This is a genomic window from Winslowiella iniecta, assembly GCF_001267535.1.
GTDB lineage: Bacteria > Pseudomonadota > Gammaproteobacteria > Enterobacterales > Enterobacteriaceae > Erwinia > Erwinia iniecta.
The window spans coordinates 156,597-213,836 of the sequence record NZ_JRXE01000001.1; the positions used below are offsets into that span (position 1 = coordinate 156,597).

The 57,240-nt window shown below is 55.6% G+C and carries 53 protein-coding genes, 1 pseudogene and 1 riboswitch (1 of these 55 cut by a window edge); of the genes and pseudogenes, 21 read left to right on the top strand and 33 right to left on the bottom strand.

Annotated features, from left to right (window positions below; all coding sequences use genetic code 11):
- Positions 1-262: pseudogene (locus tag NG42_RS23180) on the bottom strand (ABC transporter permease); the annotation flags it as partial.
- A 57-nt stretch (positions 263-319) separates the two neighbouring features.
- On the bottom strand, positions 320-1,240 hold the full coding sequence (osmF, locus tag NG42_RS00690; protein WP_052896703.1) for a glycine betaine ABC transporter substrate-binding protein OsmF: 921 nt from the start codon (positions 1,238-1,240) through the stop codon (positions 320-322).
- A 248-nt stretch (positions 1,241-1,488) separates the two neighbouring features.
- Here osmF and NG42_RS00695 point away from each other — a divergent pair, with 248 nt between their 5' ends.
- The gene (locus NG42_RS00695) at positions 1,489-2,958 is read left to right on the top strand and encodes an MFS transporter (RefSeq protein ID WP_052896705.1); all 1,470 of its coding nucleotides are present in this window, start codon (positions 1,489-1,491) and stop codon (positions 2,956-2,958) included.
- Positions 2,959-3,007: 49 nt separating this feature from the next.
- On the opposite strand, the gene idi is transcribed toward NG42_RS00695, so the two are convergent.
- The 4 genes from idi to bglX form a co-directional block, all read right to left on the bottom strand.
- On the bottom strand, positions 3,008-3,541 hold the full coding sequence (idi, locus tag NG42_RS00700; protein WP_052896709.1) for an isopentenyl-diphosphate Delta-isomerase: 534 nt from the start codon (positions 3,539-3,541) through the stop codon (positions 3,008-3,010).
- 220 nt (positions 3,542-3,761) lie between these two features.
- Positions 3,762-4,871: a suppressor of fused domain protein gene (locus tag NG42_RS00705; RefSeq protein ID WP_052896712.1), complete on the bottom strand. Its 1,110-nt coding sequence runs from the start codon at positions 4,869-4,871 to the stop codon at positions 3,762-3,764.
- An 89-nt stretch (positions 4,872-4,960) separates the two neighbouring features.
- The gene (locus NG42_RS00710) at positions 4,961-5,833 is read right to left on the bottom strand and encodes an oxygenase MpaB family protein (RefSeq protein ID WP_052896715.1); all 873 of its coding nucleotides are present in this window, start codon (positions 5,831-5,833) and stop codon (positions 4,961-4,963) included.
- A 53-nt stretch (positions 5,834-5,886) separates the two neighbouring features.
- Positions 5,887-8,184, bottom strand: a complete 2,298-nt coding sequence (gene bglX, locus NG42_RS00715) for a beta-glucosidase BglX (protein ID WP_052896718.1) — start codon at positions 8,182-8,184, stop codon at positions 5,887-5,889.
- A 614-nt stretch (positions 8,185-8,798) separates the two neighbouring features.
- On the opposite strand from bglX, the gene NG42_RS00720 reads away from it, so the two are divergent.
- Together NG42_RS00720 and dld are read left to right on the top strand one after the other, a co-directional pair.
- On the top strand, positions 8,799-9,494 hold the full coding sequence (locus NG42_RS00720; protein ID WP_052896721.1) for an MgtC family protein: 696 nt from the start codon (positions 8,799-8,801) through the stop codon (positions 9,492-9,494).
- Between the two features lie 92 nt (positions 9,495-9,586).
- Entirely contained in the window at positions 9,587-11,329 is a 1,743-nt protein-coding gene (gene dld / locus NG42_RS00725) for a D-lactate dehydrogenase (protein ID WP_052896928.1), read from the top strand.
- Positions 11,330-11,453: 124 nt separating this feature from the next.
- Here dld and NG42_RS00730 read toward each other — a convergent pair whose 3' ends face one another.
- The 3 genes from NG42_RS00730 to NG42_RS00740 all read right to left on the bottom strand — a co-directional run bounded on the left by NG42_RS00730 (position 11,454) and on the right by NG42_RS00740 (position 15,721).
- Positions 11,454-13,892 carry a DUF3772 domain-containing protein gene (locus NG42_RS00730; protein ID WP_052896724.1) on the bottom strand — a complete coding sequence of 813 codons (2,439 nt, stop codon included), beginning with the start codon at positions 13,890-13,892 and terminating at the stop codon, positions 11,454-11,456.
- 127 nt (positions 13,893-14,019) lie between these two features.
- Positions 14,020-14,955 carry a D-alanyl-D-alanine endopeptidase gene (gene pbpG / locus NG42_RS00735; RefSeq protein ID WP_052896930.1) on the bottom strand — a complete coding sequence of 312 codons (936 nt, stop codon included), beginning with the start codon at positions 14,953-14,955 and terminating at the stop codon, positions 14,020-14,022.
- Between the two features lie 178 nt (positions 14,956-15,133).
- Complete coding sequence (locus tag NG42_RS00740; protein WP_052896727.1) at positions 15,134-15,721, bottom strand: Yip1 family protein; 588 nt, start codon at positions 15,719-15,721, stop codon at positions 15,134-15,136.
- A 223-nt stretch (positions 15,722-15,944) separates the two neighbouring features.
- Between NG42_RS00740 and NG42_RS00745 the strand changes: the two genes are divergently transcribed.
- Complete coding sequence (locus NG42_RS00745) at positions 15,945-16,520, top strand: DedA family protein (RefSeq protein WP_052896729.1); 576 nt, start codon at positions 15,945-15,947, stop codon at positions 16,518-16,520.
- 41 nt (positions 16,521-16,561) lie between these two features.
- Here NG42_RS00745 and NG42_RS00750 read toward each other — a convergent pair whose 3' ends face one another.
- Positions 16,562-17,341, bottom strand: coding sequence for an SDR family oxidoreductase (locus NG42_RS00750; protein WP_052896730.1), 780 nt, complete (start codon positions 17,339-17,341; stop codon positions 16,562-16,564).
- A gap of 176 nt (positions 17,342-17,517) precedes the next feature.
- On the opposite strand from NG42_RS00750, the gene NG42_RS00755 reads away from it, so the two are divergent.
- From NG42_RS00755 to NG42_RS00765, 3 genes are all read left to right on the top strand, one after another.
- The gene (locus tag NG42_RS00755; RefSeq protein ID WP_052896733.1) at positions 17,518-19,332 is read left to right on the top strand and encodes a glycoside hydrolase family 15 protein; all 1,815 of its coding nucleotides are present in this window, start codon (positions 17,518-17,520) and stop codon (positions 19,330-19,332) included.
- A 191-nt stretch (positions 19,333-19,523) separates the two neighbouring features.
- The gene (locus tag NG42_RS00760) at positions 19,524-20,657 is read left to right on the top strand and encodes a L,D-transpeptidase family protein (RefSeq protein ID WP_053115597.1); all 1,134 of its coding nucleotides are present in this window, start codon (positions 19,524-19,526) and stop codon (positions 20,655-20,657) included.
- Between the two features lie 383 nt (positions 20,658-21,040).
- Entirely contained in the window at positions 21,041-21,577 is a 537-nt protein-coding gene (locus tag NG42_RS00765; protein ID WP_052896736.1) for a shikimate kinase, read from the top strand.
- Here the strand turns inward: NG42_RS00765 and NG42_RS00770 are convergent.
- The 4 genes from NG42_RS00770 to NG42_RS00785 all read right to left on the bottom strand — a co-directional run bounded on the left by NG42_RS00770 (position 21,574) and on the right by NG42_RS00785 (position 25,963).
- On the bottom strand, positions 21,574-22,767 hold the full coding sequence (locus tag NG42_RS00770; protein ID WP_052896739.1) for an MFS transporter: 1,194 nt from the start codon (positions 22,765-22,767) through the stop codon (positions 21,574-21,576). The two genes, NG42_RS00765 and NG42_RS00770, sit on opposite strands and share 4 nt — an antisense overlap.
- Positions 22,768-22,833: 66 nt before the next feature.
- Positions 22,834-23,769, bottom strand: a complete 936-nt coding sequence (dusC, locus tag NG42_RS00775; RefSeq protein WP_052896742.1) for a tRNA dihydrouridine(16) synthase DusC — start codon at positions 23,767-23,769, stop codon at positions 22,834-22,836.
- Positions 23,770-23,895: 126 nt separating this feature from the next.
- Positions 23,896-25,341: an ATP-dependent RNA helicase RhlE gene (gene rhlE, locus NG42_RS00780; protein WP_052896745.1), complete on the bottom strand. Its 1,446-nt coding sequence runs from the start codon at positions 25,339-25,341 to the stop codon at positions 23,896-23,898.
- A gap of 229 nt (positions 25,342-25,570) precedes the next feature.
- Entirely contained in the window at positions 25,571-25,963 is a 393-nt protein-coding gene (locus tag NG42_RS00785; RefSeq protein ID WP_052896748.1) for a YbhQ family protein, read from the bottom strand.
- Positions 25,964-26,144: 181 nt separating this feature from the next.
- On the opposite strand from NG42_RS00785, the gene NG42_RS00790 reads away from it, so the two are divergent.
- Genes NG42_RS00790 through NG42_RS00800 form a run of 3 tightly spaced genes read left to right on the top strand, consistent with a single transcriptional unit; the run spans position 26,145 to position 29,100 of the window.
- Entirely contained in the window at positions 26,145-26,906 is a 762-nt protein-coding gene (locus NG42_RS00790) for an endonuclease/exonuclease/phosphatase family protein (protein WP_052896751.1), read from the top strand.
- Positions 26,903-28,144, top strand: a complete 1,242-nt coding sequence (gene clsB / locus NG42_RS00795; RefSeq protein ID WP_052896754.1) for a cardiolipin synthase ClsB — start codon at positions 26,903-26,905, stop codon at positions 28,142-28,144. Before NG42_RS00790 ends, clsB begins: the two co-directional genes overlap by 4 nt.
- Positions 28,144-29,100: a lysylphosphatidylglycerol synthase domain-containing protein gene (locus NG42_RS00800; protein ID WP_052896757.1), complete on the top strand. Its 957-nt coding sequence runs from the start codon at positions 28,144-28,146 to the stop codon at positions 29,098-29,100. The genes clsB and NG42_RS00800 overlap by 1 nt, the downstream gene beginning before the upstream one ends.
- A 131-nt stretch (positions 29,101-29,231) precedes the next feature.
- Here NG42_RS00800 and NG42_RS00805 read toward each other — a convergent pair whose 3' ends face one another.
- The 8 genes from NG42_RS00805 to moaA all read right to left on the bottom strand — a co-directional run bounded on the left by NG42_RS00805 (position 29,232) and on the right by moaA (position 34,916).
- Positions 29,232-29,942: a Bax inhibitor-1/YccA family protein gene (locus NG42_RS00805; RefSeq protein WP_052896760.1), complete on the bottom strand. Its 711-nt coding sequence runs from the start codon at positions 29,940-29,942 to the stop codon at positions 29,232-29,234.
- 110 nt (positions 29,943-30,052) lie between these two features.
- On the bottom strand, positions 30,053-31,147 hold the full coding sequence (locus NG42_RS00810; RefSeq protein ID WP_052896772.1) for a DUF1615 domain-containing protein: 1,095 nt from the start codon (positions 31,145-31,147) through the stop codon (positions 30,053-30,055).
- An 86-nt stretch (positions 31,148-31,233) separates the two neighbouring features.
- Positions 31,234-32,052, bottom strand: coding sequence for a CPBP family intramembrane glutamic endopeptidase (locus NG42_RS00815; protein WP_052896774.1), 819 nt, complete (start codon positions 32,050-32,052; stop codon positions 31,234-31,236).
- A 160-nt stretch (positions 32,053-32,212) separates the two neighbouring features.
- A complete protein-coding gene (moaE, locus tag NG42_RS00820; RefSeq protein WP_052896776.1) occupies positions 32,213-32,665 on the bottom strand; it encodes a molybdopterin synthase catalytic subunit MoaE in 453 nt (150 codons plus the stop codon).
- Position 32,666: 1 nt separating this feature from the next.
- Entirely contained in the window at positions 32,667-32,912 is a 246-nt protein-coding gene (gene moaD / locus NG42_RS00825) for a molybdopterin synthase sulfur carrier subunit (protein WP_052896778.1), read from the bottom strand.
- Entirely contained in the window at positions 32,905-33,390 is a 486-nt protein-coding gene (gene moaC / locus NG42_RS00830; RefSeq protein WP_052896780.1) for a cyclic pyranopterin monophosphate synthase MoaC, read from the bottom strand. The genes moaD and moaC overlap by 8 nt, the downstream gene beginning before the upstream one ends.
- A 2-nt stretch (positions 33,391-33,392) precedes the next feature.
- Positions 33,393-33,908 carry a molybdenum cofactor biosynthesis protein B gene (gene moaB, locus NG42_RS00835; RefSeq protein WP_052896782.1) on the bottom strand — a complete coding sequence of 172 codons (516 nt, stop codon included), beginning with the start codon at positions 33,906-33,908 and terminating at the stop codon, positions 33,393-33,395.
- A gap of 18 nt (positions 33,909-33,926) precedes the next feature.
- Positions 33,927-34,916: a GTP 3',8-cyclase MoaA gene (moaA, locus tag NG42_RS00840; protein ID WP_156321989.1), complete on the bottom strand. Its 990-nt coding sequence runs from the start codon at positions 34,914-34,916 to the stop codon at positions 33,927-33,929.
- Positions 34,903-35,038, bottom strand: a riboswitch (molybdenum cofactor riboswitch). It overlaps the preceding gene by 14 nt.
- Before the next feature lie 238 nt (positions 35,039-35,276).
- Between moaA and yvcK the strand changes: the two genes are divergently transcribed.
- On the top strand, positions 35,277-36,185 hold the full coding sequence (gene yvcK / locus NG42_RS00845; protein ID WP_052896788.1) for a uridine diphosphate-N-acetylglucosamine-binding protein YvcK: 909 nt from the start codon (positions 35,277-35,279) through the stop codon (positions 36,183-36,185).
- 42 nt (positions 36,186-36,227) lie between these two features.
- On the opposite strand, the gene uvrB is transcribed toward yvcK, so the two are convergent.
- Positions 36,228-38,252 carry an excinuclease ABC subunit UvrB gene (gene uvrB / locus NG42_RS00850; protein ID WP_052896791.1) on the bottom strand — a complete coding sequence of 675 codons (2,025 nt, stop codon included), beginning with the start codon at positions 38,250-38,252 and terminating at the stop codon, positions 36,228-36,230.
- A 924-nt stretch (positions 38,253-39,176) separates the two neighbouring features.
- Between uvrB and NG42_RS00860 the strand changes: the two genes are divergently transcribed.
- Positions 39,177-39,893: an ABC transporter ATP-binding protein gene (locus NG42_RS00860; protein WP_052896797.1), complete on the top strand. Its 717-nt coding sequence runs from the start codon at positions 39,177-39,179 to the stop codon at positions 39,891-39,893.
- A 33-nt stretch (positions 39,894-39,926) separates the two neighbouring features.
- Here the strand turns inward: NG42_RS00860 and bioD are convergent, their stop codons facing one another.
- From bioD to bioB, 4 genes are read right to left on the bottom strand one after another with little or no spacing between them, the layout of a single operon-like run.
- Positions 39,927-40,601, bottom strand: coding sequence for a dethiobiotin synthase (gene bioD / locus NG42_RS00865; protein ID WP_173581458.1), 675 nt, complete (start codon positions 40,599-40,601; stop codon positions 39,927-39,929).
- On the bottom strand, positions 40,598-41,353 hold the full coding sequence (bioC, locus tag NG42_RS00870; RefSeq protein ID WP_052896800.1) for a malonyl-ACP O-methyltransferase BioC: 756 nt from the start codon (positions 41,351-41,353) through the stop codon (positions 40,598-40,600). The genes bioD and bioC overlap by 4 nt, the downstream gene beginning before the upstream one ends.
- Complete coding sequence (gene bioF, locus NG42_RS00875; protein ID WP_052896803.1) at positions 41,334-42,488, bottom strand: 8-amino-7-oxononanoate synthase; 1,155 nt, start codon at positions 42,486-42,488, stop codon at positions 41,334-41,336. The genes bioC and bioF overlap by 20 nt, the downstream gene beginning before the upstream one ends.
- Positions 42,488-43,519, bottom strand: coding sequence for a biotin synthase BioB (bioB, locus tag NG42_RS00880; protein ID WP_052896806.1), 1,032 nt, complete (start codon positions 43,517-43,519; stop codon positions 42,488-42,490). Before bioB ends, bioF begins: the two co-directional genes overlap by 1 nt.
- Before the next feature lie 89 nt (positions 43,520-43,608).
- Here bioB and bioA point away from each other — a divergent pair, with 89 nt between their 5' ends.
- From bioA to NG42_RS00900, 4 genes are all read left to right on the top strand, one after another.
- Positions 43,609-44,901: an adenosylmethionine--8-amino-7-oxononanoate transaminase gene (gene bioA, locus NG42_RS00885; RefSeq protein WP_052896809.1), complete on the top strand. Its 1,293-nt coding sequence runs from the start codon at positions 43,609-43,611 to the stop codon at positions 44,899-44,901.
- Positions 44,902-44,976: 75 nt separating this feature from the next.
- Complete coding sequence (locus NG42_RS00890; RefSeq protein WP_052896812.1) at positions 44,977-46,032, top strand: NADP-dependent oxidoreductase; 1,056 nt, start codon at positions 44,977-44,979, stop codon at positions 46,030-46,032.
- Complete coding sequence (locus tag NG42_RS00895; RefSeq protein ID WP_052896815.1) at positions 46,029-46,709, top strand: type 1 glutamine amidotransferase domain-containing protein; 681 nt, start codon at positions 46,029-46,031, stop codon at positions 46,707-46,709. Before NG42_RS00890 ends, NG42_RS00895 begins: the two co-directional genes overlap by 4 nt.
- A 19-nt stretch (positions 46,710-46,728) precedes the next feature.
- The gene (locus tag NG42_RS00900) at positions 46,729-47,205 is read left to right on the top strand and encodes a kinase inhibitor (protein WP_052896817.1); all 477 of its coding nucleotides are present in this window, start codon (positions 46,729-46,731) and stop codon (positions 47,203-47,205) included.
- 32 nt (positions 47,206-47,237) lie between these two features.
- Here NG42_RS00900 and pgl read toward each other — a convergent pair whose 3' ends face one another.
- Complete coding sequence (gene pgl / locus NG42_RS00905) at positions 47,238-48,233, bottom strand: 6-phosphogluconolactonase (protein WP_052896819.1); 996 nt, start codon at positions 48,231-48,233, stop codon at positions 47,238-47,240.
- Between the two features lie 156 nt (positions 48,234-48,389).
- Here pgl and NG42_RS00910 point away from each other — a divergent pair, with 156 nt between their 5' ends.
- Positions 48,390-49,208: a pyridoxal phosphatase gene (locus tag NG42_RS00910; protein ID WP_052896821.1), complete on the top strand. Its 819-nt coding sequence runs from the start codon at positions 48,390-48,392 to the stop codon at positions 49,206-49,208.
- On the opposite strand, the gene modC is transcribed toward NG42_RS00910, so the two are convergent.
- From modC to treR, 5 genes are all read right to left on the bottom strand, one after another.
- On the bottom strand, positions 49,209-50,267 hold the full coding sequence (gene modC / locus NG42_RS00915; RefSeq protein WP_052896823.1) for a molybdenum ABC transporter ATP-binding protein ModC: 1,059 nt from the start codon (positions 50,265-50,267) through the stop codon (positions 49,209-49,211).
- The gene (gene modB / locus NG42_RS00920) at positions 50,267-50,956 is read right to left on the bottom strand and encodes a molybdate ABC transporter permease subunit (RefSeq protein WP_052896825.1); all 690 of its coding nucleotides are present in this window, start codon (positions 50,954-50,956) and stop codon (positions 50,267-50,269) included. The genes modC and modB overlap by 1 nt, the downstream gene beginning before the upstream one ends.
- A complete protein-coding gene (gene modA, locus NG42_RS00925) occupies positions 50,953-51,729 on the bottom strand; it encodes a molybdate ABC transporter substrate-binding protein (RefSeq protein WP_052896827.1) in 777 nt (258 codons plus the stop codon). The genes modB and modA overlap by 4 nt, the downstream gene beginning before the upstream one ends.
- A 137-nt stretch (positions 51,730-51,866) precedes the next feature.
- Positions 51,867-52,022, bottom strand: a complete 156-nt coding sequence (locus NG42_RS21755; RefSeq protein WP_052896829.1) for an AcrZ family multidrug efflux pump-associated protein — start codon at positions 52,020-52,022, stop codon at positions 51,867-51,869.
- A gap of 90 nt (positions 52,023-52,112) precedes the next feature.
- Positions 52,113-53,069 carry a trehalose operon repressor TreR gene (gene treR, locus NG42_RS00930; protein ID WP_052896831.1) on the bottom strand — a complete coding sequence of 319 codons (957 nt, stop codon included), beginning with the start codon at positions 53,067-53,069 and terminating at the stop codon, positions 52,113-52,115.
- Positions 53,070-53,323: 254 nt separating this feature from the next.
- Here treR and modE point away from each other — a divergent pair, with 254 nt between their 5' ends.
- The 4 genes from modE to galK form a co-directional block, all read left to right on the top strand.
- Positions 53,324-54,106, top strand: coding sequence for a molybdenum-dependent transcriptional regulator (modE, locus tag NG42_RS00935; protein WP_052896833.1), 783 nt, complete (start codon positions 53,324-53,326; stop codon positions 54,104-54,106).
- Between the two features lie 75 nt (positions 54,107-54,181).
- On the top strand, positions 54,182-55,654 hold the full coding sequence (modF, locus tag NG42_RS00940; protein ID WP_052896835.1) for a molybdate ABC transporter ATP-binding protein ModF: 1,473 nt from the start codon (positions 54,182-54,184) through the stop codon (positions 55,652-55,654).
- Positions 55,655-55,891: 237 nt separating this feature from the next.
- Positions 55,892-56,944: a galactose-1-phosphate uridylyltransferase gene (galT, locus tag NG42_RS00945; protein ID WP_052896837.1), complete on the top strand. Its 1,053-nt coding sequence runs from the start codon at positions 55,892-55,894 to the stop codon at positions 56,942-56,944.
- Positions 56,941-57,240, top strand: the 5' end (the start) of a protein-coding gene (galK, locus tag NG42_RS00950) for a galactokinase (RefSeq protein ID WP_052896839.1). 849 nt of this gene lie beyond the right edge of the window; only the first 300 of its 1,149 coding nucleotides appear in the window; its start codon is at positions 56,941-56,943; its stop codon lies beyond the right edge, outside the window. Before galT ends, galK begins: the two co-directional genes overlap by 4 nt.

A 57,240-nucleotide genomic window follows, 5' to 3' on the forward strand; every position in this document is an offset into this window, starting at 1 on the left:
GCATCAGGGTCAGCAGAATTTCACTGAGTATCACCACCAGCGCAAGGTTGCGCCGGTTTAGCGGCAGCCAGGCACATAACAGCAACAGGGCAACCGGCAACAGCAGCAATCTGTCGCTGCCTTGCAGCAGCGGCCAGAGCGCCAGCGGTTCACCAGAAACCAGGCGATTGGGGGCGTAAGTCAGAAAGGGTAACGCGGCAAGGGCAATGCCCAGCAGTAGCGTCAGCGTCAGCAGTACCCGGTTATAACGTTTGATTGGCAAAATTTCTCCATTTTGCCGGAAGCGCTCCACGCTTCCGGCTCAGGTTATAATAGTGGTTTACAACAGATTTTTCTGTTTGAGGTAGTCCGCAGCGACCGTTTTCGCATCCTGCCCTTCAACGGCAATTTTCGCGTTTAGCTGTTGCAGGGTCTTTTCATCCAGTGAGGCAAAGACTGGCTGCAACCATTTGCCGATATCCGGATACTGTTTAAGCACCGCATCGCGGATCACCGGCGCTGGCGCATAGATCGGCTGCACGCCTTTCGGATCGCTAAGGGTTTGCAGCGCCAGTGCTGCCACCGGGCCGTCGGTGCCATAGGCCATGGCGGCATTAACCCCGGACGTCTGCTGCGCCGCGGCTTTAATCGTGACTGCCGTATCGCCACCCGCCAGCGATAACAGCTGGTCCTGTTTTAGCTGGAAGCCATAGGCTTTCTGGAAAGCTGGCAGCGCGTCCGCACGCTCAATAAATTCTGCTGATGCCGCCAGTTTGAACTCGCCCCCCTCTTTCAGATAGCGGCTGAGATCGTCCAGCGAGTTCAACTTATTTTTCTGCGCCATATCGCTGCGCACCGCAATGGTCCAGGTATTATTCGCCGGTGCCGGAGTTAACCACGTCAGCTGATTTTTTTGCTGATCGAGTTTTTTCACCTTTTCATAGCCGGCTGTGGCATTTTTCCATGCCGCATCCTGCTCATCATTAAAGAAGAACGCGCCGTTGCCGGTATATTCCGGATAAATATCCAGTTCTCCGGCGGTAATGGCACCGCGCACTACCTGAGTATTGCCGAGCTGAACTTTATTGACGGTTTTTACCCCGTGTTTATCCAGCACCTGCAAAATAATATTTCCCAGCAATGAGCCTTCGGTATCAATTTTCGAGCCCACGCGCACCGCATCAGCGGCAGAGGCGGTACCCGCCAGCGTCATCAGTGCGGCAAATCCCAGCAAACCGCTACGCAATGTATTGAAAGCCATCTTTATTTATCCTTAAGTTCAATGAGACAGACGGTAGCCGTAAACAGGCCATAAAAGCGTAGCGCAAACTCGCCTTCGTCACTTGCAGGAAGGGCTAATTTGCCGACGCCGCAGCGGAATCAATCCTTTAGTGGCGTAACAGGATTTGCAACATTCATTTGGCTATTACCTATAACCAGAAAGAATTTAATCCGCGTCTGCTGCTAAGTATGCTGTTGATTCAATTCTAATAATGCGTTCATAACATCATGTCTGAAATCACATCTTCGGCGCACGTCGCGTCGGCAGGGGAAGTACCGTCTGGCAAGGCGGAAATGATACGGAGTGCCGCTGACGTCTCGCAGCTGGTAAATGACAGCACGCAGGCGCGCAGCAATGCCCGCATCGTGATTGGCATCGCGTTGGGCGGCGTATTTCTTGACGCTTATGACCTTGGCGCGCTGGCATTTGGGATTAAAGACATTACGCGCGAATTTAATCTGACCCCGGCGGGCACCGGTATGGTGGCCTCGGCGATCACCTTTGGCGCGATTGTCGGCGCGCTGATTGGCGGATATCTCACCGATAAAATTGGCCGTTATCGGGTATTTATGGCCGATATGTTCTTCTTTGTTTTTGCGGCGCTGGCGTGTGCCTTCGCGCCAAACGAGTATGTGCTGGCAGGTGCACGCTTTGTGATGGGGCTGGGGGTCGGCATTGATCTGCCGGTCGCGATGGCGTTTCTGGCGGAGTTTTCCAAATTAAAGGGACGCGGTAATAAAGCCGCCAGTATTGCCATGTGGTGCCCGACCTGGTACGCCGCCATCAGTGTCTCCTATCTGCTGGTGCTGCTGCTGTATGCGGTACTGCCGGAAAGCCATACCGACTGGTTGTGGCGGCTGATTTTAGGTTTTGGTGCCGTTCCGGCGCTGATTATTATCGCGATTCGCAGTCGTTATATGAGTGAGTCACCGGTATGGGCGGCGAATCAGGGTAATCTGCACGGCGCGGCGCAGATATTGCGCAGCTCTTATGGCATTAATGCGCAGGTGGCCGACAATGCTGACCTGACGCCGGCCAGACCGCCGCGTCGCGCCAGCTGGCGTAACTACGGTGAATTGCTGAAGGGAATCTATCTGAGGCGTACCATACTGGCGACGGTGATCTCGGTCGCTTCGTCGTTCGCGTATAACGCGGTGGCGTTTGGCCTGCCGGTGATTATCTTCAGCTTTTTTGCCCAGTCGATGCTGACCACTATTCTGGTCTCGCTGGCGCTGAACCTGCTGTTTGCCTTTGTTGGCGGCATTCTGGCGGTGCGGCTGGTGCCGCGCTTTGGCGCGTGGAAAATGACGGTGCTGGGTTACGCTTTCCAGCTGGCTGCGCTGGTCGGGCTGGCGATGATTGGCAGACCGGAAGGCGGTCAGGAAGCCGCGCTGGCGATGACTATGCTGGCGCTGTTCCTGCTGGGTCAGGGCTTTGGCCCCGGTTCGCATACTATGACCTACGCCTCACTCAGCTATCCGACTTCCCTGCGCGGCGTGGGTGTCGGTTTTAATCAGACGCTGATGCGCGCCAGTTCCACGCTGTCACTGTTTCTGTTCCCGCTGCTGGCGGCCACGCTGGATACCGGCGTGTTCTGGGTGATCGCTCTGGCACCGCTGGCAGGCTTGATGGCGCTGCTGCTGATTCGCTGGGAACCGTCAGGTTACGATGTGGATGCGGAGGATTTTGCCGGTTAATTCCGGCTGGCCGGGGATCACCCGGCCATTTATCGCGCAACCGGCAGCGTCAGGTTTTGCGGGTAAAGCGTTTCAGCTGCTCAGGAATGCGCGCAAAGGTATGTAAAAACCACGGCGTAAACGCCAGCGGATTGCGGTCGATCTCTTCACTGACCGACTCAACGTCAGCGTAACGCCAGCTATCGGCCTCTTGCGGATTCAGACGCGGCAGATCATCACTGATGGCAAAGTAGACATGACCATATTCATGTTCGGTCAGCCCGTTACTCATTGGCAAGTTATAGCTTAGCTCAAACATCGGCGTCAGCGTCAGACGCAGCCCCATCTCTTCAAACAGGCGTCGTTCAGCGGCATGCTGAGTGGATTCATGCGGATAAGGGTGACCACAGCAGGTGTTGCTCCACAGCCCGCCGCAGTGATACTTATCACTGGCGCGCTGTTGCAGTAAAAGCTGATGTCGGGAATTAAACACGTACACCGTCACTGCACGATGCAGCAATCCTTTTTCATGTACTTCCAGCTTTTCCATTCTGCCGGTTGGGCGATCGAGGTGATCGACCAGGATAACTTCAATCGCGGACATAGCGGCTCCTTAAGACTAATCTCACTATTCTGGCATATCCTTTGCCATGTTTGCCGCATAAAATCGTGCAAAGTATGACAAATAGCATCAATAAATCATGTCGGTGATTATCTCGGCTGAAATTATATTAATGCCTGCGGTAATGAGCATTAAAGCGGCTGCCCCTTCTGCTGCCGGAGGAACCGGGAAAACCTGACAGGCATGCTCGATAACTGATGAATTAACTGTCAATCTCCACCACCTGCTGACGCGGGCGGAAGATATGACCGGAACCGTACTGCAACAGACGCGCGACCAGCTGATAACCGCCATTTTCGTCGGCCTGAGCAAACTCGCGTTCCGCCGTAGTCACCGGGCTGGCCCACAGCAGATTTACTTTCTCACCTTCGCGCTTCGGCAGCGGGATCTGCCCCTCTTCACGCGCCAGTGCAGCCGAAATGATAAAGCCTTCAAAACCAACCGGTGCCACCGAAGATTCCAGCGTGTGGCCTTCGCCAACCCAGCTGAGCCTTGCCCACGGCAGATGGGCGAAACCGGCCAGTGCGCTGGCCATCTGCACCGCGTTATCTTCGGTCATCACTTCAGCATCAATCGCCATCGCCAGTTCAGTGCGACGATACTGCGGCGACAAATCTTCATAGAGGAAATCGACCCACGGCATCGGCCTGATACTCATTCCGAGGGTCAGGAAATACCAGACGCCCTGATGATAGTGCTGGGAAATTGCCATCGGCGGCCAGTTGCCCTGGTCGATAGCGTAATATTTCAGCGACTCGCCATACTGCGCCTCATAGCATTTCAGCATCTCGTGCTGCATCGGCTGCCAGAGATGGCCGTCATGCCAGTCACGCCAGAACAGACGATGTTTCTCGGCGCGTGCATAATGTTCATTGGTGGAGGCTGAACCCAGCGGCGCAGTCAGCCGGTTCTGTTTAATGCAGCCGGCGGAGAAACTGACTTGCTGATCCTGGTACAGACTCCAGCCCGGAATCACCGCCAGCAGTTGCCCTTGATACCATACCGCCGCACCGTCGTCGGTCGGCTCCCAGATAATCTGGATACCGGCGGCATCGAGAGGCGGTTCCGCTTCCAGCGTCCGGCAATATTCGGCACTGAGCAGCGGCGCAATCCCCTGCTCCATGGCCTGACGATCCTCCTGCTGAGGAGCGGGTAACAGATTGCGTAACCAGCAGCCGCGCACGGCAAATTGCGCGCGAAACGGCTCGGCAGGCCAGATATAGAAGTAGGCAGCACGCTCATCCTGTTCGATGACGGCGGTGAGCGTTTGTTGCTGATTAGCGACCTCAGCAATCAGATGCGACTGTGTCATATAGCCTCAACGTAGCGTGGAGGAATCCTTTTTCCCCGAGAATAGAGCAGGATCTCCCTTAGCGCCACGTCAGCACAAGGGTAAAACTCTCAAAAATCACGGCCCATCCGCCGCATCGCGCGTTGATAAGCCCCGTTGCGCACCGACCAGCGCAGTCCGCCGGCGATAAGGGCGATCTGACTGTCGATATTGAAACGTTGCAGGCGTGAGAAGCGAAAACCCGATTGTTGCTGCGCCCAGTCCGGTAATAGTGCGATACCGGCCAGCATCATGGTTTTCATTACCGGCTTTGCCTGCCAGCTGGGCGCTGGGGCATTCATCAGCAGTCGAGTCACTTCCCGCGTGCGCGCATCACAGCGCAACTGCGGGCGCATTGACTGCAAGTAATCCGCTATCTGTTGCTGACTTTTTGGCACATCACGCGCACCGAGGGCTTCGGCAACCCGTGCCGATTCGGCGTAGTAACGATCCTGTTCTTGCGCGCTAAGCCGGGGATTTTTATAGCGCAGATGCGCGGCCAGAAAGCGGCTGGCTTCCGCCACATGCACCCAGGTCAGCAGCGCCGGATCGCTGGCGGCATAGGCATTGCCTTCAGCATCCACGCCGGTAACCTGTAAATGGATACGCCTGACCCGTTCAATCAGGGTATGCGCGTCGGCGCGATTGCCAAAGGTTGTTACCGCGACAAACTGACTGGTACGGCGTAAACGCCCCAGCATATCATCACGAAACGTCGAGTGGTCCCAGACGCCAGCCAGCGCCAGCGGATGCAGCATCTGCATCAATAACGCGCTGATACCGCCGCACAACATCGAAGTAAAATCACCGTGCACCCGCCAGATAACGCTGTCCGGGCCATACAAACCCGCATCGCCCGGCGGCTGCGAGATATCAAATTCGTTAAGCGACAGACCATTCAGGCGAAAAACCTGCTGCTGAATTTTATCGCGTAGCCAGTCCATGCTGCTCCTGCTGATTGCTGCTCAGAAGCCTGCGCCCCTGAGCAGCCTGATGGTTACAGATAAGTGAACTCGGCATTTTCGGTTTTTGCCGAATCCAGCCCGATCATCACGCTGAATTTACCCGGCTCGGCAACCTGCTGCATCCGCGCATTCCAGAATTTCAGGGCATCAACATCAATCGGGAAGGTGACGGTTTGTGATTCGCCCGCTTTCAGCATAATGCGCTTAAAGCCTTTCAGCTCTTTAACCGGACGACTGATGCTGGCGACCTGATCGTGCAGATACATCTGCACCACCGTTGCGCCATCGCGCTTGCCGGTATTCGTCACGGTAACACTGGCATTGATCTTGCCGTCACGCGGCATGCTGGCAGCGGACAACGCCACCGGCGACACCGTGAAGGTGGTGTAGCTGAGACCGTAACCAAACGGGAACAGCGGGCCGTTGGCAGCATCATAGTAATGAGAGGTATATTTGTTCGGCTTAGCAAAATTGTAAGGCCGTCCGGTATTCAGATGGTTGTAGTAAATCGGGATCTGACCCACTGAGCGCGGGAAAGACATCGGCAATTTACCCGACGGGTTGTAATCACCGAACAACACGTCGGCAATCGCATTGCCACCTTCAGTCCCGCTGAACCAGGTTTCCAGTAGCGCGTCGGCCTGCTGATGCTCGTTAACCAGCGCCAGCGGACGACCATTCATCAGCACGATCACCAGCGGCTTACCGGTGGCTTTCAGTGCGTCGAGCAGCTTCACCTGGCTCGGTGGGATGGTGATATCACTGCGGCTGGAGGCTTCATGCGCCATACCCCGCGCTTCACCGACAGCGGCAACCACCACATCAGCTTTCTGCGCGGCGACAACCGCTTCGTCCAGCATCTGTTGCGCACTACGGGTGTCGCTGTTCACTGCATTTTCATACAGATTCAGGAAGTCCTGAATGCCTTTATTATCGGTCACGTTGGCACCTTTGGCATACAGCACCGTCGCTTTACCTTCAGTGGCGTTTTTTATGCCCTGCAACAGCGTCACCGCCTGCCCGGAAACCGCCGCTGCCGACCAGCTACCGATAATGTCATTCTGGCTGTCAGCCAGCGGCCCGACCAGCGCAATCGTGCCGCTTTTTTTCAGCGGCAGGGTTTCCAGCCGGTTTTTTAGCAATACCATGCTCTTACGCGCCACATCACGCGCTTCGGCGCGGTGCAGACGACTTTCGGCATTGGTATCCTGCGGGTCGCTCTCTTTCGCCCCTAAATGGCTGTAAGGATCGTTAAACAGCCCCATATCGTATTTCACATTCAGTACATGACGCGTGGCATCATCAATTTCCTGCTCACTGACCACGCCGCGCTTAACCAGTCCCGGCAGATACTTGCTGTAATACTCATCGTTCATGCTCATATTGACGCCAGACTTCAGCGCCAGCCGCACTGCATCTTCAGGATCGCTGGCCACGCCGTGTTTGATCAGCTCTTTGATCGCCCCGTGATCGCTGATAGTAATCCCTTTGAATTTCCAGTCATCGCGCAGAATATCTTTCAGCAGCCAGCTGTCGGCAGTGGCCGGCACGCCATTTAGCGAGTTCAGCGACACCATCACACCGCCGCTACCGGCATCCAGCGCCGCTTTGTACGGTGGCAGATAGTCCTGCAACAAGCGCTGCGGGCTCATATCCACGGTGTTGTAATCACGGCCCCCTTCCACCGCGCCATAAGCGGCGTAGTGTTTCACGCTGGTCATCACCGAGTAGCGGTCTGCCGCGCTGTTACCCTGCATCGACTCCACCAGCGTCCGGCCCATTTCGGCGGTAAGGAAAGTATCTTCACCAAAGCCTTCCGATACCCTGCCCCAGCGCGGCTCGCGCGTGACATCCACCATCGGTGCCCAGGTCATATTCAGCCCATCATCCGCCGCTTCATATGCCGAAATCCGCCCCACATCGGCTAACGCGTCCAGATCCCAGCTGGCCGCCAGTCCTAACGGAATCGGAAACGCGGTGCGCTGACCGTGAACCACATCGTAAGCAAAAAATAGCGGTATTTTCAGACGGCTGAGCTGCATCGCCTGATCCTGCATTGCACGAATATCCTGCCGGGTGACGGTATTAAAAATCGCGCCAACCTGCTCCTGCTGAATCATGCCACGGATCACCTCTTTGGTATTTTCCGGGCCGACGGTAATCAGTCGCAGCTGACCAATTTTCTCGTCGAGGGTCATTTTTTTCAGCAGGTCGCTGACAAAGGCGTCACGGGCTTGCGGGGTTAACGGGTGCGGAGCAGACAGTTCATCGGCAAAAGCTGGCTGCATCGCCAGCGTGACAGCAAGGCTGACAGAGTAAATCCATTTCATCAGATTGGCTTCTCTCAAGTAACTGCGCGGTAACGATTTATTGCGTAACTGAGCAACAAGGATGGCAGCAGTTTGCCACAATCTGGCGACTGATACCCAACAACAACGCATCGCCACGATAAAACCAGCGGAAAACTCATGGCTTAACTCAATGCTAGCGGCAGAATCTTTTTTTTGCGATAGCTTAACCGCGATTAAACCGCTGCATTTTTACCCTTTACAGAGGGTGCTGCAGCCCTTATAGTCCGGCAAAATTTTCATGGAGAATCCCATTGGACAGTCAAAGTAGTCGATTAATCTCCACGGCAAATTAACCTGTCTCCGATACGTTACTTGCCGTACATCACGGCGGGTCATGTCATCACTCCAGCGTTATCGCTGATGCATCCCGTTTTAACATTTATCTTTCCGGGCAGGATTCGCCCAGAATGAAGGTGCATTATGCGTTTTATCTCTCAGTTAATTAGCTTTGCAATTAATGTGCCCGGCCATAGTCTGTTTCCTCCGGGGCGGTGCTGCTGAAAACTCGCTGATGATTCAGCGCTTTCAGATGCGTTTACGCATAACCGTTTCCCCTGCCCGCCGTGATGGCGCGCAAAAAGTGAGTAATAATTATGGCATGGTCTCCATTTATCGTGCATCTGGCGCTGGCAGTTCTGCTTGGCGCAGTGATCGGCGCTGAGCGCCAGTGGCGTCAACGGATGGCTGGCCTGCGTACCAATGCGCTGGTCGCCACCGGGGCGGCAATTTTTATCTTAAGTTCTGCCAGCACCTCACCGGACAGTCCGGGACGGATTGCTGCGCAGGTGGTCTCCGGCATTGGCTTTTTAGGAGCCGGGGTAATTATGCGTCAGGGCATGAATATCAGCGGCCTGAACACCGCAGCGACCCTGTGGTGTTCTGCGGCGGTGGGTGTGCTCTGTGGGCTGGGGCAATTTGCCAATGCCACCGCCGCCACACTGGTGCTACTTTGCGCCAATATCCTGCTGCGTGAAGCGGCACAGCGCATTAATCTGCAACCGAAAGCGCCGGAAGTGGATACCGAGCAATGCTATCGCATTCAGATAACCTGCGGTACCGAGGATGAAATTCTGGTACGCACGCTGATTTTACAGGCGCTGAACGGCGTGGCGTTACGTCTGCAATCCTTATGCAGCGCCGATATTGACCGCCCCGGTCAGCTGGAAGTTTGTGCTGATATCCTCGGATTTGCGCATGCACAGCGCGAACTGGAAAATATTGTTTGTCGTATCAGCCTGGAAAAAAGCGTCAGCGCCGTGCACTGGCGTATTGCCGACACGGCGTCCTGATGACTGAGCATGAATACGGTGGTGTGATTTTCACCACCGTATTCATGCGGTTGCGCTACAGTAATGGCGTGACACAAAACAGGACAATGGATATGCATACCTCAGAAAACTCAGCCAATAAAACCCTGCTTGCCGAATTTACCCGGATCGTCGGTCACTGCCATCTCCTCACCGATCCACGCAAAACCGAACGCTACCGCAAGGGCTTTCGCTCCGGCGAGGGCGATGCGCTGGCGGTGATTTTTCCCGGCAGTTTGTCAGAACTCTGGCAGGTGCTGAAAGCCGCCGTCGACGCCGACAAAATTATTCTGATGCAGGCCGCCAATACCGGCCTGACCGAAGGTTCCACGCCGCACGGCAACGATTATCAGCGCGATATCGTGATTATCAGCACCCTGCGCATGGATAAAATCCAGTTAATTGACGGCGGAAAACAGGTACTGGCGTTCCCCGGCAGCACACTGTATCAGCTGGAAAAAGTGCTGAAACCATTGGGCCGCGAACCTCATTCAGTGATCGGCTCCTCCTGTATCGGCGCATCGGTAATGGGCGGAATCTGTAATAACTCCGGTGGTTCGCTGGTGAAACGCGGCCCGGCCTATACCGAAATGGCGCTGTATGCGCGTATTAATGAACAGGGAAAATTGCAGCTGGTTAACCATCTGGGGATTAATCTCGGCAGCTCACCCGAACAGATTCTTGGCAAACTGGATGATGAAAACTGGCGCGCCAGTGATGTGTTAAATGACAATCGTCATGCGTCCGACAGTGACTATGCAGAGCGGGTACGCGACGTGGAAGCCGACACCCCTTCCCGCTTTAACGCGGATGAACGCCGTCTGTTTGAAGCCTCCGGTTGCGCCGGCAAGTTGGCGGTATTTGCCGTACGACTCGATACCTTTGCCGCCGAAAACGCACAGCAGGTGTTCTATATCGGCACCAATCACACTGCGGTACTGGATGATTTGCGCCGCCATATGCTGACTAACTTCAACAATCTGCCGGTCGCCGGTGAGTATATGCACCGCGATATTTTTGATATCGCTGAAGTGTACGGTAAAGATACCTTTGTGATGATTGATAAGCTCGGCACCGACAAAATGCCGCTGTTTTTCACCCTGAAAGGCCGCGCCGATGCGCTGCTTAATCGTCTGAGTTTTCTCAAGCCCAATGCCAGCGATCGCCTGCTACAAAAAGTCAGCTCATGGTTACCTTCCCATCTGCCGAAACGGCTGAAGCAGTATCGCGATCGCTTTGAGCATCATCTGATGCTGAAAATGTCCGGTGCCGGGGTAAACGAAGCGCGTGAATATTTGAAACAGTACTTCCAGCAGGCCGATGGCGACTTTTTTGAATGCGATTCGCAGGAAGGGGCAAAAGCCTTTTTACATCGCTTTGCTGCGGCGGGCGCGGCGGTGCGCTATCACGCGGTGCATCATAATGAAGTGGAAGATATTCTGGCGCTGGATATTGCTCTGCGCCGCAACGACCGCGACTGGTTTGAGCAGCTGCCGCCGGAGTTTGATAATGCGCTGGTGCAGCGTCTCTATTACGGCCACTTTATGTGCCATGTTTTCCATCAGGATTACATCGTCAGGAAAGGTGTTGATGTTCATGCGCTGAAAGAAAAAATGCTGGCGATCCTCGCGGCGCGCGGCGCGGAATACCCGGCAGAACATAACGTGGGTCATCTGTATCAGGCGAAACCACAGCTAAAAGCGTTTTATCAGCAGCTTGATCCGACCAACAGTTTTAATCCGGGAATTGGTAAAACCAGTAAAGTGAAACACTGGGGAGGGTGCGACTGCGGCAAGGACGTGCAGAAAGAGAGCTGAAAATGCTGTACCTCCACGCATGCCATCAGGACAGGCGGCGAGAACGCCGCCTCTACGAAAAAACGGATGCCAGAAATGCTTAAGTGACCAGCATTAGTCGAAAACGGCTCCTCCTGAGTTTTACTTACTCTTCCGGAGCCTCTTTCAGCACCATATTGCCGTTCTTACGTTCAATCACCATGGTCTGCGGCGTTGACAGCATCACACCCTCTTTGCGTAAGCGGGTAAGAATATCAAACAGCAAATCACTTTTCGCCCCGCTGACCTGACGCGGACTGGCGACGTTTCCGGTGACGCTCAGCACGATGCCGCCAGGGGTGAGATCTTTAAATGACACGGACGGTTCCGGCGTCTCAAGAATGCGCTCGTTTTCGTTATACACATCCAGCAGCAACTGACGTACCAGCACCGGGTCAATATCCAGCGGGAAGGTCAGTGTAATGGTCGCTACCCCTTGCGCATTACCCATCGTGGCGTTACGCACGTTTTGCGAGATCAGCTGTGAATTAGGCACAATCACCGTCGATTTATCGCCAAGCTGAATTTCAGTGGCGCGCACGTTAATACGCCGAATATCACCCTCAATGCCGCTAATACTCACCAGATCGCCAACTTTTACCGGGCGTTCGGTCAGCAAAATCAGGCCGGAGATAAAGTTTTTAACGATCTCCTGCAAACCAAAACCGATACCGACCGATAAGGCACTGACAATCCACGCCAGTTTGTTCCATTGCAGGCCAATGGTGGAGAGCGTCAGCAAGATAATCAGCACATAGCCGATATTACTGAACAACGTCACCAGCGACACGCGCATGCCGATATCCATGGTGGTTTTTGGCAGAAAGTCTTTATCCAGCCAGCGTTTTACCGAACGCAGCACATAAATGCCGACCACCAGACAGAGAATGGCATTAACCAGATGCGCCGGCACAATATTCAGCGACTCCAGTCCTTTACCGCCCCAGAACTCCACCGCTTTCTGGAGCAATTCAATCGGCGTTGAAGTGCCCAGCGTACCGTTCAGAATTGCGACAGCGGCAAACAAAATCAGTATGGTTTTGCCAATTGCCGACAGCAGCGCCGCCGCCTGCGACAAATGGCGTTCATCGATATTCAGCGAGGTCTGTAACTGTTTACCGGTAGTATTATTGGTCGACAACAGGCTTTCGCAGCCATCCTGAATTAAGTGGCTCAGCAACCAGAAGGAGCCAAATACAATGCCAATCCAGATTAACTCATAACTGAGGAAGCGACTCAGGGTGACATAACCAATCACCAGCGAAGCGAGAATCGCCATCCCGGTCAGGGTGATCGCCAGCTGAATCAGGCCCACCAACGTGGAACGCGCTTCCGGTTGCAGCCCTTCCTGCAACATTTTACGGCGCGCACGGCTGGTGCGGAAACTGATCGACAGCGCGGTCGCGCCAACCAACAGTGCAGTTAAGCCGTTGGCCCAGATGGTCGTACCGACGCTGGTTCCGGCGCTGCTGTTAAAGGATTCTACCGTCTGGAAAACAAACACCAGTGAGGCGGTAAGTGGCGGAAAAGGTTTCAGTGCGGTAGCCACCTCATTCGAGATAGCCGGCAGTCGCCATGACGGACGACGGGTGGAGAGAAACGCGCGTCCGAGGCCAGCAATCAGGCCACAGAACACGCTTAACTGCACCAGCTTATCCACAAAGTCCTGCACATCGTCAGACACTTCTGCCCGACGGGTAAACGCCAGATCGATAAAGTTAAATGCCAGCACCACCGCCACCAGCGTGGTCAGCGCGATAGTGGTGGCGAGGAAGCTGCGGCGCAGACGCCCTTCCGGCATTTTATGAATGCTTATCCACGCGAAAAACTCTTCGGAATAGCGGCGACCAAAGGTCGCCACCAGCAACGCCGCAATAATCCAGCCGACAGTTCCGAAACGCCAGCCTGGCTCCCAGGACAGTGCCGCGGTTGCAGATAGCTCATCGGCGAAACTACTGATTTTTTCGCCATCGGTATTATCCGTGCCAAATAACGGTGCCCAGAAACGTGCGCCAAAGATACTGCCGGAATTCAGCGCCAGCTGAGTTTTCATTGCATCACGGCGCAGGCTGACAATTTGCGACGACAAATTCAGCGAGCTGTTTTTGATCGCTTCAGCCTGCTTGATTTGATCGTCCAGTTTACTCTTCTGGCTCTCCAGCGAGGTGCGCTTGCGCGTGACTTCCGGCGTCTCTTTCACGCCGCTTTCCGCCGTCGGTGCCGGCCCGAGTACCGCCAGCTGTGAAACCAGCTGCGCCCGCTGTGGAATCAACGCCTGGCCAAGGGTATCTGCATTGCCGGAAAGTTCCAGCGCCATATCATTGAGCTGCCCCAGCTTGCCGTCGTTAGTTTCGCCGGAAACCTGCCCTTTAATTTTATCGAGTATCTTCTGCATTTTCGGCAGTTCAGCCGACGCATTGACCTTCGGCGTGGCATCGCCATCGGCAGTCGGCGGCGAACCCGCATCTGCCGCGATGCTTAATGCGGGACTCAGCGTGATAAATGCCAGTAAACACACGCGTAGAAAAGTTAACAACGTTGACATAACAAGAGCGACCCATGCGGTTATCGATGACTGGCGCGGCATCAGGCCGCAGCACTTCAGCGCGTTAGTTTATGCTTTTACAACACCCTTAACTATAGGATTTATAGTCAAGGGCGGGCAATGCTGATTACTCGACGGTATTGTTGCTGGCAACCTGCGCCGCTTTCTGTTTCTTGTAGCTCAGCGCAGAGGCCGGAACCGGCGCGGCCTTGCCGGTTTCCATCCAGCCACGCAGGCGACTGGCATCGGCGAAATGGGTGTATTTACCAAAGGCGTCCAGCACCACTAACGCCACCGGGCGCTGATTAATGGTAGTGCGCATCACCAGACAGTGCCCGGCCTCATTGGTAAAACCGGTTTTTGTCAGCTGAATATTCCAGTCCGGTTTGTAGACCAGATGGTTGGTATTACGAAACGGCAAGGTGTAATTCGGGCTGCTGAAGTTAGCCATATCTTCATGGGTGGTACTTAACTGACCCAGCAGCGGATATTGTTTGGTCGCGATCAGCAGTTTGGTCAGATCGCGCGCCGTGGACACGTTGTTAATCGACAAGCCGGTCGGCTCGACGTAACGGGTATTCGTCATGCCGAGGGCACGCGCTTTGGCATTCATCGCCCGGATAAACGCATTGTAACCACCCGGATAATGATGCGCGAGGCTGGCCGCCGCACGGTTTTCCGACGACATCAGCGCCAGCAGCAGCATATTTTTGCGGCTGATCTCACTGTTCAGACGCACGCGCGAATAGACGCCACGCATTTCCGGGGTATGGCTGATATCAACCGTTAACTTTTCGTCCAGCGGCAGATGCGCATCCAGCACCACCATCGCGGTCATCAGTTTGGTGATGGAAGCAATTGGACGTACGCGGTCAGGATGACTGGCGTAAATCACTTTATGGGTGGTCAAATCGATCACCATGGCGCTGCCAGAAGCAATTTCCGGCTGCGAAACCGCGGACATTTTGGTGATATTGGGGCTGGCGACGGCCTGATTCAGCATGCCCGGACCAGAAAAAAGAATGGCTAAACTCAAAAGCGAATAACGGATTTTTGCAGGCATCGTGTCAAACTTAAGCGGGTTGATGTTTTGCTGTGCAATACACAGGCCGCCATCCGTGAAAAGTGAGGCCACACGGGGGCTGGCAGCTGCATCATACTCCGGCCAATCTGTAAATTCCTACCGGAGATTCGTTTCCGGGCGTAACCAAAGTGCCGCCGGGTGACGGCGGCACTCAGGATTAAAACATCAGATAACCGTAGCCCCAAATCACCACCGTCAGCGCCAGCAGTACTTCAAACACCAGGATACCGATAGCCAGGGTTGAGCCGGAAAAACGCAGGCTCTCTTCGCGGTCAATGTTCAGGAACATCGGAATGCCGACATATAACAGATAACCGGTGTAAACCATCGCCAGCGCGCCGGCCAGCAGGCACAGCCACACCAGTGGGTAAAGCGCCACCAGCCCGCTTAAAAACAGCGGTGTGGCAACATAACCGGCAAAAACCGTACAACGTTGCAGGGTGGGTCGTTGCGGGTAATCTCGCGCCATCCAGTGAATGACCTTGCCCATTACCGCCACGCCGCCGAGGATCAGGGCATAAAAAAGCACCGCTAAGGCAATACCGGTAAACAGTGAAAGTTGAATAGTCCGTCCTGCACCAAGATTCCACCCCAGTTGGGTCGTGCCGATAAAGGCGCAGATTACCGGGATCGCCGCCATAATCAGCACATGGTGGGTATAGTGGTGCGAAACGCTCTCGTTCTCTTGCTTAATTTCGCGCATTTCCTGATTGGGATGCGCCAGAAGTCCCCAGACATGATTCATAAAATCACTCCTCTGATACGACTAACCGCCAGCGTTCATCTGAGATCGGCGGACTCACTCCAAGTATACGTGTCGCTGGCATTTCCGGTGGGTTATTTGCACGTTTTTTCATCGATTTTTCCGGGCAATGAAGGAAAAGTATGAAATTTGGTGCTTTTCCCTGAAGCCAGCGCGATCCGGGTATAAAATTAGCCCTTCAGGCGCATTAACAGGAAGGTGAGTTTTGCATATCGATGTAAATGGACTGATTTCACAATACGGTTACTGGGCGCTGTTAATTGGTTGTCTTGCCGAAGGTGAAACTTTTACGTTATTAGGCGGCGTGGCGGCCCACGAAGGCCTGCTGCGCTATGGCTGGGTGGTACTGATCGCCGCGCTGGGCGGCACCCTTGGCGATCAAATTCTGTTTTATATTGGTCGCCATTACGGCACGACAATTCTCGGCCGGTTTAAAAAGCATCAGGACAAGATTGCCAAAGCCAATAAGATGATTCGCCGTCGTCCGACGCTGTTTGTGATTGGCGTGCGCTTTATGTACGGCTTCCGGCTGATTGGCCCGGTGATTATTGGCGCCAGTCGCTTGTCGCCCGGCAGATTTTTTCTGCTGAATATTATTGGCGCGCTGCTGTGGTCGCTGATTTTTGTTTCGCTGGGTTACGTCGGCGGACAGGTGATTGCCCCGTGGTTGCATCAGCTCGATCAGCACCTTAAACATTTGCTGTGGCTGGTGGCGGCAATAGTATTAGTGTGGGGTGTGCGTCTGGCGTTTCGTCGTTGGTCAAATAAGCGGGAACAATAAATTTTTTTATCGGGGCGACGCTGGCGTCGCCCCCAACACAATCATTGATTTTGCATAAAAAACTGCGGATTCGCCAGGGTAAAGCCACCATCGATAATAAATGACTGACCGGTGGTGTAAGTCGACCATTGTGAACAGAGCCACGCCACCATACTGGCTATCTCGCGGGTGTCGCCAGGGCGACCGGCCGGTATTTCTGGCATCGATATCTGATGCGCATCGCTGTTATCCATCTGGTTCATCGGCGTGGCGATAGCGCCCGGAGCCACCGCATTCACCAGAATTTTGTGTGGCAGTAAACTTAACGCCATTGACTGCGTCAGCCCGCCGAGCGCGTGCTTACTGGCACTGTAGGCCACTGAGCCGGGCAACGGCGTATGCTCATGCACCGAGGTGATATTAATAATCCGCCCCCCTTCGCCCTGCTTTACCATCTGGCGTGCGGCAATCTGCGCACAGACAAAAGCACCGTCAACGTTGACCGTAAACACCTTGCGCCAGTCTTCGAAGGTGGTTTCAAGGAAATCGGCTTTGATATTGACCCCGGCATTATTCACCAGCACATCAATGCGTCCCAGCCGGGCGATCAGATTTTCCAGCGACTTTCCACCCTGCTGCGGATCGGAAAGATCCAGCTGTTCGATTTCCGCTTTCTTACCGAGATCGCGCACCTGCTGCGCCGTCTGCTCTGCGCCTTCACTGTCCGATCGCCAGGTGATACCAATATCAAATCCCTGCTGCGCCAGCATAACGGCCGATGCCTGACCAATACCGGAATCCGATGCGGTGACGATGGCCACTTTGTTCGTTGGCTTACTCATGGTTTCCTCCTGAACTCAGTTATGGCTGACCTGCAAGTATAGACGTTATGGTTAATGCGGGGTTTTACTATATAAATCTTCAACTTAATTTACACTTCGTTGCGCTTCCTGCCGTCAGTGACGCCATCCGTTGACTATAGTGACAACTGGAAATAACGGATTTTAACGGGAGCGTTATGAAACAAGTTAAGCGAGAAATTGGCGATCACGGGGTCATTGGCGACCTGAGAACCTGCGCGCTGATTGCTAATGATGGCACCATCGATTACTTCTGCTGGCCCAATCTCGACAGCCCGTCAGTATTCACCGCCCTGCTCGACAGCGATGAGTCCGGGTTATTCAGCATCGCTCCCGACTGGACCGACGCCCGCCGTCAGCAACTCTATCTGCCGGATACCAACATTCTGCAAACCCGCTGGCTGGCCAAAGAGGGCGTGGCGGAAATCACCGACTATATGCCGCTGTGCGAGGAGCAGGACAAACAGCCGCGCATTATACGCCGGGTGAAAATGGTTCGAGGTGAAGCTCGCTTTCAACTGCGCTGCGCGCCGGTGCATGACTATGCCCGCGCCAATACGCAAGCCAGTCTGAAAGCGGGTTTAGTGGAGTTTTCCGCCGCCGGGCAGCCGACGCTGAGTCTGGCAGGCACCGAGCCACTGACGGTTGAAGGCGCAGCCGCAGTCGCCAGCTTTACTCTGAAAGACGGTGAACACGCCGAATTTATGTTTGGCTGTGCCGATGATGATCATCTGGCAGAACTGGAAACTGAATACTGTTTTCAGGAAACCTTTGATTTCTGGCGCAACTGGTCAGCAAAAAGTCATTATCAGGGACGCTGGCAGGAGAGAGTAAACCGCTCAGCGCTGGTACTTAAACTGCTGACCTCCTGGCAGCACGGTTCGATTGCCGCTGCCGCCACCTTTGGCCTGCCGGAAGAGCTGGGTGGCGAGCGCAACTGGGATTATCGCGCCTCGTGGATCCGCGACGCCTCTTTCAGCATGTACGCCCTGATGCGGCTCGGCTATACCTCGGAAGCACAAGATTTTACCCGCTGGGTCAGTCGCTGCGTTGAAAACAGCCATGATGAAGAAGAGAAATTGCAGGTGATGTACCGGCTGGACAGCGGCACCGAGCTGCACGAACTTGAGCTGCTGAACCTCTCCGGCTACGCGGGCTCCACGCCGGTACGCATTGGTAATGACGCCTGGCAACAAACTCAGCTGGATATTTATGGCGAACTGATGGACGCCATCTATCTGGCAAATAAATATGGCGAGGCGATTTCGCATCGCGGCTGGGAGAATGTCTGCCGGATGATCGATTACGTCTGTGAAAACTGGAACCAGCCCGATGCCGGGATCTGGGAAATGCGCGGTGAGGCGCAGCACTTTCTCCACTCGCGCCTGATGTGTTGGGTAGCGCTGGATCGGGCGCTGCGGCTGGGAATGAAACGTTCGCTGTCGATGCCGTATGAACGCTGGGATCGGGTGCGTGGCGAGATCCGCGCCGATATCTGGAACCATTTCTGGAATGAGAAACGGGGGCATTTTACCGCCACCCGTCACGGCGATGCACTGGATGCCTCCATGCTGCTGATGCCGCTGGTGCGCTTTGTCGGTGCCACCGATCCGCAGTGGCTGGCGACACTGGACGCAATTAAGGAAAATCTGGTCAGTGATGGTTTCGTGCGTCGTTATAACGTCGAAGAGACGCCCGCCGATGGGCTGGAGGGTGAAGAAGGCGCATTTGCTGCTTGCTCTTTCTGGTATGTCGAGTGTCTGGCGCGCGCCGGTCGGGTAGATGAAGCGCATTTTGAGTTTGAAAAGCTGCTAAGTTATGCCAATCCGCTCGGCCTGTATGCCGAGGAATTTGATACACGCGGCTATCCGCTCGGTAATACGCCACAAGCACTTAGCCATCTGGCACTTATTAGCGCCGCGTTTTTCCTTAACCGGAAACTGAGCGGTGAGGTTCCGCTCTGGCAGCCGTAAGGCGGAAAAAAACCGCAATCCGCCAGCAAAAGCTGGCGTGCGGAGCGACAATTTTACGTAAAGTTAGTTCAACTACGAAAAATCCTGGTTCCTTCCGGGGGCATTATGCCCATATAATGTGCACCCGGTCACAGACCGGAAATTGGGTCGATTCTCTAACAGCCTTTAAAGGCGCTAACACCTGAAGAACTATGAAAAAGACCATTCGCGCGATCGTCACACTGGCACTGGCATTTGCGGCATTCAGCCACTCTGCTTTTGCTGTGGTTTATCCCCTTCCGGAAAAAAATAGCCGGTTGATTGGTGAAAACCTGGAAATTACCGTTCCTCAAGACAGTAAACTGCCGCTGGAGGCCTTTGCTGCGCAGTACCAGATGGGCCTCAGCAACCTGCTTGAAGCTAACCCTGGCGTGGATGTTTATCTGCCGAAGGCCGGCAGCAAACTGATTATTCCTCAGCAGCTGATTCTGCCTGATGCGCCACGCGAAGGCATTGTGATCAACAGCGCTGAAATGCGTCTTTACTACTATCCGAAAGGCACCAAAACCGTGGTGGTTCTGCCTATCGGTATCGGTGAGTTAGGTAAAGATACGCCGATGGACTGGGTCACCAGCGTTCAGCGTAAGAAAGACGGCCCGACCTGGACCCCGACCAAAAAGATGCATGAAGAGTACGCCGCGCGCGGTGAAAAACTGCTTGATGTGTTCCCGGCAGGCCCGGATAACCCGATGGGTCTGTACGCGCTGTATATCGGTCGCCTGTACGCGATTCACGGCACCAATGCCAACTTTGGTATCGGCCTGCGCGTCAGCCACGGCTGCGTGCGTCTGCGCGCTGACGATATTAAATGGCTGTTCGACAATGTGCCGGTCGGCACCCGCGTGCAGTTTATTAACCAGCCGGTAAAAGCCAGCGTAGAGCCGGACGGTTCGCGTTACGTGGAAATCCATAACCCGCTGTCGACCACGGAAGAGCAGTTTAATTCCCGTGAGCCGGTGCCAATCACTATCACCCCTGCCGTCAGCAAAGTGGTGGTGGATGCCTCTGTGAATCAGACGGCGATGGACGCCGCGCTGAAAGCACGTAGCGGTATGCCGACGAAGGTGACTGGATTGTCAGAAAACGGCGAATCGGCACCGATTGCGATCCCGGAAGCGGATAACGCTCTGCCGATGGAGCAGGCCATGACGCCAGCGACGCCACAGAGCGCCGGTGCTCAGTCTGCTGACGCCGCTCAGCCTACGGATAGCGAGGGTGCAGCCCCGATCACCAATCAGGACACCACTGAAACCGGTGCGCCGGTTACCAGCGACAACCCGCTGTAACACTGGACACGGGAGCCGAAAACGGCTCCCCTGCACTATTTCTGACATCCGTTTTTTCGTAGGGGCGGCGTTCTCGCCGCCCGTGCCGAGTTTAGCACCTTGCATTCCCTCAAGACGGGAGTCGAAAACGGCCCCCCTACAGCATTCCAGAAATTCCGATGATTGTTCCTTAAACGATCAGCATTAGCCGAAAACGGCTCACCCGGGATATGTCTTTATCCAGTGAGTGACCACCTCGCCGTGGGCAAAAATACTGATAACTCATTATCTTGACGCTACCTGTTTAGCGCGCATAATTACGCCTCCGAAAAAGCATTATCGTCAGCCTGACAGGCTGCGCGCAAAGTGGCGATAAATCTGAGTCTTAGCAACGGGCACAAAGCATGAAGATCAATGTGATTGGTACCAGCGGCAGTGGCAAGTCGACCGTCGCGCGCGCCATTGCGCAGCGGCTGGCGCTGCCGTATATCGAAATGGATGCCCTGTTCTGGCAAAAAGACTGGGGTGAGAGCAGCGATCAGCAATTGTTTGCGCGTCTCGAACAGGCGCTGCAACAGCCGGGCTGGGTACTGGATGGTAATTATAATCGCAGCCAGTCGATTAAATGGCGTGATGTCGACACCATCATCTGGGTCGATTACAGCTTTACGCGCACGCTGTATCAGGCGATCAAACGCGCCATCACCCGCTGCTGGCATCAGCAGGAACTCTGGCCGGGGACGAACTGCCGGGAGAGCTTTCGTAAAAGCTTCCTGAGCCGCGATTCGATTATTCTCTGGACGCTAAAAACCTGGCGACTCAACCGGCGGCGTTATCAGGCACTGCTTTGCGACAGTCGCTTTCAACACCTGCATTTTGTGCGCCTGACCTCGCCGCAACATAGCCGCCAGTTTATCGCCGGATTGACGCCCGCAGCTTAACCCGCCGGGCTTCGCTGCGGCAAACTCAACAACCGCAAGGTGATCAGCACCGCCGTCAGCACCACCCCTGCCGCGGCCAGATATACCGACTGCATCCCCCAGTGTCCAATCAGAATGCCGGCTACCGGACCGGTGAGACCGAGTCCCAAATCAAGGAAAGCGGAATAGGTTCCCAGCGCACTGCCCTGGTTTTGCGGCTGCACCTGTTTCACCGCTTCCACTCCCAACGCCGGGAACACCAGCGAGAAGCCTGCGCCGGTCATAAATGCGCCGACGTCCACCAGCCACGGCGTTGCCGCCTGCCAGATAATCAGCAAGCCAACACACTCGATGAGGAATGACACCAGCGACACTTTCAGGCCACCAAAGCGGGTAATCATATTGCTGAATACCAGCCGCATCGCAATAAAGCCGAGGCTAAACAGCGTCAGGGCAAAAGCCGCGCCGCTCCAGTCACGACTGGCGAAATAGAGGGTGATAAAGGTGGCAATGACGCCAAAACCGATGGTGCCGAGCCCCAGTCCGAGACCGTACAGCCAGACGCGGGAAAACACCTGATGGAACGGAATGCGGTTAGCCACCGTCACCTTAATCGCCGGTTTTTTACTGGCCATCCAGAATCCCACCACCGCCATCAGAATAATCAATGAGGCAAAACCGGCGATACCGAACAGCTGATTCAGCATCACGCCAAGCGGCGCGCCAATCGCCATCGCCAGATAGGTGGCCACGCCATTCCACGAGATCACCCGCGCGGTTTGTAATGAGCCGACCACATTAATGCCCCATAATGTGGAACCGGTGCTGGTAAAGCTCTCGCCAACGCCGAGGAATACTCGCCCCAGCGCCAGCAGCAGCAGACTCAACCACGGCAGCGTCTGCGCCAGCACCGCGGCAATCGACAGCACTCCGCTCATCCCACAGCACACCAGCCCCAGCATCACGATACGTTTCGGCCCCAGGATATCCGCCAGCCGTCCCGACTGCGGGCGACTGATCAGGGTGGCAAAATACTGAATGCTGATAATTAAACCAGCCAGAAAGGAGCTGTAACCCAGCTGGTTATGGACAAATCCCGGCAGCACCGCCAGCGGTAAACCCACTGAGAGATAGCAGAAAAAGGTGAAGATAATGACCGAGATGATGCGCTTATTAAGCTGTACGTTACTGAGTGCAGGTGCTGAGGACATGGTAAAACCGTTTTAACCGGTGGGGGTGGAAATTATATGATACCCATCAATGGTTAAGAGATCCTGTTAAGATTGTTGCGAAATAATTGTGGCAATCTCAGCCGAGGTTTTTAACGCACGAATCTCACTGAACAGATCGGTCGCCTCGACATACTCTTTACGCAGATAGCCCAGCCACTGCTTAATGCGCGCTACATGATACAGCCCGGTGTCGCCCTGCTTCTCCAGCCGGGTATATTTTTGTAGTAATTGCACCACCTCAGGCCATGGCATGCGCGGTTCATTATATTTAATCACCCGGCTGAGATTCGGCACATTCAGCGCGCCGCGGCCAATCATCACCGCATCGCAACCGGTGACGGCGAGACAATCCTGCGCGCTTTGCCAGTCCCAGATTTCACCATTGGCAATCACCGGAATGCTTAAGCGCTGGCGGATCTCGCCAATCGCCTGCCAGTTAATGCGTTCAGCTTTATAGCCATCTTCTTTAGTGCGGCCATGTACCGCCAGTTCGGTCGCGCCAGCCTGTTGTACCGCATCGGCGATTTCAAACTGGCGATCGCCGGAATCCCAGCCAAGGCGTATCTTAACCGTTACCGGCAGTTCGCCCGGTACCGCTTCACGCATCGCTTTGGCAGCGCGATATATCAGTTCGGGATCTTTCAGCAAGGTGGCACCGCCGCCGCTGCCGTTCACCAGTTTTGACGGACAACCGCAATTGAGATCCACGCCCCAGGATCCGAGCGCGACCGCGCGCGCCGCGTTTTCCGCCAGCCACTGCGGGTACTGACCGAGTAGCTGCACGCGCACGCGGGTACCCGATGGCGTGCGGCTGGCGTGACGCAGCTCCGGGCAGAGACGGTAAAATGATTTTTCTGGCAACAGCTGATCGACCACCCGCAAAAATTCGGTGATGCAAAGATCGTAATCATTCACTTCGCTCAGCAACTCGCGAACCAGAGAGTCGAGAACGCCTTCCATTGGAGCCAGTAAAACCCGCATGCTTGTACACTCACAAAAATTGACGCGCAAGTTTACGAGTTTTCGAAGGGATGTGAAAGCCTGGAGGCGGCAATCGCTGCCGCAGATGAAGAGAGGGCCAGCATCGCTGCTGGCCCTTTATATCGATTAACCGTTGTTGGACGGGTTCGAGCGACGCTGACGGGTCACATTGCTGCGTGGTGCGCCATTGCTGCCGCCTTCCGTTTTGCCACCACGGCCAGCGGATGCTGCGCCCTGCCCCTGACGACGCTGACCATTACCCTGGCTGCGTTCGCCGCTGCCCTGGCTACGATTAGCGCCCTGGCCACGTTCACCGCTGCTCTGGCCGCGATGCCCCTGGCTCGGACCACGGCCACGACCACCGCCACCATTGCCACCGCGACCACCACCACCGCTGCCGCGACCGTTCTGAATCGGCTCAGCTTTGATGCTTGGATCCGGCTCGTAACCGTCGATGGCGATACGTGGAATTTCACGCTTCAGCACACGTTCGATATCACGCAGCAGTTTATGCTCGTCAACGCAAACCAGCGAAAGTGCTTCACCGGTGGCCGCCGCACGGCCGGTACGACCGATACGGTGAACATAATCTTCCGGTACGTTAGGCAGCTCGTAGTTAACCACATGCGGCAGCTCTTCGATATCGAGGCCACGCGCCGCAATATCGGTTGCCACCAGCACGCGAATACCGCCGTCTTTAAAATCGCTCAGTGCGCGAGTACGCGCGCCCTGGCTCTTATTACCGTGGATCGCCGCCGCGGTAATACCGTCTTTATTCAGCTGCTCCGCCAGATGGTTCGCGCCATGTTTGGTACGGGTAAACACCAGCACCTGCTGCCAGTTATCGCGACCAATCAGGAAAGATAACAGCTCACGCTTACGCTTCTTATCCACCATATGCACATGCTGGGTCACCTGCTCGGAAGCGGTGTTACGACGCGCCACTTCAACCTGTTCAGGATTAGTCAGCAGTTTTTCCGCCAGTGACTTGATCTCATCAGAGAAGGTGGCAGAGAACAGCAGGTTCTGACGTTTGGCAGGCAGTTTTGCCAGCACGCGGCGGATATCGTGAATAAAGCCCATATCCAGCATACGGTCGGCTTCATCAAGCACCAGCACTTCAATTTTGGACAGGTCAACCGCGTTCTGATGTTCGAGGTCGAGCAGACGGCCCGGTGTGGCCACCAGCACATCAACGCCACCGCGCAGTTTCATCATCTGCGGGTTAATGCTCACGCCGCCGAAAACCACCAGCGAGCGGATATTCAGATATTTGCTGTAATCACGGACGTTTTCGCCCACCTGCGCCGCCAGCTCACGGGTTGGCGTCAGGATTAACGCGCGCACCGGGCGACGGCCCTTGGCGTGCGGTTCGCTGCTGCTTAACAGCTGTAACAGCGGCAGCGTAAAGCCCGCGGTTTTACCAGTACCGGTTTGTGCGCTGGCCATCAGGTCACGACCTGCCAGAACCACCGGAATCGCCTGACGCTGGATTGGCGTTGGCTCACGGTAACCCTGTTCTTCAACAGCACGCAGAATGTCGGCGCTCAGGCCGAGAGAATCAAATGACATAAATTAGAGTAACTCCGGGTCCGCCCTGACCGTGTTCGACGGTGCAGTTTCCAGGGGGATAACTAGACGCCAGGCGAGCCTGACGTTTGAAAGGGGGGCACAAACTACGGTGCGTAAGCTTCTGATTGTAGCATCACCGCCGCCAACTCCCTAATGGTTCCGCTAACGGCCAGTATCGACAGATAAAAAAAGAGGCTGATTGCTCAGCCTCTTCTCTTTTTCGCCGCCGTCAGCTGCGCTTTTTCTGTGCGGCGCGCGCTGGTTCTTTCGCCAGTAGCGACACCACCGCCGGGCCGGCGAGCATCAGTACGCCGATTCCGCCGACCAACAGGTTGTTATGAATCACCCGTGACAGCAGGAACAGCACCAGCATCGCGGCACCAAAATAGTAAGTCGTGGTAACGTCTTCGAGAAAATCCCCGAGGTTACGTAAGCGCGGAATGCGCTGTGTCACCATCATAGCAACGAATACGCTGCTGTACATCGCCAGTAAAACCATGCTGACCTGGATAAGCGACTGATGTTTCCAGCCCCAGACCAGGGCAGCGATAAGCAACAGATGCAGTGAAATATGTACACAGGTTTGTCCGGTGACAATCTGAATACGGTTCGACCATTTCATCATTTTCTCCTGGCAGACCCAATACAGGGCGCCCAAGCTGTTACCGACAGGTGCCGGTGACAATTTCCTCAGACTAACGCAATTTTCGGATAATGCCGCAAATTACCGCTCATATCGGCACTCTTTTGTGACAAAGACTACACTTTATCCTTAACAAATCCAAAAGGAGAGCGCACAGAGTATGTCACAAAATGCGCAAGGATTTTCATTTAAAGTCCTGACGATTAATACCCATAAGGGTTTCAGCGCCTCAAACCGGCGCTTTATCCTGCCAGAATTGCGCGATGCGGTACGGGCAACGGCGGCAGACATTGTTTTCTTACAAGAGGTGATGGGCACCCACGAAACGCATCCGTTGCGCGTCGAAAACTGGCCGGACACACCTCATTACGAATTTCTTGCCGATACCATGTGGAATGATTATGCCTATGGCCGCAATGCGGTCTATCCGGAAGGCGATCACGGTAATGCCGTGCTGTCGCGTTTCCCGATTGTCGAGTACCAAAACCTCGATATCTCGGTCGAGGGCACGGAAAAGCGCGGCATGCTGCACTGTAAGTTGCGGGTGCCGGATCGTGATATCACTCTGCATGTGGTCTGCGTGCATCTCGGCCTGCGCGATGCGCACCGTTCCGCGCAGCTGGATATGATGTGCGACATGTTGCAGGCGCTACCAGCCGATGCGCCGGTGGTGGTCGCCGGTGATTTTAACGACTGGCAGCAGCGCGCCAGTCAGCGGTTGCAGCGCTGTGCCGGGCTGGACGAGGTATTCAGCCGTAAAAATGGCAAGCCGGCGCGCACCTTCCCCGCCGGCTTTCCGCTGCTGCGCCTTGATCGCATCTATGTGCGCAACGCCAGCGCCAGCCATCCGCAGGCGCTGCCGCGCAAACCCTGGTCCCACCTTTCCGATCACGCGCCGCTGGCAGTGGAGATTCACCTATGACAATGCAATGGCGCGAAGGCAACCGCATCCGGTTGCTGGAAAATGGCGAAGCATTCTTCCCGCGGGTGTATGGCGCGATACGCCGTGCGCAGCGCAGTCTGCTGCTGGAAACCTTTATCCTGTTCGAGGATGAAGTGGGTAAAGAACTGCATGGCGTATTACTGGAAGCGGCACGACGTGGCGTCAAAATTGAAATGATGGTCGATGGCTATGGTTCACCGGATCTGTCCGACGACTATGTGCAGAGCCTGACATCCGCTGGCGTGCGCTTTCTCTATTACGACCCGCGACCGCTGGTGCTGGGAATGCGCACCAACGTGTTCCGCCGTCTGCACCGCAAAATCGTGGTGGCCGATAATGAGATCGCCTTTGTCGGCGGGATTAACTTCTCGGCTGAGCATATCAGCAGCTACGGGCCGCAGGCCAAGCAGGATTATGCCGTGGAGGTTAAAGGGCCGATCGTTGAGGATATTGCTCGCTACGTGCAGCAACAGATTGGCAGCGAACAGCCTGGCCGCCGCTGGTGGCACCGCTCGCACCGCCCGGCTCAAAATCGCACGCCGGATGATGCGCAGGCGCTGTTTGTCTTTCGCGATAATGATGAACATCGGGATGATATCGAGCAGAACTATATCGATATGCTGCAAAATGCCCGCGAAGATGTGATTATCGCCAACGCCTACTTTTTCCCCGGCTATCGCCTGCTGCGGGAAATGCGCAATGCGGCACAGCGCGGAGTGCGCATCCGACTGATTGTGCAGGGCGAGCCGGATATGCCGATTGTTAAAGTCGGGGCCGAGCTGCTGTACAACTATCTGTCCGATGCCGGGGTGGAAATCTACGAATATATTCGTCGCCCGCTGCACGGCAAAATCGCGGTAAAGGATCGGCAGTGGGCCACCGTCGGCTCCAGTAATCTTGATCCGCTGAGTCTGTCGCTGAATCTCGAAGCGAATCTGATTATTCACGATCGCCAGTTTAACCAGCAGTTACGCGACAATCTTGATCGGCTGATGGCGGAAGATTGTCAGCGCGTCGATGAAAGCCTGTTACCGAAACGCAGCTGGTGGCATCTCACCAAAAGCGTGATTGTATTCCACTTTCTGCGCCATTTTCCGGCAATCGCTGGCTGGCTTCCTGCCCATACGCCAAAGCTGACGCTGGTGGAGCCGCCGGTGCAGCCGGAAATGGAAACCCAGGACCGCGTGGATGCCGATAATCAGGGAGCAAAATTCTAATGTCAAAAGCGCATCCGAAGTGGAAACTGGCGAAAAAAATCCTCACCTGGCTGTTTTTTGCCGCCGTGATTGTGCTGCTGGTGGTGTACGCCAAAAAGGTCAACTGGGAAGACGTGTATAACGTCATCATCAATTACAACCGTACGGCGATCCTGGCAGCGGTGGCTCTGGTGATTGTCAGCTATCTGACCTACGGCCTGTACGATCTGATTGGCCGCGCCTACTGCGGTCATAAACTGGCAAAACGCCAGGTGATGCTGGTGTCGTTTATCTGCTACGCGTTTAATCTGACGCTCAGTACCTGGGTCGGCGGCGTGGCGATGCGCTATCGCCTCTATTCACGTCTCGGCTTACCTGGCAGCACCATTACGCGCATCTTTTCACTCAGCATTGCCACCAACTGGCTGGGCTATATCTTACTGGCCGGGGTGGTGTTCAGTGGGGGGATGGTGCCGATTCCCAAAGGCTGGTTTATCGGAGAAGGTACCCTGCGGATTATTGGCGTGGCGCTGCTGGCGTTGGTGGTGGTGTATCTGGCGCTCTGTGCCTTTTCAAAACGCCGCCGCTGGACAATTAAGGGCCAGAAACTGGCGCTGCCATCGCTGCGCATGGCGCTGTTTCAGTTTGCCGTATCCTGCGCGAACTGGATGGTGATGGGTGCAATAATCTGGCTGCTGCTGGCACAGCAGGTGGACTACCCGATTGTGCTGGGCGTGTTGCTGATCAGCAGTATCGCCGGAGTGATTATTCATATTCCGGCCGGGATTGGCGTACTGGAAGCGGTGTTCCTCGCCCTGTTAAGCGGTCAGCACGCCTCACATGGCAGCATTATTGCCGCGCTGCTGGCTTATCGCGTGCTCTACTTTATCGCCCCGCTGTTGCTGGCGCTGGTGCTCTATTTATGGCTGGAGGGTCGCGCCAATAGTTTGCGCAAGCGCAATGAGCTAAGGCTGTAGGGGCGCGATTTTCGGTTAATAATGGAAGTTGGAGGGGAGCCGTTTTTGGCTCCCGTACTGATGGCATGCAGGGTGCTGACCCTCGGCACGGGCGGCGAGAACGCCGCCCCTTCGGAAATGTTAAGGGTGTATTATCGGCGGTTGCCGAAAATACGTAACAGCATCAGGAACAGATTGATAAAGTCCAGATACAGCGTCAGCGCGCCCATAATCGAGAAACGACGCAGATTTTCTTTGTCGTCAACATTAATCCCTTCACCAATATTTTTCAGTTTCTGCGTGTCGTAAGCGGTCAGACCCACAAACACAATGACACCGATATAGGTTACCGCCCACATCAGCGCGGTGCTTTTCAGCCAGAAGTTTACCAGCGTCGCCAGGATGATACCGATCAGCGCCATAAACAGCATATTGCCCATGCCGCTTAAATCACGCCTGGTGGTATAGCCCCAGAAACTCATGGCACCAAACATCCCGGCAGTGATGAAGAAGGTACTGGCGATGGATGAGTAGGTGTAGACGAGGAAAATACTCGCCATGGTTAAACCGGTCAGCGCCGAATAGAGCATAAACAGCGCGGTTGCCACTGCCCCGCTCATCTTATGCACCATACCGGACAGCACAAACACCAGCACCAGCTGCACGATAATCAGACCGAAAAAGGTAATCTGGTTGGCAAATACCAGCTGCATCACCGCCGGGGTATTTGCCGCAAACCAGGAGACAAAAGCGGTCAACAGCAGACCACAGGTCATCCAGCCGTAGACTTGCGCCATATACGTTTGCAGGCCGGTACCGGCTTGCTGAACAATCGAACCGTTAGAACGTGGATATCGATCCATGATGCGCTCCTTAGCGTAAAGTGAAGTTAATCCGTAAAGTCTGGCACAATTTGGGCCGTTTTTACTACAGATGCAGTTTTACAATTCATTTCCCGACGGCGTGAGCATTATCACTGGCGCGCCATACAGGCCTGATAGCGACTGTCGACCCGCTGAGCGAACCAGGCGGTCGTCAGATTGCGGGTGATTTTCGGGCTTTCCAGTTTAATGCCCGGCAATATCTCACGCGGCAAGCGCTTACCGGCGGTCTTATCGGCCAGCGTGAACAGATCTTTCCACAGATCGGTTTTTTCAAACTCCGGCGTATCGCCTTTCTCCAGCGCGCGACGAATCGCTCGATCGCTGATATTCAACTGCTTAGCCAGCGTCCGCACCGCCAGTTCCGTTGAGCTGGGCTGGTCGGAACCGTAAATAATCAGATCGCCATCCAGCGCCAGCTTCATGCCGCTGGCGCGGGTTACCGCCGCCTGAAACGCCGCATTACGGCTGGCATACCAGCCCGCGTTAAAGTCGGCAAAGCGATAGAGCGGCTGACTGTAGTTGGCCGGATAACCCAGCAGATGACGGGTGCCGAACCAGATACCGCCGCGACGGCTGAACACTTCGCGGCGAATCGAGCCGTCAATCGGATACGGATAGCCTTTGGCATTGGCTTCGGCGAAAGCAATGCTGACCTGCATCGGCCCGCCGGTATGCACCGGATTAAGATTGCCAAACAGCGTCTGCCCCATTGGCACGATATCGATAAAATCGTCGAAAATGGCGCTCAGTTCTTTTTCACTGCGCACCGTGTCGAGGCGTTCATTGTAGCTTTTGCCATTCGGCGATTTGATCAGTAACGCGGTGCGCACCATAAACAGCGGTACGTGAACTTTCGCCGCACGACGTTCAATTTCACCCCAGGCGATTTTCGGCAGTCCCGGCACCGGCGAGTCGGCATTAAAGGTCGATTCCTGCTCGGTCACGGCAATCACCGCACAAATATTGGCGTTGCTCGGCTCAATTTCCTGAGTACGTAAGGCGGTATAAATATCCGTCGCCCACGCTGATTTATTGCTGACTTTGGTCGGCATCAACCGGGTAATCTGTGATTTAACCTCGGCCGGGCTTTTTGCCGGTGCCTCGATGGTTTTTTTAGTACTACATCCTGCCAGCACTAACAGAGCTGACAGCAAAATGCCGCGCAGGCGAAATGGGGATAACATGCCGGTCCTTAGGATTTTTTTATGCTGCAGGCACCTTAACTAACCTGCAACCGCGAATCCATCAGATTAGACCATTTTTCCCCGACTCAGGCGGGCTGATACGCCGGATAAGTAAAAAACAGCAGATGCAGCAGATTGAGGGCGAAATGGAACAGCGCCGCAACCCACAGGCTTCCGGTCCACATCCATGCCAGTCCATAAATTACCCCGGCCAGCGTGGCGAAGACCACCAGCAAGGTGCCGCCGGCCAGATGGCTGATGCCGAACAGCAGCGCAGAGATCAGTAAACCGTTGACCGGCCCGATTAACTGGCTGAGACGCCGCTGTAAGTAGCCGCGAAACAGCGCTTCTTCGGCCAGGCTGACAAAAAACAGATTGGCCAGCGCAAACTGCCAGAACCATGTCGGATAGTGCAGTTCCAGCTTTAAGCCCCCGGCAGCGGTTGCCAGCAGCAGCAGCAATGGCAGCGCGGCGATCAGCAGCAGCCAGTAATACGGCCGGCTGCGGCGCAGCGGTTTGCAGGAGAAAAGCGTCGGCAGAATGGCGAGTAACACGAAGGGAATAAGCGCCTTATCGAAGTGATAACACATGGTAAATGGCGCGCTCTGCGCACCGGCACGCACTTTATTCAGCACATTCTGATGATTAAATCCGGGAACAAAATGGCTGAGTAACGTCAGGGCGATTAACAGTAAAAGGAGTTCGGCGCTGATGGCAATTGCCGGGAGATGGCGATAACGGTTAAGCAGCAGAGAAATCACCGCCACGCCCACCATTACCCACAAACCAAATGGCTCCACCCCCCCGGACCAGGCAGCCCAGATAGCGCTCAGCACCAGCAACACTATGCCAGCGTTACGGTTAACCCCTGCGGTAAATAACGAAGTAGCCAGTAAGATCCACATAAAAAGTCCTTTTTATTCCCTGGATAAAACACCGGTGTAACGTCTTTTACTGGCGACCCGCAGCGCTATCCTTGATGCGGATGGGGACCAGTGGTGTATGACCACGCATTTGGCTGTTGGCTAATCTTAGCGTCACTAAGGGAGCAACGCCACCGGCTGATTAATCCCAGCGACGCGCGGCCTGCTGGTCACTGTCGCGCGCATCCACCCAGCGGTCGCCCTCAGGTGTCGCCTCGCGCTTCCAGAACGGGGCGCGGGTTTTCAGGTAATCCATAATAAACTCAGCGGCAGCAAACGCCGCCGCACGATGCGCGCCGGTAACGCCTACCATCACGATCTCATCGCCGGGAAACAGCTCGCCCACACGATGGATTACCGTGACGCGCTGCAACGGCCAGCGCTGACGCGCCTCAACCACGATCTCTTCCAGCGCTTTTTCCGTCATGCCCGGATAGTGCTCCAGCGTCAGCGCGGAAACATCATCCCCGAGGTTGTGATTACGCACTTTGCCGGTAAAAGTAACCACTGCGCCATCTTCATCGCAGGCGGCCAGCCACTGATACTCGTCGCCCATGGAAAACGGCTGATGGCCGACGCGAATACGGGTTTCCATCTTAACCTCCGGTGACCGGTGGAAAAAAGGCCACTTCATCGCCAGCCTTCAGCGGATGTTGCATCGACACCAGCGTCTGATTCACCGCCGCCAGCAATTTGCCGGACTCCAGCGCCAGCGCCCATCGATCGCCCTGCTCTGCCAGCGCAACGCGCAGGCTTTCCACATCCGGATAATCCGCGTTCAGGGTTAACCGATCGCTGCCCACCAGTTCACGCACCTGGGCGAAAAACAGGACGTTAATCATGGGTCACCGCCTGAAAATCGCCGGATTTGCCGCCACTTTTGCTGATCAGGCGCAAATTATCGATGGTGATATCCTTTTGTACCGCTTTACACATGTCGTAGATGGTCAGTGCAGCCACCGATGCCGCGGTCAGCGCTTCCATTTCCACGCCGGTTTTACCGGTTAAGCGACAGCGCGACTCAACCCGCACCCGACTCTGCTCCGGCTCGGCGGTGAGCGTCACTTCGACTTTGCTCAGCATCAGCGGATGACATAACGGAATCAGTTCCCAGGTACGTTTGGCAGCCTGAATCCCGGCGATACGGGCAGTGGCAAACACATCGCCTTTATGGTGGCTGCCATCAATAATCATTTGCAGAGTATCGGGGTGCATCACCACCCAGGCTTCGGCGCAGGCTTCACGCACCGTTTCAGTTTTGGCGGAAACATCCACCATATGCGCCTCACCCGAGGCATTGATATGAGTTAATTGCGACATCGTTACGGCTTCTTTAAGTGCGAAATAAAGTTACACGGGCGGGTGCGGGCATCGAGCTGGTCGACAATAATGCGCTCCCACGCGCTGCGGCAGGCATTACCGGAACCCGGTATCGCAAAAATTAGCGTCTGGTTGGCCATTCCGGCCAGCGCACGCGATTGCAGGGTAGCACTGCCGATATCTTCGTATGACACCATGCGAAACAGCTCGCCGAAGCCTTCAATTTCACGGTCAAACAACGGCTGCAACGCCTCCGGCGTACTGTTACCGGCACTGAACCCGGTGCCACCGTTAATCAGAATCACCTGCACATCACTGCTGGCAATCCAGCTGGAGACAATGGCGCGAATCCGGTACTTGTTGTCTTTAACGATCGCGTGGTCAATGACCTGATGTCCGGCTTCAGCCGCGGCTTCACGCAGATAGTCACCGGAGGTGTCGTCCGACGCGTCGCGGCGGTCGGAAACGGTTAATACGGCAATCGCCGCAGGAATAAATTCGGAGGGTGTTTTGCCCATTATGCTGCTCCTGGCCGGTTAGCCGCCAATAAACGAGAGATTCTGAGTGATGCCAGTATTACCCTGATGCAGGAAGTGCGTCTGCTTTTTGCTTTGCAGACTGGCGGCAATGCGCGCCTGTAATTCCTGTTGCTGACCATCGCTGGCCAGCAAATCGCGCAGCGACACGCCACCGTCGCCAAACAGGCATAAATGCAACTTGCCGGTGGCGGAGACGCGCAGACGGTTACAGCTGGCGCAGAAGTCTTTCTCATAAGGCATGATCAGCCCGATTTCTCCCTGATAATCCGGATGGCGGAATACCTGCGCCGGGCCATCGCTGCGCGCGCGCGGCAGGCGCTGCCAGCCACGGCTGATAAGCTGATCGCGAATCACTTCGCCGGAAATATGGTGTTTACGGAACAGAGAGCCGCCGTCACCGGTTTCCATCAGCTCAATAAACCGCAGCTGAATCGGCCGGGGGCGAATCCAGTCGAGGAAGGTATCGAGCGTGTGATGATTAATATCGCGCATCAGCACGGTATTGACTTTGACTTTATCAAAACCGGCGTCAAAGGCGGCATCGATACCGCGCATCACCTGATGAAATTTGTCCTGCCCGGTGATGGCGTGAAACTGGCGGGCATCCAGGCTGTCGATGCTGACATTCAGCGCTGTCAGCCCGGCGTCACGCCATGCCGCTACATCGCGTTCCAGACGATAGCCGTTAGTGGTCACCGCCAGCTGACGGATGGCGCGATTCTCACGCACTGCGGCAATAATGTCGATAAAATCGCGGCGCAGCGACGGCTCACCGCCGGTCAGACGCACCTTTTCGGTCCCGGAAGCGGCAAACGCCCGGGTGACACGACGGATCTCATCCAGTGACAGGAAGCTTTTGTTGGTACTGCCTTGCGGTTTATAACCGTCGGGCAGGCAGTAGTTGCAACGAAAGTTGCAAACATCAGTGATCGACAGGCGCAAGTAATAAAACTTGCGCTCAAAATTATCAATAAATTGTGACACCAGAACACCTTTCCAATATGGGGAGATGCAGTCATTTCTTTCTGCACCCTGGCAGCTCAAAGGCTACGGCCAGTGCGCCATATCACGAGGACTTAGGCACAAAGGCTAGAGTGTGATTTACAGAACCGCTGCAAATCATGGTGAGAATAATTTTAGCGCTAACCGTAAGGCGTTACCAGAAGCAGTTTCGCTGTATATATTGATATATAGCGATCAGATTGCCACTTTTCACCACCTTTTCGCTGCATGATAAGTTAATATGCGCCCAATAACTTTGATACCCGTCAGTTATGTGGGGCATAAGCAGTTTGTGCTATAAAGAGCCGCAACCGGCAAAGATCAGTGACAGAGGAGTTTTGGTGAATGCGTAATCGCACGCTCGCGGATTTAGACCGTGTGGTGGCACTTGGCGGTGGACACGGATTAGGCCGTGTTATGTCTGCGCTGTCACCGCTGGGTTCAAGACTGACCGGTATTGTCACCACCACCGATAATGGCGGCTCTACCGGCCGCATCCGCCGCTCCGAAGGCGGTATCGCCTGGGGCGATATGCGTAACTGCCTGAATCAGTTGATTACCGAGCCAAGCGTTGCCTCAGCGATGTTCGAATACCGTTTTAACGGTAACGGCGAATTATCGGGTCATAATCTCGGTAACCTGATGCTTAAAGCGCTCGATCATCTCAGCGTCCGCCCGATTGAAGCGATTAACCTGATTCGCAACCTGCTGAAAGTCGATGCTTTTCTGATTCCGATGTCGGAACAGCCGGTCGATTTAGTGGCACTGGGTGCCGATGGCAACCTGGTGTATGGCGAAACCGATATCGACCAGTTAACACTGCCGCCGCAGGAACTGATGCTGTCGCCCGCGGTAAATGCCACCCGGGAAGCCATTGAGGCGATTGGCGAAGCCGACCTGATTTTAATCGGCCCCGGCAGTTTCTATACCAGCCTGATGCCGGTACTGCTGATGCAGGATATGGCGCAGGCGCTGCGTCGCACGCCGGCGACCATGGTGTTTATTGATAATCTCGGTCGCGAACTCAGTCCGGCAGCCGCCGGTCTGACGCTGGCCGATAAGCTGGCAATGATGGAAAACGTGATCGGCAAGAGGGTGATCGATGCGGTGGTGACCAGTCCGCAGGGCGAAACGCAAGGCACCGACGACCGTCTGCTGATTCGCGAGCCGCTGGAAGCCGCCGATATCAAATACCGTCACGACCGCCAGCTACTGCGTATCGCGCTGGAACATGCCATTCAGGCGATTGCCTGAATCCCTGCGGGCCGGACTTCCCGGCCCGCAGAGCAATAACACTCAGGAAGCGGCAATAAACAGTTCGCGCACCTGATGCAACTGGTCACGCACCGCGGCGGCCTCTTCAAACTCCAGATTCTGCGCATGCTGCTGCATCAGCGATTCCAGCTCATGAATTTTCTTCTGCAACGCTTGCGGCGTCATCGCCAGGTAGCTGCCTTCTTCCTCGGCCGCCACGCGGGTGGATTTGCCACGAACTTTGGCTTTGTTTTTACCGGTGCCCTGACCAATCTGCAAGATATCGGCGATTTTCTTGTTCAGGCCCTGCGGCACAATGCCATTTTCCAGGTTGTACTGCTCCTGCTTCTCGCGACGCCGCTCGGTTTCACCAATAGCCTTCGCCATCGAGTTGGTAATGCGATCGCCATACAGAATCGCCTTACCGTTGATATTACGCGCGGCGCGGCCAATGGTCTGAATCAGCGAACGCTCTGAACGCAGGAAACCCTCTTTATCAGCATCCAGTATCGCCACCAGCGACACTTCCGGCATATCGAGCCCCTCACGCAACAGGTTGATCCCCACCAGCACGTCAAATTCGCCGAGGCGCAGGTCACGGATAATTTCCACCCTTTCTACGGTATCGATATCCGAGTGCAGATAGCGCACCCGCTCGCCATGTTCTTCCAGGTATTCGGTGAGATCTTCCGCCATCCGCTTGGTCAGCGTGGTCACCAGTACCCTTTCGTTAATCGCCGCCCGTTTGCGGATTTCCGATAACAGATCATCCACCTGCGTCCCCACCGGACGCACTTCGATAATCGGATCGAGCAGACCGGTGGGTCGTACCACCTGATCGATAATCTCTTCACCCGATTTTTCCAGCTCGTAGTTACCTGGCGTGGCCGAAACATAAATGGTCTGCGGTGCCAGCGCTTCGAACTCTTCAAACTTCATCGGGCGGTTATCCAGCGCCGACGGCAGGCGGAAACCATACTCCACCAGCGTCTCTTTACGCGCACGGTCACCGCGATACATACCACCAATTTGCGGAATGGTGACGTGGGACTCATCCACCACCAGCAGGCCATCAGCCGGCAAATAGTCAAACAGCGTCGGCGGCGCTTCGCCCGGCCCACGCCCCGACAGATAGCGCGAATAGTTTTCGATACCCGAGCAGTAACCCAGCTCGTTCATCATCTCCAGATCGAACTGGGTACGCTGCGAAAGGCGCTGCTCTTCCAGTAGCTTGTTATTCGCCAGCAGTACCTGACGACGTTCCGCCAGCTCCACTTTGATCTCTTCCATCGCCTGCAAAATACGTTCACGCGGGGTAACGTAGTGCGTTTTCGGGTAGATGGTGTAGCGTTGCAACACCTCGAGCACCTGGCCGGTCAGTGGGTCCAGTAACGACAGTCGCTCCACTTCTTCATCAAACAGCTCAACGCGCAGCGCAATCTCATCGGATTCCGCCGGGAAGATATCGATCACCTCGCCGCGCACGCGGAAAGTGCCGCGCTGAAACGCCTGGTCATTGCGCGTGTATTGCAATTCGGTCAGGCGGCGCAGGATCGAACGTTGGTCGATAATCATGCCGCGCGTCAGATGCAGCATCATTTTCAGATAGAGATCGGGATCGCCCAGACCGTAAATCGCCGATACCGAGGCCACCACAATGACATCGCGGCGTTCCAGCAGCGCTTTGGTGGCTGACAGTCGCATCTGCTCAATATGTTCGTTCACCGAGGCGTCTTTCTCGATAAAGGTGTCAGAGCTGGGCACATAGGCTTCAGGTTGATAGTAGTCGTAGTACGAGACGAAATACTCCACCGCGTTATCGGGGAAAAACTCTTTCATCTCGCCGTACAGCTGCGCGGCAAGGGTTTTATTCGGTGCCAGCACCATGGTCGGACGATTGAGATCGGCAATCACGTTGGCGACGGTAAAGGTTTTCCCTGACCCGGTCACGCCCAACAGCGTCTGATGGGCAAGACCATCTTCCAGCCCTTCCTCCAGGCGTCGAATCGCCTCAGGCTGGTCGCCAGAAGGTTTAAATGCGGAATTGAGTTTAAAAACTTTGCTCATTGATGGGCTACCTGATGAAGAAATGCGCGAACCGGAGTGTAATTCTACTCCCCCTGGCCAAATTTTCCAGAAAATTACACTGGATATAATAACAGTTATTTCGCACAATGCGTCGGCAGACAGCAATCTGTCACTTTTGGGAGGATGGGTTGGGCAAAAGCCCGAGGATCGGCCGGAAAGGTTATCCCCAGAAGTTTTGACGCTTTAACAATTGTCAAGCGCACTGTAGCGAAAGCGTCATGTTGAAAATGCCATGAAAGCCGCAGGCTTGATTTTCATTAACTTATTGATTCTGTTTTAATTGATTGTTGAGTCGAGATAAGCACCAGTTAAAGCCGAAGCCGCGTCCGCTCTCGCTTGCCACATGTTTTCAGTATCTAATACACAAGGTTATCCACAGGAATAGTGGATAACTGATTTCAGCGCCCGAAACATCTGGTGTGTATAAATCTGTGCTGCACCCATTCTGCGCGCTGAAATATTTTTTTTTCGCTTTTTTTCATCTTTTGTTATCGCTAAACAGCGCAAGCAATGCATAACCTGGCGCACCATGCCACTGTTTTCGGTCACTGTTTTTTGCCATGGCTTACTGATGCGTCATGCCCTTTAGTGGCCCATTTGCACCAGTTGATCCGGCCTTAAGCACCGTGGCAGTGCAGGCCGGTATTACCCTCTGGTGATTATTTAACGCCGCTGACTAATTGATCGGCTTTACTGCCGTGTTTAACCTAAAAGTTAACTTTTTCTGAAACGAGCTGGCCTGTTAATTGCAGCACTGCCCGACCACCTCGCGCTTTCATTAACACCAGAGCGACAGCACGAAGCCGTGGCAACACCGTCTGGCGCGACTGACCGTCATTTGTCATCTCGCCAGAGCGGCAAAATCCGCTGCCATTGCAAGATTATCTGGAAGGAGAGTGTCCGATGTTAAGTTTACGTGCGGTTAATCAGTTTTATGGGCAGAACCACATTTTGTGGGATGTTGACCTCGATCTGCCGCCCGGTACCTGTACCGGGGTGCTGGGGCGTCCGGGGATGGGAAAAACCACCCTCGTCAACTGCATCATGGGCCATTTGCCGGTTAACAGCGGCAGCATGACCTGGCAGGAAGATGGCGCTCCGCCAAAAAACCTGCTGTTGCAGCCCATGGAGACCCGCGCCCGGATGGGCATCGGTTATGTGCCGCAGGGACGCCATATTTTCTCGCAGTTGACGATTGAAGAGAACTTACTGATTGCGCTACTGGCCGGACAGGACGATCGCCATCGCGCCATTCCGCCGATGGTCTACGAGCTGTTTCCTCATCTTTACTCGTTGCGCCATCAGCGTAGTGGCGAACTGTCGGTCGAGCAACAGCAGCAACTGGCGCTGGCGCGCGCGCTGGTCTTGCAACCGAAGTTACTGATTCTGGATGAGCCGACCGAAGGCATGTCGCCGTGGCTGGAGGAGGAAATGGGAAATCTGATTCATCGTCTTAACCATGATTTTGGCCTGACAATTCTGCTGCTGGAACAGCGTCTGTCGGTGATTCGCCGCGTGGCGCACTATTTTCTGCTGCTGCATCGCGGGCGCAACGTGGCGCAGGGCAACGTCGCTCAGCTGGATGATCCGATGGTCAATATGTGGCTGACAGTGTCGTAATGAGGCGGGACGACACAATGCGTCCCGCGTCGATTAATCCGGCAGACGCAGGAAGTCGCCTGCGCGGTCGAATGCCTCTGGGCTGGTGAGCCAGGGGATTTCACCTAAAAACGGTGCTGGCAGCCGCTGACGCAGCGTGGCGAGATATTCCTGATGTCGCTTACCTGGCGGCTCGACATCGTTAGCAATCCAGCCGGCAAACGGCAGTCCGGCGGCGGCAATCGCCTGCGCGGTCAGCATCGCGTGATTTATGCAGCCCAGCCTGACCCCGACCACCAGGATCACCGGCAGCTGTTCCAGTCTGACCCAGTCGGCAAAGGTCGTCTGTTCAGAGAGCAGCGTAAACCAGCCCCCCGCCCCCTCCGTCAGTACCCAGTCGGCTTTGGCGCTGAGCTGCGCCAGCCCGGCGGACAGTGCGCCAAACTCAATCGCCCGGCCCTGCTCTGCGCTGACGATATGCGGTGAGGTCGGCTCAAGAAACGCCAGCGGATTCACTTCATCATAATCCAGCGCCAGCGCACTGTATTTTTGCAGCGCCAGCGCGTCGCTGTTGCGTAATCCCGCGGGCGTTAACTCACAGCCTGATGCTACTGGCTTGTAGCCAACAGCACAGTAGCCCGCGCGAACCGCCGCCTGCAACAAGGCGCTGCTGGCAACGGTTTTTCCCACTTCGGTATCGGTTCCGGTCACGAACCAGCGTTTAATCACAATGAAATCACTCCAAAAACTAAATGGTAACTGAGCAGAAAACCGCGCGCGTCACGCTGCCAGACATTTTCCAGCTGTTGCAGGCGCTGGCGGGTCATCAGCCCGGTACTGCGTCCCTGATGCACATGGGTCGCGCCAATGCCTTTCAGCGAGCGCATCGCCGACAGCACGTCCGGGAACGCCAGCGTCAGCGTCTGCTGATTCAGTTGCAGCGCCTTTCCGCCACCGGCGGCGGCGATCTGTTCGACAGTCAGAAACGGATTCACATGTACCGCGCCATCGACCTGTAACCAGGCCTCGCGCACTTCGCTGAGCGAGTCCGCCGCCAGGGTGGAAAACAGCACTTTGCCACCGCTGCGCGTCACCCGGCTCAGCTGGTTAAGCGCATGGGCTAAATCGTCGCACCACTGCACCGCCAGATTGCTCCAGCAAAGATCGACCGCGTTATCCGGCAGCGGTATCGCGTCGATATCACCGTGCAGATAGTGGTGCGCCACCTGACTGCTTTGCGCTTCAGCCAGCATCGCCGCTGAAAGGTCTAGCGCCGTCACCTCGCAGCCGCGCTCACGCCAGCGCTGGCTGAACCAGCCGGTACCGCATCCGGCATCCAGCACGCGGTGATAAGGCGTGATATCGGTCTGCGACATCAGTTGGTCACCGCAACGTCGTTGCAGCTCAGCATGCTGGTTATAACTGTGCGCGGCGCGACCAAATGCCTGCGCCACCGCCTGCTTATTCACCCTGAGCGTCATACAACCTCTCCAGTAATGCGTCGATATCTTCTGGCTGCTGGCTGGCATTCAGCGTGATGCGCAGCCTGGCGGTACCCGGCGGCACGGTGGGTGGGCGAATGGCCGTGACCCAGCAGCCGCGCGCTCGTAAGCGCTCAGCTAATGTCACAGCCGCCTGATTTTCCCCGACGATCAGCGGCTGGATGGCGGTCTGTGAATCGCCGAGGGTATAAGGCAGATCGCGCGCGCCACGGCGGAAACAGGCAATATTTTCGCCCAGTTGCTGCCGCAGCTCGTCACCCTGCTGAATCGCCCGCAGTGCGGCCTGGAGTGCACAGGCCTGTGCCGGCGGCATTGAGGTGCTGTAGATCAGATGGCGAGCGAACTGCAACAGGTAGTCGGCGGTATCGTCATCACAAAGCACCGCGGCTCCGCTGACGCCAAAAGCTTTGCCAAAGGTGACAACCAGCAGCTCCGGCTTAACCTGTTGCTGCCAGCAACTGCCGCGCCCCTGCTCGCCCAGCACGCCAATACCGTGAGCATCATCGACCATTAACCAGCTGTTAGCCTGTTGTGACAGCTGATGCAGCTGCGCCAGCGGCGCGACATCGCCATCCATGCTGAATATCCCTTCGGTCACCACCAGCGTCTCTGCCGCACCGTCACTGGTCAGCAATTTTTGCAGACTAGCGGGCTGATTATGGCTGAAACGCCGCAGGGTTGCCGGGCTGAGGCTGGCCGCTTCCAGCAGCGAAGCGTGTGCCAGCTTATCAGCGAAGATACGGTCACCTTTCGCCATTAACGCCGCAATTAGCGCCTGGTTCGCCGCAAAGCCGGAAATAAACAGCAAGGCGCGTGAATAGCCCAGCCAGTCGGCCAGCTGCGCTTCAAAATCGGCATGGACGGCACGGTAACCGGTGACATGACCCGAGCCGCCGGAGCCGACGCCGTAGCGTTCAGCCCCCTGCTGCCAGGCACGTATCACCCGTAGATCGTGGCTCAGGCCAAGATAATCGTTACCGGAAAAGTTGCGATAACGCTGACCATTAATCTCAATCCAGCGCGCATCGCCCTGATGATTGATAGTGCGCTGGCGCATGCGGCCGGTTTCCCTGCGCTGCGCCAGCGCCAGCTGTATACGGTGTTGCCAGCTCATCAGACCGCCGCGTTGTAGAACTTATCGCTATCGGCGCTAAACAGTTGTTCGGTCAGCACATGCTGCTGCTCGTTATCACCCGCGGCGGTCGTGGTGTGTTCAGGATTCAGTCCCAGCTTGCGGAACAGCAGCAGGTCTTTGTCTTCTTCAGGATTTGGCGTGGTCAGCAGTTTGCAGCCGTAGAAAATCGAGTTGGCGCCGGCCATAAAGCACATCGCCTGCGTCTGTTCGCTCATCTGCTCGCGACCGGCTGACAGACGGACATGGGAAGTCGGCATCATAATGCGCGCAACGGCGATAGTACGAATAAAATCAAAGGGTTCGACGTCTTCATTATCGGCCATTGGCGTGCCTTTCACTTTCACCAGCATATTGATCGGCACGCTTTCTGGCGGTACCGGCAGATTTGCCAGCTGAACCAGCAGACCGGCGCGATCCTTTACCGTTTCACCCAGGCCAACAATGCCGCCGGAGCAGACTTTAATCCCGGCATCGCGCACTTTACCCAGCGTATCCAGACGCTCCTGATAGCTACGGGTGGTGATCACGCTGCCGTAGAATTCCGGCGAGGTATCGAGGTTATGGTTATAAAAATCGAGACCGGCATTGGCGAGCCGGTGTGCCTGGCTGTCGTTCAGCGTGCCGAGCGTCATACAGGTTTCCATCCCCATCGCTTTTACCCCTTTCACCATCTGCTCAAGGTAAGGTAAATCACGGTCGTTCGGGTTTTTCCATGCCGCGCCCATGCAGAAACGGCTGGAGCCGGCGGCTTTCGCTTTACGGGCTGATGCCAGCACCTCTTCGACTTCCATCAGGCGTTCCGATTCCAGCCCGGTTTTGTAGCGCGCACTCTGTGGGCAGTACTTACAGTCTTCCGGACAGGCACCGGTTTTGATTGAAAGCAGCGTACTGACCTGCACCTGTCGCGGGTCGAAATGCTGGCGGTGCACCTGCTGCGCTTCGAACATCAGCTCGAGAAAAGGCTTATTAAACAGGGCCTGCGCCTGTGCGATTGTCCAACGGTTTGCCATTGCTTGCTCCAAAAAAGGGGATCGTAAATCTGTCGTGCTGAGTTATACTTGTAAACTAAATCTTTTTATTTTTGTTTACAAGTATCACTATGACCCCATCTGACCTCGCTTTCGACCGCCATCATATCTGGCACCCTTACACCTCGATGACCAATCCACTGCCCTGCTATCCGGTGGTCGCCGCGCAGGGAACCTCGCTGCAACTGAGCGACGGTCGCCAGCTGGTCGATGGCATGTCATCCTGGTGGGCGGCGATCCACGGTTACAATCACCCGCGTCTGAACCAGGCGATGCAGCAGCAGATCGGCCAGATGTCACACGTGATGTTTGGTGGCATCACTCACCCGTCGGCGGTGGCGCTGTGTCGCAAGCTGGTGGAGATGACGCCTGCGGCGCTGGAGTGTGTGTTCCTGGCGGATTCCGGTTCAGTGGCGGTGGAAGTGTCGATGAAAATGGCACTGCAATACTGGCAGGCGCGCGGCGAAAAGCGGCAGCAGTTTCTCACCCTGCGCAATGGCTATCACGGCGATACCTTTGCCGCGATGTCGGTCTGCGATCCGCAAAACTCGATGCATAGCCTGTATCAGGGATATCTGCCGAGCCATCGCTTTGCCGATGCGCCGCAGTGCCGTTTTGACGATAACTGGCTGGCGCGCGATGCCGATTCGTTTGAACAGCTGATCAGCACGCATAAATCGTCGCTGGCGGCGGTGATCCTTGAGCCGATTGTGCAGGGGGCGGGCGGCATGCGTTTTTATCATCCGCGCTATCTGCAACGGGTGCGTGAGCTGTGTGACCAGCATCAGGTGCTGCTGATTGCCGATGAAATCGCCACCGGATTTGGCCGAACCGGCAAACTGTTTGCCTGTGAACATGCCGGCATTACGCCGGATATTCTCTGCGTCGGTAAAGCCCTGACCGGCGGCACCATGACGCTTTCGGCCACACTGACCACCCGCCAGGTGGCAGAGACCATCAGTAACGGTGCGGCAGGCTGCTTTATGCACGGCCCGACTTTTATGGGCAATCCGCTGGCCTGCGCGGTCGCCAGCGAAAGTCTCGCCATACTGGCGGAAAACCACTGGCCAGCACAGGTCGCCAGCATTGAACAGCAGTTGCAGAGCGCCCTGTTGCCCCTGCGCGATCATCCACACGTGGCTGACGCGCGCGTGCTCGGCGCCATCGGCGTGATTGAAACCCACCAGCCGGTGAAGATGGCGGACATTCAGCAGTTCTTTGTGGAACAAGGGGTCTGGATCCGTCCGTTTGGCCGGCTAATTTACCTGATGCCGCCGTATGTGATTGAACCTTCAGCACTTAAGCAACTGACTGATGCGATTATCGCCGCTGTTGAACAGCCTGTGCTGTTTCAGGCGCGCTGACCGCCTGCTGGCGGGCATGGCGACGGCGGATGCACTACGCTTTTAGTCACTGACTAAAACGCAAAGGAGCCGATTATGTCGCAACAAACAGACACCAATCGTCGTGTAGTACTGGCGTCACGCCCCCACGGCGCCCCGACTGAAGCGAATTTCCGCATTGAGCATCAGCATGTTCCTGTCCCGGCCGAGGGGCAGGTATTACTGCGCACCGTCTGGCTGTCCCTTGACCCTTATATGCGCGGTCGGATGAGCGATGCCCCCTCTTATGTACCGCCGGTAGCGATTGATGACGTGATGGGTGCCGGTACCGTCGCGATTGTTGAACAGTCTCAGCATGCGGACTATGCGCCAGGCGACTGGGTGGTCAGCCAGAGCGGCTGGCAGGACTTCGCCCTGTCGAACGGTAAAGACCTGTTTAAACTGAGCGGCCCGGTTCTGAAGCATCCTTCATGGGCGCTGGGAATGCTGGGCATGACCGGTTTTACCGCCTATATGGGGCTGCTGGATATTGGTCAGCCGCAGGCGGGCGAAACCGTGGTGGTCGCAGCCGCCACCGGTGCCGTAGGCTCGATTGTCGGGCAAATCGCCAAACTTAAAGGCTGCCATGTAATTGGTATCGCTGGCGGTGCGGAGAAATGTCGCTACGCCGAGGAAGTACTGGGCTTCGACAAGTGCCTGGACCACCATCAGGACGATCTGGCGGAAAAACTGAAACGCTACTGCGCAGACGGCATTGACGTCTACTTCGAAAACGTCGGCGGCAAAGTATTTGATGCGGTACTGCCGCTGATGAACAGCAAAGGCCGCATTCCAATGTGCGGACTGATCGCCAGCTACAACGCTACCGGCCCGTCAGCCGGCCCGGACCGCCTGACGCCGTTCCAGGGCGCGATTCTGCGTAAACGTCTGCGCGTGCAGGGCTTTATCATTACCCAGGATTATGCCCACCGCTTCGAGGAATTTTTCCGTCAGATGAGCCAGTGGGTAGCTGAAGATCGCTTTGTGTTCCGCGAAGATGTGGTCGATGGTCTGGATAACGCGCCAGAAACCTTTATCGGCATGCTTGAAGGTAAAAACTTTGGCAAAGTAGTGATACGCGTCGCCGCCGATCAGCCTGGAGAGCAAAAATGAAAGTGTTAATGGTCCTGACCTCTCACGATCGGCTGGGTGACACCGGCAAGCCGACCGGCTTCTGGCTGGAAGAGTTTGCCGCACCTTATTATGTGTTTAAAGATGCCGGTATCAATGTGGTGCTGGCTTCACCGCTGGGTGGCCAGCCACCGCTTGACCCGGTCAGCGATCGGCCCGATGCACAAACTGTCGATACCGACCGCTTCCGTCAGGATTCCGCCGCGCAGCAGGCGCTGGCTAATACCGTAAAACTGGAAACCATCGACAGCAGCAAATATGACGCGGTATTTTATCCGGGCGGTCACGGCCCGCTGTGGGATCTGGCCGAAGATAAGTACAGCATCGCGCTGATTGAAAACCTCTGTGCCAGCGGTAAACCGGTCGGTGCAGTTTGTCATGCTCCCGGCGTACTGCGTCACGTTAAAAACGCTGACGGCACGCCACTGGTGGCCGGCAAGCGCGTGACAGGGTTTACCAACAGCGAAGAACAGGCGGTCGGACTGACTGACGTCGTGCCGTTTTTGGTGGAAGATCAGTTGAAACAGCTGGGCGCTCAGTTTGAACGTACCGATGACTGGGGTGTGTACACCCTGACCGATGGTCATCTGGTCACCGGGCAGAACCCGGCCTCTTCCGCCGCTGCGGCTGAAGCGTTGCTGAAATTACTCCATCGATAAATCATTCACAGGAGCGTTAATGAGAATCTATAGCCACGACCTTCATCACGGAGAGAAGATGCCGCAGCGCCATGTGTTTAACGGCATGGGCTATCAGGGAGAGAATATATCTCCGCATCTGGCGTGGGATGAAGTGCCATCCGGTACTAAAAGTTTTGTTGTCACCTGTTACGACCCTGATGCGCCGACCGGTTCCGGCTGGTGGCACTGGGGTGTGGCGAATATTCCGGCCAGTATTACGGTGTTGCCGCAGGGTGCCGGTTCCGCTATTGCCGAACTGCCTGAAGAGGCGGTACAGACCCGTACCGATTTCGGTCAGGCCGGTTACGGCGGTGCCGCACCGCCACAAGGCGAATCGCATCGCTATATCTTCACCGTTCACGCGTTGGATGTGGAAAAGCTGGAGGTCGATGAGCACGCCAGCGGTGCCATGCTCGGTTTTAATGTGCACTTTCACAGCCTGGGAAGTGCGTCATTAACCGTGATGTTTAATTAAATAGTGGGCGGCGTTTTCGCCGCCCACTGTCATTACAGCTGATGAATCACCACCCACATCGGCCCCTGGCCTACCGCGTAACGCGCTAACGGGTTAAGCAGCCCGGTCTCAGCGGCGATGTTATACACTTCGATATGGTGCGACTTCTGCCCTGCCGCCACCAGATACTGACCGCTGTGGTCGATATTGAATCCGCGCGGCTGCTGTTCAGTCGGCTGATAACCCACAACCTCCAGCAAACCACCGTCTTCACTGACGCTAAACGCCGTCACCACACTGGCGGTACGGTCACAGGCGTAGAGAAAACGGCCATCCGGCGTCAGGTGAATATCGGCCGCCCAGCGCGTATCGCTAAAGCCCTGTGGCATCATATCCAGGCTCTGTACCCGCTCAATGTCGCCCTGCGCATTTTTCAGCTGCCAGACGTCAACGGTGCTGTCCAGCTCGTTAACACAGTAGGCATACTGTTGATTAGGATGGAACGCCATATGGCGCGGCCCCGCGCCCGCAACGGTGGTGACCTGCGCCTGAGGACGCGGTTCCAGCTGACCGTCTTCGCTCAGTGAAAACAGGCAGATACGATCCTGTTTCAGTGCCGGAACAAAGACCGTCTGGTTGCTGATATCCACATTCGCCGAGTGGCAACCTTCCAGCCCGCCAATCACCTGGCTCGGTTCCTGCGGCAAACCATCGGCACCAATCGGGCTGATGCTGAAAGAGGCATCGTTATATGAGGCGCTGAACAAGAAGCGACCGCTGCGGTCGGTGGAGATATGGCTCGGGCTGCCCGGCAGCGAGGCCTGTCCGGCCTCGGTCAGCGTCCCGTCTGCGCCAATGCGGAAGGCGATAACCCGAAAATCAGGGCGTGCACCGACGTAGAGAAAACCCTGGGTCGGATTCACCACCATGGGCTGAACCTGTCCGGCCACATCAACCACTTGCAGTAAGGTCAGCTCGCCCTGTTCGCTTAACTGCCAGACGTGGATTTGCTGACTCTCGGGGCTGGCGGTGTAGACAACTTGTTTCATGAATGCTCCTTGTTCAATGCCTGAAATTGAGACCTGCCGCAAAGCGTAGCGCTTTTACGGCAGCCCGTCAGATGGATTTGTCGCCTGCTGGTTTGGTCGAAACCGCAGCAAGGTGTAGTATCATTGACTTGTTAATAATTACCACCGGAATGACTTATGAGCTATCGCGTTATTGCCCTTGATCTCGACGGCACTCTGCTGACCCCCAATAAAACCATACTCCCTGAATCGCTGGAAGCGCTGGCGAAAGCCCAACAGGCTGGCGTAAAAGTGCTGATCGTCACCGGTCGTCATCACGTGGCTATCCATCCTTTTTATCAGGCACTGGCGTTAGATACACCTGCAATCTGCTGTAATGGCACCTATTTGTATGATTATCAGGCGAAAAAGGTGCTGGCGTCCGACCCGCTTGCCAAATCGCAGGCGCAACAAGTGATTGAGATGCTTGACCAGCAGGCGATTCATGGTCTGCTGTATGTCGATAACGCCATGCTGTACCAGACCGCCACCGGTCATGTTACCCGCACCCTGAACTGGGCGCAGTCACTGCCGGAATCTCAGCGTCCGGTATTCCTGCAGGTCGACAGCCTGGCGGAAGCGGCGCAGTCTGCCCAGTCAATCTGGAAATTCGCGCTCTCCCATCCTGATACCCGCGCATTACAGCAGTTCGCTGACAAAGTAGAGCAGCAACTTGGTCTGGCGTGCGAATGGTCATGGCAGGATCAGATTGATATCGCCAAAGGGGGTAACAGCAAAGGCAAACGTCTGGCGCAGTGGGTGGAATCGGCAGGCTATCAGATGAGTGAAGTGCTGGCATTTGGCGATAACTATAACGACCTCAGTATGCTGGAAACCGTGGGCTTAGGCGTGGCGATGGGCAATGCCGACGAGGCGATCAAAGCGCGCGCCGGCCGGGTTATCGGCACCAACCTCGAGCCGGGCATTGCGGAAACCATTTACCGCGAAGTGCTGTAATCAGGACGTTATCGACACGCTTTTAATCTGCGCATACAGCCACATTCCCGGCTTTATCGCCAGTTCATCGCGAGCCCAGGGCGTAATTCGCGCCCACAGCTCGCGGTGGCCAATTTGCAGCCTGACCTCGACCTGACCCTCAATATCCAGCAGTTCGGCCACCCGCGCCGGCAACACATTGCGTATGCTGCTGTTAACCGGCGGCTGCAAGACCAGCGAAACGTCGGCAGAGTGAATACGAATGCGCAGCGGCGTTTTCAGCGGCACTTCCAGCCGACTGACCCAGATATGCTGATCGCCAAGCGCCAGCGCGGTCATCTGATAGTGCGGATGCTGTTCCAGCACCTGCACCCGCAGCACGCTACTTTGGTCGGCACGCGGCAGCCACGGACGCATCGCGCTGCTGCTCCACACCTGCTCCAGCGCGCCGAACGCTTTCACTTTGCCCTGATCCAGCACCAGTACGTTATCAGCCAGCTGCAATATCTCATCCAGACTGTGCGACACATACAGCAACGGAATATCCACCCGCTGCGCCAGCTTTTGCAGCCAGGGCAACAGTTCACGTTTACGCGGAATATCGAGCGAGGCCAGCGGTTCATCCAGCAGCAAAATTTCCGGTGCGCTCAGCAGCGCCCGGCCAATTGCCACCCGCTGCTTTTCGCCGCCGGACAGCGACCACGGGAAGCGCGTCAGCAGCGGTTCGATACCCAGCAGCTGCACCAGACTGTCGAACTGCGACTGCATGCTCTTCGCCATGCCGTAGCGCAGATTACCGCGTACCCGATAGTGCGGGAACAGCCGCGCATCCTGAAACACATAGCCAACGCGGCGCTTTTCCGGCGGTAAATTAACGCGGCTTTCCGCGTCACTCAGCATCCGGCCATTCAGGCGGATAAAGCCTTGCTGCGGCTGCGTTAAACCACTGATGGCATTGATCAATGAAGTTTTACCCGCGCCGGACACCCCAAAAATCGCGGTGATACCCTTCGCGGGCAGCTTTTCGTTGATCGTCAGCTGATGATTTCCCAGCCGCTGACTGAAGTTAAGTTCCAGCATCAGGCCCCCAGCCGTTTGCGGCCCCAGCGGGCCAGCCATTCGGAAACCAGCAGCGATGCCAGCGCCAGCACGATAGCAATCACGCAGAGTCGCGCCGCCGCGCCTTCCGCACCCGGCGTTTCAATCAGCGTATACATCGCCAGCGGGATGGTGCGCGTTTCGCCGGGAATATTTGAGACAAAGGTAATGGTGGCACCAAACTCGCCCAGCGAACGGGCAAAACCGAGCACCGTGCCAACAATAATCCCCGGCAGCGTTAACGGCAGGGTAATGGTGAAAAACACCCGCCAGCGCCCGGCACCCAGCGTGCGTGCCGCCTGCTCCAGACGGGTATCGACAGCTTCCAGCGCCAGCCGAATCGCGCGTACCATCAGCGGAAACGCCACTACCGCCGACGCCAGTGCCGCACCGCGCCAGCTAAAGGCAAAGCTGAAGCCAAACCAGTGATACAACCCTTCGCCGATAAAGCCGCGTCGCCCCATCGCCACCAGCAACAGATACCCCACCACCACCGGTGGCAGTACCAGCGGCAGATGGATCACACTGTCGAGTAACGCTTTACCGGGAAAATCACAGCGCACCAGAATCCATGCCATCAGAATGCCGAGAGGTAAGCTGAAAATAACCGCCAGCGTCGACACTTTCAGGCTGAGTTCAATCGCCTGCCATTCGGCATCACTCAGTATCATGTGCGAGGCGCAAATCCATAGCGTTTAAAGATAACTGCCGCTTCCGGGCTTTTCAGGTACTGAAAGAAAGCGCTGACGTCAGCAGAAGGGTGAGGGTTAACGACTGCCATCGGATATTCAACCGGCTTGTGGCTGTCGGCCGGGAACGTCCCCACCACCGTCACTTTTTTGCTGGCAATTGCATCGGAACCATACACAATTCCGTAAGGAGTTTCATCGCGCTCAACCAGCGCCAGCGCCGCACGCACATTGTTGGCACGCGCCATCACCGGAGCAAGCGTGTCCCAGGCACCAAGGTGTTGTAATGCCTCTTTGGCGTAGATGCCCGCCGGCACATGATCCGGGTCGCCGACCGCCAGACGTTGCCCTTTTAGCAAACTTTTCCAGTCGGTGGTGTGGCTGATGGTGACCGGCTGCGGCTGGCTGGCGGTCGGTGCAATCAGCACCAGCTCGTTACCCAGCAGCGTGTAACGCGTCTGTTTATCGACGCTGTGTTTATCAATGGCGTAATCCATCCACTGCTGGTCAGCAGAGATAAACAGATCCGCCGGTGCGCCCTGCTCAATCTGCCGCGCCAGCGTCGAAGATGAGGCAAATGAAGAGACAATTTTCACCGGCTGCTGCTGCTGATACTGTGTGGCAATATCCTGCAACGCATTGGTCAGCGAAGCCGCAGCAAACACGGTAATGGTATTTTCTGCCGCCACCACGTGGCCCGCCAGCGATAAAGTTACAGCTGCGCCGGTAAACCAGCGGCTCCATTTAACAGACATAGCACTCTCCAGGTTACGTTATATACGCAATAATATAACGACGATTCAAAAGCTGTCATGCGGTTTATCGACGGGAATGGGAGGAAGTTTAGCGGAGAAAACAGAACGCCTGACAAAGTCAGGCGTTGAAAACAGGATTACTGGCGGTTTTTAGCCGGCTGGTCGTCACGATGACCAATTTTGGAGATGACGTTAAACACTTCTCCAAGGCCATAAATCGCACCAAGGATAATGGCCATCACCACCGGCACCATGATGATTGCGAATGCCAGACTTTTTAATAATTCAAACATGGAAGCCTCATCTGAGCTGTGCAAAAAAACTATTGTAACGGCAGCAGAAAAAAGTGCACTGACCTTTTGTGCGCTTTACTCTGCGCTGACTCAGTCGAGCTTACACGGAACGGTCAGCTGGCGAATCCCGCACTGCCCGTTCAGCAACCCGACCAGCTGCACCGCCGCCGCCTGTCCGGCATCACTAAAGCCTAAATCCACCGACACGGTATCGGGAAACAGAAAGCTCAGCAGCGGCGTATGACCAATACTGCATATCTTCAACGGCGTCTGTGGATGCTGTTGCACATATTTAATCGCACCCAGCGCGATAGTATCCGAAGCGCAAATCAGCGCGCTGGTATCGGGTTTAATCACCTTTGCCGCCAGGCTGAAACCACTCTGATAGCTGAGATCGCCCAGTGCCGCACTTGGCGTCAGGTTATATTGCTGACAGGCATCACGATAAGCCTGATGGCGCAGCCGCCCGGTAGTTTCATCTTTTTCCGCCACGCCGATATAGCTGATGTGCTGATGTCCCTGTTGCTGCAACCGCTTCATCAGCAAACTGACCGCACCTGCATCATCAAAGCAAACCGAGGATAATCCGGCATACTCCCGCACCATTACCACCATTTTGCTTTGCCATTCCAGCAACATCTCACTGTGCAGGCCGGTAAAACCAAACAGAATCACCCCATCAACATTGCGCTGATGCAGCACGCGTAAATGCTCGGTGACCAGATCGGGTTTGAGCAAACTCTCCATCAGGATTGAGTCGTAGCCCTGCTCATAAAGCAGCGGCAAAATGGCCCGCACCGCCTGATTCTCAGAGGGGGAATCGAGACGGGAAACAATAATGCCGATGATCTTATCGCTCTGGCCGCGCATCGCCTGCGCAGATTTCGACGGAATAAAGCCGTGTTCACGGATCACCGCTTCTACCCGCTCACGGGTTTGCTGGCTCACCTTGCCATCGTTATTCAGCACGCGGGAGACAGTGGATTTGCCGACGCCGCTCAGGCGAGCGATATCTTTGATGGTAAGACGCGGTTGAGATGATTGCATGTTATTGAAGAGTAAGCCTTGTCCGGGGCAACACTGCCATAAAGCCAATACGCTGAGTGTATCACCTCTGCCGCTGCCAGTGATCTGTCCGATGATTTAAGCCGATAAACGCAAATATTTTGTGACTGCAATCATAAATGGGAACGTTCCCACTTATCGTAAGCGCGGTTACCGGGGCGGAATCCTCTCCGCCCCTGTCACATTCTCTGCCGGTGCTTTACACTCTGCCCCATGTTTTTTTGCCGGGGAATTCTATGCAGGCGGACATTTCACTTATCATCAAGCTGCAACAAAAACTGTTTGCCGATCCACGGCGTATTGCGCTGTTGAAACAGATCAAACATACCGGCTCGATTAGCCAGGGCGCGAAACTGGCGGGCATCAGTTATAAAAGCGCCTGGGATGCGATCAATGAAATGAATCAGATGGCCGACCGGATGCTGGTTGAGCGTGCCACCGGCGGTAAAGGCGGCGGCGGCGCGGTGCTGACGCAGTATGGCGATCGCCTGATCCAGCTGTTTCAGCTGATGGAGCAAATTCAGCAAAAAGCGTTCGACGTATTGCAGGACGATCGGTTGCCGCTCGACAGTCTGCTGGCCGCCATCTCGCGTTTTTCGCTGCAAACCAGCGCGCGCAATCAGCTGTTTGGCACCATCACCCAGCGCGATCGCTTACAGGTGCAACAGCATGTCGAAGTGTTGCTGGCTGATGGCGTCAGCCGGATTAAAGTGGCGCTGACTGAACAGAGTGCCGACCGCCTGCAACTGAGCGCCGGTAAACAGGTTCTGATCCTGATTAAAGCGCCGTGGGTGGAAGTGACGCGTGTGGCAATCGCGGCGGATAATCAACTGGCCTGCACCATTCGCGAAATTGAAAGCGCGCCCCATCAGAGCGAAGTGCTGCTGTCGCTGGCCAGCGGTGAAACGCTGTGTGCCACGGTGCCGGCTCAGGTGGTTGAGCAGCAAAAGCTCCAGCCTGGCGATGCGGTTACAGCATATTTTAATGCCGATCGCGTCATCATCGCGACGCTGCTCTGAAAGTGCGTATCCCGTTTGACATTGTGTTACGCAGTGGTTAAAACCATCAGTACAATGCATTAAATGGGATAAAATATGGCTGTATTGCAAATTACGCAAGGCACGTTTCGTCTTAGCGATACCCGAATACTGACCCTCAACGATCTTACCCTGCACAGTGGCGAAAGCTGGGCTTTTGTTGGCGCTAACGGCAGCGGAAAATCTTCCCTGGCGCGCGCCCTTTCCGGCGAACTGACTCAACTGACCGGCACGCGTCAATGTCAGTTTCAGCGCCCTGCCCGCCTGTCGCTGGAACAGCTGCAAAAACTGGTGGAAGAGGAGTGGCAGCGCAATAACACCGATTTGCTCAGCCCAGGCGAAGATGACACCGGCCGCACCACCGCGCAGATTATCCAGCATGACGTGAAAGATGCGGCGCGTGCGCAGCAGCTGGCGACACAGATGGGCATCAGCCATCTGCTCGATCGCCGGTTTAAATATCTCTCCACCGGTGAGACGCGTAAAACCCTGCTGTGCCAGGCGCTGATGGCGCAACCCGATTTACTGATCCTTGATGAGCCTTTTGATGGCCTCGACGTGCAGTCACGCAGCAATCTGGCGACGCTGCTCGGCGAACTGCACCAGCAAGGTTTGACGCTGGTGCTGGTACTGAACCGCTTTGATGATATTCCCGACTATGTGGAAAAAGTGGGCGTGCTGGCGGAATGTAGCCTGACGCACGTTGGCGTGCGCGCGGAAATCCTCGCCCAGGCGCTGGTGGCGCAGCTGGCGCACAGTGAAAAACTGGCGGGCATGGCGCTGCCGGAAGCCGATGATCCCGGCGTGAAGCCACAGCTGGCGGCGGACGCCGCACGTATCGTGCTGAAAGATGGCGTGGTGTCGTATAACGACCGCGCGATCCTGCACAACCTTAGCTGGGAAGTGAAACCCGGCCAGCACTGGCAGATTGTCGGCCCCAACGGTGCCGGTAAATCCACCCTGCTGAGCCTGGTCACCGGCGATCATCCGCAGGGTTACAGCAACGATCTGACGCTGTTCGGCATCCGTCGCGGCAGCGGGGAAACCATCTGGGATATCAAGCAGCATATCGGCTATGTCAGCAGCAGCCTGCATCTCGATTACCGCGTCAGTTCCAGCGTGCGCAATGTGATCCTGTCCGGCTACTTTGATTCAATTGGTATTTATCAGGCGGTTTCCGATCGCCAGCAGCATCTGGCAACCCGCTGGCTGGCGCTACTCGGCATGGATAATGCCAGCGCCGATGCGCCATTCCACAGTCTGTCATGGGGGCAGCAACGACTGGTGCTGATTGCCCGTGCGCTGGTTAAACATCCGACGCTGTTAATTCTTGATGAGCCACTGCAAGGGCTGGATCCGATCAACCGCCTGCTGGTACGCCGCTTTATTGATGTGCTGATTGGCGAGGGGCAAACTCAGTTGCTGTTTGTTTCGCATCATGCGGAAGATGCGCCGCAGTGCATTACTCACCGTTTGACCTTTGTCGCGGAAGGCGAAACCTGGCGTTATCAGCAGGAAGCCCTGAGCTGACTGCCGTTGTCAGACCGGTCACTCGACGGTCTGCACCTTTCGAATGTAACCGCTACCACTTTACTCGCTACTTTAAAGATTCACTCCTGCACACATCGTTACCTGGCCTGACAAGTAAGAATATTCAGCTTGTGTAAACGATTCCATTTATTCAGACTTGATCACGCTTTCCTCTGCGTGAGTGTGCTATTTTTTACCCAGGCTCTCTTTGCTTTAATTAGGTTATCAGGACTGAAAATGGAAAAATTTAACCCGGTCGATCACCCGCATCGCCGCTATAACCCGCTGTCCGATCAGTGGGTACTGGTTTCTCCGCACCGTGCTAAACGTCCATGGCAAGGCGCACAGGAAACGCCGTCGCAAGATAAATTACCGGCGCACGATCCTGACTGCTTTTTATGCCCGGATAATACTCGCGTTACCGGCGACAAAAACCCGCACTATACCCACACCTATGTGTTTACCAATGACTTTGCCGCACTGATGACCGATACCCCGGATGCGCCGCAAAGTGACGATCTGCTGATGCGTTGCGAAAGCGCGCGCGGCACCAGCCGGGTGATCTGCTTCTCGCCGGATCACAGCAAAACGCTGCCGGAACTGTCACTGACAGCGCTGGAACAGGTGGTGCGCACCTGGCAGGAGCAGACCGCGGATCTCGGTCAGCACTATCCGTGGGTGCAGGTGTTTGAGAACAAAGGCGCAGCGATGGGCTGTTCCAACCCGCATCCGCATGGACAGGTGTGGGCCAACAGTTTCCTGCCTAATGAAGTAAAACGTGAAGATGAGCTACAGCGTCGTTATTACCAGCAACACGGTACGCCGATGCTGGTGGATTACTGCGCGCGTGAATTAAATGACGGCAGCCGCACGGTGGTGGAAACCGAACACTGGCTGGCGGTGGTGCCATGGTGGGCGGCGTGGCCATTTGAAACCCTGCTGCTGCCAAAAGCATCAATCAAACGACTGGTGGATCTGACGGATGCCCAGCGTCAGGATCTGGCGCTGGCGCTGAAAAAACTGACCAGTCGTTATGACAACCTGTTCCAGTGCTCTTTCCCTTACTCAATGGGCTGGCACGGCGCGCCGTTTAATGGCGAAGAGAACGATCACTGGCAGCTGCATGCCCACTTCTATCCCCCGCTGCTGCGCTCGGCGACCGTCCGTAAATTTATGGTCGGCTACGAAATGCTGGCTGAAACCCAGCGGGACTTAACGGCGGAACAGGCGGCTGAACGCCTGCGTTCTGTCAGCGATATTCATTTCCGCCAGACCGGAGCATCACAATGAGTTTACAAGCCATTACCCAGCAGATTTTCAGCGACAAATTTGGCTATCCGTCCACGCATCTTATTCAGGCGCCAGGCCGCGTCAATCTGATTGGCGAGCACACGGATTACAATGATGGTTTTGTACTGCCGTGTGCCATTGATTATCAGACAGTGATTGCCTGCGCCAAACGTGACGACCGCCAGGTGCGCGTTATTGCGGTGGATTACGACAATCAGCAAGATATCTTCTCGCTGGATGCGCCAATCGACAGCGTGCAGGACAAAATGTGGGCTAACTATGTGCGTGGCGTGGTG

Excerpts from the sequence above, each read along its gene's own strand:
- osmF (WP_052896703.1), bottom strand. The coding sequence starts at position 1,240 with ATGGCTTTCAATACATTGCGTAGCGGTTTGCTGGGATTTGCCGCACTG.
- NG42_RS00695 (WP_052896705.1), top strand. The coding sequence starts at position 1,489 with ATGTCTGAAATCACATCTTCGGCGCACGTCGCGTCGGCAGGGGAAGTA.
- idi (WP_052896709.1), bottom strand. The coding sequence starts at position 3,541 with ATGTCCGCGATTGAAGTTATCCTGGTCGATCACCTCGATCGCCCAACC.
- NG42_RS00705 (WP_052896712.1), bottom strand. The coding sequence starts at position 4,871 with ATGACACAGTCGCATCTGATTGCTGAGGTCGCTAATCAGCAACAAACG.
- NG42_RS00710 (WP_052896715.1), bottom strand. The coding sequence starts at position 5,833 with ATGGACTGGCTACGCGATAAAATTCAGCAGCAGGTTTTTCGCCTGAAT.
- bglX (WP_052896718.1), bottom strand. The coding sequence starts at position 8,184 with ATGAAATGGATTTACTCTGTCAGCCTTGCTGTCACGCTGGCGATGCAG.
- NG42_RS00720 (WP_052896721.1), top strand. The coding sequence starts at position 8,799 with ATGGCATGGTCTCCATTTATCGTGCATCTGGCGCTGGCAGTTCTGCTT.
- dld (WP_052896928.1), top strand. The coding sequence starts at position 9,587 with ATGCATACCTCAGAAAACTCAGCCAATAAAACCCTGCTTGCCGAATTT.
- NG42_RS00730 (WP_052896724.1), bottom strand. The coding sequence starts at position 13,892 with ATGTCAACGTTGTTAACTTTTCTACGCGTGTGTTTACTGGCATTTATC.
- pbpG (WP_052896930.1), bottom strand. The coding sequence starts at position 14,955 with ATGCCTGCAAAAATCCGTTATTCGCTTTTGAGTTTAGCCATTCTTTTT.
- NG42_RS00740 (WP_052896727.1), bottom strand. The coding sequence starts at position 15,721 with ATGAATCATGTCTGGGGACTTCTGGCGCATCCCAATCAGGAAATGCGC.
- NG42_RS00750 (WP_052896730.1), bottom strand. The coding sequence starts at position 17,341 with ATGAGTAAGCCAACGAACAAAGTGGCCATCGTCACCGCATCGGATTCC.
- NG42_RS00755 (WP_052896733.1), top strand. The coding sequence starts at position 17,518 with ATGAAACAAGTTAAGCGAGAAATTGGCGATCACGGGGTCATTGGCGAC.
- NG42_RS00760 (WP_053115597.1), top strand. The coding sequence starts at position 19,524 with ATGAAAAAGACCATTCGCGCGATCGTCACACTGGCACTGGCATTTGCG.
- NG42_RS00765 (WP_052896736.1), top strand. The coding sequence starts at position 21,041 with ATGAAGATCAATGTGATTGGTACCAGCGGCAGTGGCAAGTCGACCGTC.
- NG42_RS00770 (WP_052896739.1), bottom strand. The coding sequence starts at position 22,767 with ATGTCCTCAGCACCTGCACTCAGTAACGTACAGCTTAATAAGCGCATC.
- dusC (WP_052896742.1), bottom strand. The coding sequence starts at position 23,769 with ATGCGGGTTTTACTGGCTCCAATGGAAGGCGTTCTCGACTCTCTGGTT.
- rhlE (WP_052896745.1), bottom strand. The coding sequence starts at position 25,341 with ATGTCATTTGATTCTCTCGGCCTGAGCGCCGACATTCTGCGTGCTGTT.
- NG42_RS00785 (WP_052896748.1), bottom strand. The coding sequence starts at position 25,963 with ATGAAATGGTCGAACCGTATTCAGATTGTCACCGGACAAACCTGTGTA.
- NG42_RS00790 (WP_052896751.1), top strand. The coding sequence starts at position 26,145 with ATGTCACAAAATGCGCAAGGATTTTCATTTAAAGTCCTGACGATTAAT.
- clsB (WP_052896754.1), top strand. The coding sequence starts at position 26,903 with ATGACAATGCAATGGCGCGAAGGCAACCGCATCCGGTTGCTGGAAAAT.
- NG42_RS00800 (WP_052896757.1), top strand. The coding sequence starts at position 28,144 with ATGTCAAAAGCGCATCCGAAGTGGAAACTGGCGAAAAAAATCCTCACC.
- NG42_RS00805 (WP_052896760.1), bottom strand. The coding sequence starts at position 29,942 with ATGGATCGATATCCACGTTCTAACGGTTCGATTGTTCAGCAAGCCGGT.
- NG42_RS00810 (WP_052896772.1), bottom strand. The coding sequence starts at position 31,147 with ATGTTATCCCCATTTCGCCTGCGCGGCATTTTGCTGTCAGCTCTGTTA.
- NG42_RS00815 (WP_052896774.1), bottom strand. The coding sequence starts at position 32,052 with ATGTGGATCTTACTGGCTACTTCGTTATTTACCGCAGGGGTTAACCGT.
- moaE (WP_052896776.1), bottom strand. The coding sequence starts at position 32,665 with ATGGAAACCCGTATTCGCGTCGGCCATCAGCCGTTTTCCATGGGCGAC.
- moaD (WP_052896778.1), bottom strand. The coding sequence starts at position 32,912 with ATGATTAACGTCCTGTTTTTCGCCCAGGTGCGTGAACTGGTGGGCAGC.
- moaC (WP_052896780.1), bottom strand. The coding sequence starts at position 33,390 with ATGTCGCAATTAACTCATATCAATGCCTCGGGTGAGGCGCATATGGTG.
- moaB (WP_052896782.1), bottom strand. The coding sequence starts at position 33,908 with ATGGGCAAAACACCCTCCGAATTTATTCCTGCGGCGATTGCCGTATTA.
- yvcK (WP_052896788.1), top strand. The coding sequence starts at position 35,277 with ATGCGTAATCGCACGCTCGCGGATTTAGACCGTGTGGTGGCACTTGGC.
- uvrB (WP_052896791.1), bottom strand. The coding sequence starts at position 38,252 with ATGAGCAAAGTTTTTAAACTCAATTCCGCATTTAAACCTTCTGGCGAC.
- NG42_RS00860 (WP_052896797.1), top strand. The coding sequence starts at position 39,177 with ATGTTAAGTTTACGTGCGGTTAATCAGTTTTATGGGCAGAACCACATT.
- bioC (WP_052896800.1), bottom strand. The coding sequence starts at position 41,353 with ATGACGCTCAGGGTGAATAAGCAGGCGGTGGCGCAGGCATTTGGTCGC.
- bioF (WP_052896803.1), bottom strand. The coding sequence starts at position 42,488 with ATGAGCTGGCAACACCGTATACAGCTGGCGCTGGCGCAGCGCAGGGAA.
- bioB (WP_052896806.1), bottom strand. The coding sequence starts at position 43,519 with ATGGCAAACCGTTGGACAATCGCACAGGCGCAGGCCCTGTTTAATAAG.
- bioA (WP_052896809.1), top strand. The coding sequence starts at position 43,609 with ATGACCCCATCTGACCTCGCTTTCGACCGCCATCATATCTGGCACCCT.
- NG42_RS00890 (WP_052896812.1), top strand. The coding sequence starts at position 44,977 with ATGTCGCAACAAACAGACACCAATCGTCGTGTAGTACTGGCGTCACGC.
- NG42_RS00895 (WP_052896815.1), top strand. The coding sequence starts at position 46,029 with ATGAAAGTGTTAATGGTCCTGACCTCTCACGATCGGCTGGGTGACACC.
- NG42_RS00900 (WP_052896817.1), top strand. The coding sequence starts at position 46,729 with ATGAGAATCTATAGCCACGACCTTCATCACGGAGAGAAGATGCCGCAG.
- pgl (WP_052896819.1), bottom strand. The coding sequence starts at position 48,233 with ATGAAACAAGTTGTCTACACCGCCAGCCCCGAGAGTCAGCAAATCCAC.
- NG42_RS00910 (WP_052896821.1), top strand. The coding sequence starts at position 48,390 with ATGAGCTATCGCGTTATTGCCCTTGATCTCGACGGCACTCTGCTGACC.
- modC (WP_052896823.1), bottom strand. The coding sequence starts at position 50,267 with ATGCTGGAACTTAACTTCAGTCAGCGGCTGGGAAATCATCAGCTGACG.
- modB (WP_052896825.1), bottom strand. The coding sequence starts at position 50,956 with ATGATACTGAGTGATGCCGAATGGCAGGCGATTGAACTCAGCCTGAAA.
- modA (WP_052896827.1), bottom strand. The coding sequence starts at position 51,729 with ATGTCTGTTAAATGGAGCCGCTGGTTTACCGGCGCAGCTGTAACTTTA.
- NG42_RS21755 (WP_052896829.1), bottom strand. The coding sequence starts at position 52,022 with ATGTTTGAATTATTAAAAAGTCTGGCATTCGCAATCATCATGGTGCCG.
- treR (WP_052896831.1), bottom strand. The coding sequence starts at position 53,069 with ATGCAATCATCTCAACCGCGTCTTACCATCAAAGATATCGCTCGCCTG.
- modE (WP_052896833.1), top strand. The coding sequence starts at position 53,324 with ATGCAGGCGGACATTTCACTTATCATCAAGCTGCAACAAAAACTGTTT.
- modF (WP_052896835.1), top strand. The coding sequence starts at position 54,182 with ATGGCTGTATTGCAAATTACGCAAGGCACGTTTCGTCTTAGCGATACC.
- galT (WP_052896837.1), top strand. The coding sequence starts at position 55,892 with ATGGAAAAATTTAACCCGGTCGATCACCCGCATCGCCGCTATAACCCG.